Below are 57,671 nucleotides of genomic sequence, written 5' to 3' on the forward strand. Positions count from 1 at the left end.
CGAGCAGGTTGGTCTTGCCGGATTCGCTGTCGCCGACGACGAGCAGGTGCGGGTTCTCCTCGAAGTCGTGCCACAGCGGCGCGACCTCGGTGTCCTCCAGGCCGATGGCCACCCGCAACCTCCCTTGCGGCGCCGGGAGTTCGGCGGCGTCGAGGCTGAGCGGCAGCATCCGCACCTCGGGGGCGCGGGGGCCGGTCCAGTGCGCGGCGACGGCGTCGACGAGGTCCGCGACGCCCTCGCCGAGGTCGTCGGCGCGGCCGGAGCCGTCGATCCGGGGCAGGGCGGTGAGGAAGTGCAGCTGCTCGTCGGTGAGGCCGCGGCCGGGGAGCTTGGGCACCTTGGCGGCGGCGCGCATGTTGATGACGGAGTCGACGGAGTCGCCGAGGCGCAGTTCGAAGCGGGTCTGCAGCTGGTCGCGCAGGCCGCCGGTGATCTCGCCCCAGCGGGTGGTGGCGATGACCAGGTGGACGCCGTAGTTGATACCGCGCTGGGAGATGAGGGTGAGTGGCTGGACGAGGTCGTTGAACTCCTGGCGCAGGGTGTTCCAGCCGTCGATGACGAGGAAGACGTCGCCGTGCGGGTCGTCCGGGAGTTCGCCGGCCGCCTTGCGGCGGCGGAAGGCGGCGACGGAGTCGATGCCGAGTTCGGCGAAGTACTTCTCGCGCCGGGTGATGATGCCGTTGACCTCGGCGATGGTGCGCAGCACCCGTTCGCCGTCGTGGCGCCCGGTGACGCCGCCGACGTGCGGCAGGCCGCGCAGGGCTGAGAGGGTGCCGCCGCCGAAGTCGAGGCAGTAGAACTGGACCTCGCGCGGGGTGTGGGTGAGGGCGAGGCCGGTGACGAGGGTGCGCAGCAGGTTGCTCTTGCCGCTCTGCGGGGCGCCGGCGATGCCGATGTGGCCGCCGGCGCCGGAGAGGTCGGCGGTGAGCAGGTCGCGCAGTTGCTGGAAGGGGCGGTCGATGACGCCGACGGGCAGGCCGAGGGCGCCGTGCGCGCTTTCGTCCTCGGTGGTGAGGCCGCGGTCGGGGTGCGGGACGAGCGGGGGCAGGAGTTCGTCGAGGGTGGGCGGGATGCCGAGGGGCGGCAGCCAGACGCGGTGGGCGGGCGGCCCGGCGTCGCGCAGGCGGTCGGCGGCGATCTCCAGCAGGGAGCCGGTCGACACCGCCTTCTCCTCCACCTCGGCTTCCACAAGAGGGATCTGACGTTGCCTCACGTACTCGGTGCCGTACCGGACGACCTGCCCGGCGACGACGGCCTGCTGGGCGGCGCGCCGCTTGGGCCGGTACGGTCCCGAGACGTAGGCGGCCTTGAAGCGGGTCAGGGTGGAGATGTCGCTGCGCAGGAAGCCGTTGCCGGGCTGGGAGGGCAGCTGGTAGGCGTCGGGGACGCCGAGGACGCCCCGGCTCTCCATCGCGGAGAAGGTGCGCAGGCCGATCCGGTAGGACAGGTGGGATTCGAGCGCGCTCATCCGGCCCTCGTCCAACCGCTGCGAAGCGAGCAGGAGATGGACGCCGAGCGAGCGGCCGAGCCGCCCGATCATCACGAACAGCTCCATGAAGTCCCGGTGGGCGGAGAGCAGTTCACTGAACTCGTCAACGACGACGAACAGGGTGGGCAGCGGCCGCAGCGCCGCGCCGCCTTCCCGCGCCGTCTCGTAGTCGAGCAGCGACGCGTGCCCGGCGACGCGCAACAGCTCCTGGCGGCGCACGAGTTCGCCGTGCAGGGCGTCGCGCATGCGGTCCACCAGCGACGCCTCGTCGGCGAGGTTCGTGATGACGGCGGAGGTGTGCGGCAGGGTGTCGAGGCCGAGGAAGGTCGCGCCGCCCTTGAAGTCGACGAGGACGAAGTTGAGCACCTCGGAGGAGTGGGTGACGGCGAGCGCGAGGACGAGCGTGCGCAGCAGTTCGGACTTGCCGGAGCCGGTGGCGCCGATCAGCATGCCGTGCGGGCCCATACCGCCCTGCGCGGACTCCTTGAGGTCGAGGTCGACGGGCCGACCGTCCGGTCCGAGGCCGAGCGGCACGCGCAGGCGCTGCGGGATGCCGCGCTGGGCCCACAGCGCCTCGACGTCGTGGGCGTGCAGGTCGGGGATGCCGAGCAGGGCGGTCAGGTCGAAGTCGGTGGCCATCGGCTCGGCGACGTCGACGCCGTCGGCGATGCGGTAGCGGGCGAGTTGGGCGGCGAGCCGGGTGGCGGCGGGCAGGGCAAGGGCGTCGGGGCGGCCGAGGTCGGTGACGACGTCCTTGCGGTTGCGGTCGGCGCCGACCATGGCGAGCCGCCCGTCCTCGATGCGCAGCCGCAGGGTGGTGCGGGCGGGACGCCACTCCAGGGTGTCGGCGAGGTCGACGAGGACGGCGTTGCGGTAGCCGGTGAGCGCGGCGCGGCTGCCGGCGTGCGCGCCGGGGCCGTCGAGGACGAGGACGGTGAACGGCTCGTCGCGGCTCGGGACGGCGTCGGGCTCGTACGCGGGCCGGCCGGTGAACTCCTCGCCGAGCAGCTGCTCGACCTCGCCGAGACTGCCCGCGACGAGCCGGACCGGGCCGGCCCCGTCGGTGTCGGTCGGGTGCAGGGCGTGCGGCAGCCACTTGGCCCACTCCCAGTGCGCGCGCCGCCCGGCGTCGGCGACGACCGCGACGTGGAGCTCGTCCGGACCGTGCACGACGGCGAGTTGGGCGATCATCGCGCGCACGAGCGCGCGGGCGGCCTCGGGATCGTCGGCGCGCAGCAGGAGTTGGGCGAAGCCGCGCAGGTGGATCGCCATCGGCTGGTCGGCGACGGTGGCGTAGGCGTGGATGAAGCGGCGCAGCGCGTGGGCGCACAGCGGTTCCAGGTCCTCGACCGGCTTGGTGGCGAGCGGGGCGAGCGGGGTCGCGAGTCGCTGGGAGCCCAGGCCGATCCGGACGTCGCTGAAGTCCGGGTGCGCGGCCCGCCGTTCCCACAGCCGGGTGGTGCCCACCAGCGACCACAGCTCGCCGGGCGCCGGGTGGCGCCAGGCCAGCGCCTGCCGCTGGGCGTCGATCGAGTGGCGCACCTGGCGGCGCATCTGGGCGAGGTAGCGCAGGTAGTCGCGGCGCTCGGCGCGCAGCTGGTGCTTGCGGTCGCTGGAGCCGCGGACCAGCTGGGTGACGAGCATGCCGACGGCGGACAGCGCCATCATGCCGACCGCGACGTAGCTCAGCGCGCCGCCGCCCTCGGGCCCGGCCGGGCGCAGGAACATGAACACCATCGACAGTGAGCCCAGCGCCATCGGCGCCATGCCGATCATGCCCGCCATGCCGCTCTGCTTCTCGGGCAGGACCGGCGGCTCCTGGAGCTGGACGTCGCCGTCCGGCATCTCAGGCCCAGGACGCCGGGGCGTCCGCTTCACCAGGACCACGCTCACTCAGGACTCCTCACGTTCCGCCACCGTCCTCTCACGCTGACGGACGGCGGTGACCGCGGGGTTCAGCGGGTGCGTGAACGCCGACTCCCGCACGGCCCGTTCGAGAAGACGGAGAACACTACGGACCCCGACCCCGAGGAGAGGCGTGAGCAGCAGCGCCGTCGCAGGACTGTGCCGATTGAGGTTCCACGCGCCGGAGGCGGTCTTCGAACTCGCCGTCCCCGCCGACGTCCCCCTGGCCGACCTGCTCCCCGCGATCATCGGCCACGCCGGCCCCGGCCTCGCCGAGACGGGCCTGGAGCACGGTGGCTGGGTGCTCCAGCGGCTCGGCGAGGAGCCGTTGGACGAGGAGCAGAGTGTCGAGGCGCTCAAGCTCCACGACGGTGATGCGCTCTACCTGCGCGCCCGTCACGAGGCCCTGCCCCCGGTGCACTTCGACGACCTGGTCGACGGCGTCGCCACCGGCATGCGGGAGCGCGGCGACACCTGGCGCCCCGCCCTCACCCGCCGCCTCGCCCTCGCGCTCGCCCTGGCCGCCCTCGCGGCCGGCTGGATCGTGCTGGCCCTCCCGGGCCCGGCCGCCCCGCGCGAGGCCGCGGCGGCGGGCGTCGCCGTGCTGCTGCTCCTCGGCGCCGCCAGCGCCTCCCGCGCGATGGCCGATGCGGGCGCGGGCACCGCGCTCGGCGCCGCCGCCGTCCCGTACCTCGGGCTCGCCGCTCTGCTGCTGCCCGCCGGACCGGGCGGCGACGACCTGCTCGGGGCCCGGGTGCTCGCGGCCTCCTCCGCCGCGGCGGGCGCGGCCGTGCTGTCGCTGGCGGCGGTGGGGGCCGCGGCGCCGCTGTTCATCGGCCTGGTGCTGGTGGCCGCGCTCGGGGTGCTGGCCGGGGCGCTGCTCCTGTTCGGCCTCGCGGCGGACCAACTCGTCGCCCTCGTCTCGGTGTTCGCCGTCCTGGTCGGCTCCTTCGTGCCGTCCGTGGCGTTCCGGCTCTCCGGCCTGCGGCTGCCGATGCTGCCGCGCAACGCCGAGGAGCTCCAGGAGAACATCGATCCCGTCCCGGCCACCGCCGTCCTCCCCCGCGCGCTCGTCGCCGACGACTACCTGATGGCGCTCTACACCGCGATCGGCACCGTCTGCGCGGCCTGCCTCACCGTCCTGCCGTTCACGGGCGGTTGGGCCGGCCCGGCCGAAGCCGGGGCGCTCGCGCTGCTGCTCGTCCTCCACGCCCGCGCCATCGGCAGCATCCGCCAGCGCCTCGTCCTCCTCCTGCCCGGCGTGTACGGCGCCGCCGTGCTGCTCACCCGGTTCACCACGGACGCCTCCCCCTCTGAACACCTGGCCCTCCTCGGCGCCCTGGTGGCCCTGACCGCCGCCCTCCTGGTCGCCGCCTGGACCGTCCCCGGCCGCCGCCTCCTGCCCTACTGGGGCCGCATCGCCGACCTCCTCCACACCCTGACCGCCCTCGCCCTCCTCCCGCTGGCCCTCCAGGCCTGCGGCCTCTACCACTCCCTGCGCGCCCTGGGCGGCTGAGCCCCGCACCGCCCGTCCCGTGCCCCGGCCGATCGACGCGGCCGGGGTGTTGGGGCGCGGGTTCGGATGTGGTCACCGTGCTCGGTCCTTCCTGTCACTGTCGTCGCCGGGCGGCCGTCCTGTCGGCCCGGTCACTCGTCCCCGTCGTACTCCATGTCGGAGTCCTCCTCCGGCGGTTCGACCCGTCCGTAGACGGTCCACTGCTGGTCCGGCAGGCCGCCGACGTCGTCCTTCATCTGTCCGAGGCCGTCCCGCCAGAGCGCGTCGCGCCACAGCCTGGCGTCGTCCGCGCCGAAGAACTCCAGGTCCGCGTAACGCAGCCGGAAGTCCTGCGGCATCGCGTCGAACTGTTCCGGGGTCAGCCGCACGCCCTGGCGGATGAAGTGCTCGGCGGCCTGGTGCCCGGACATGCCGGCCCATAGCGCCGGGTCCAGCCATCCGGCCGGTGCGGCGTGGGGGAGGTCCGGGGCCGGGTACGTGACGATCGCCGGGTCGTCGGCGGAGTTGTCCGTGCCGGACGACGGGTGCTGCCCGGCCGTGCCGAGGGACAGCGCCTGCCAGACGTCGTCGGCGGTGAGGGGTTCGGCGGTGAGGGGTTCGGCGGTGGGGGCGTCGGCGCCGTGGCCGGGTTCCCCGCCGTGCCGCTGCTCCTCGAAGTACGGCCCGCCGTACGGCTGCTCCTCCTCCTGCCCGCGCAGCATCTCGAAGATCACGTCGGGCCGGTGGTCGGGCCAGTAGTACGGGTTCGGGACGAACTCGACGGTGCTCGCGTAGCGGCCGGTCGCCGGGTCCAGCTCGGTGTCGTAGACGAGCTCGACGCCCACGATGTACTTCCCGTCGATCCCGCCCGGGAACGCGACCTCCGACTCCGCCTCCCCGAGCGGCGAGTGCTCGAAGGTCGCCCGGACGTCGATGCCGCCGGGCGCGTCGATCAGGTAGCGGTGCGACGTGCCCCACCCGGCGCTCTGGTGGGTGTCGGAGCGCGTGGTGCTCACGAAGGCCGAGGGCGGGTTCTCGTTCTTGTAGACCTCCAGGTCCACGTACCGGTCGGGTGCCTTCGGCAGGAAACCCGTCTCGAACACGTCCGAATACGGTTCGGACGTCCGCTCCCACTCCCACCGGAACAACAGCGCGTCGTCCCGGCGCCACATCACGTCGATCCCCTCCTGGGACCCCGGCAGCGCCTCCGGGTCGACGGGCACGGCCGCAGCCGACAGCGCTTCCGCCGGCATGTCCCGCCCGGCCTCGCCCGGCGCGGGCTGCGGGACGAAGCCGAACCTCAGGTCCTCCCCGGCCACCAGCGTGACGTTCCGGGCCTCGAACGCCGCCGCGGCGGCCTCGCCCAGCTCGGCCGGGGGCCGGTGCCACTCCTGCCGGTCGCCGTCTCCGTACTCGTCGACCGGGTGGCCGTCGTCGGAACCGCTGTCGCTGTCGCTGTACCACCCACTGTTGTCGGTGGCGTCCGCCCCGTCCGCCCCGTTGACGGCGTGCTCCGGCCCGTGCGGAGCGGCGGCAGCCGGCTCCCCGGGCGCCGGGTGCTCCGGAAGGAACGTCAGGAACGCCCCCTCCTCGCCGCCCGGACCGGACTTCACGTACAGGGTCCCGTCGTCCCCCCAGGTGACGCCGGTGCGCCCGTTCGGCGCGTGCAGCGGCACGCCGGCCGCGTCGGCCATCGCCTCCCCGCCCGCGGCGCCGAACTTGAAGGCACCGTCCAGCGATCGTTCGTGGCCGTCGGCCGGCTCGGCCCCGTACCCGTAGTCGGCGGCCTGCTGGTTGCCGCCGAGGACGGAGCCGACGTTCTCGGCCGGCCGGCCGTGGGCCAGGCGGTACCAGGCGTGGTGGTCGAGGTCGATGACGGGCCGCCCGTCGGAGTCCCGTCCGATCGCGACCGTCGCGACCAGCAGGCCCGCGCGGGTGAGGTCGCGCGTGTGGTTGGCGCGCAGGGCCGGGGCGAACCAGACCGGGGCGTCGGCCGCGAAGCCGACCGCGTCGGTCAGGCCGGCGTCCCACAGGTGCTCCATGACCTCCTGCGCGTACCTCCGGCCGGCCGCGTTGAGGTCGCAGGCCATGAACCGCAGCGGCTTGACGCCGTCCCAGGCGCCCTCGGCGTGGAGCGTGCGCAGGCCGTCGGCGATCTCCGCCGGCGCGACGACCGCGCCGTCCAGGACGGGCACGCCGTTCCGGGTGTGCATGGCCAGGGTGAGGTAGTCCCGCGCGTTCGGGAGGTAGGGGAAGACGTCCCGCTCCAGCCTGCTCCAGTCGGGGTGGCGGTCACCCGCCCAGTAGATCCCCGCGTCGGCGGCCACCGGTTCCAGGGCCGGGGCGGGCTCCGCGCCGCCGGTCACCGGCTCCCCGCTCGGGACGGGCTCGGTGCCGTCCCATGCGCGGCGCAGATCGGCGGCGGTCACGGCGTGTCCGGGCCGCTTGAGCGAGTCGACCAGGCCGAGCAGGCGGTTCAGCTCGCCCGCGGTGACGACGACGTCCCCCGCCGACCCGTTCAGCTTCCGGACGTACGCTTCCACGAGCTTCCGGGTGACCGGGAGGGTGGGGTGCATCCCGAACGCCTCGCGGACGACGTTCGCCGTCCGGCGCGCCTGGTGGAACGCGTCCGGGGTCAGTTCCTGCCCGGTTCCCCGGAGTTCCTCGACGAGCTTCGCGACGCTCCACGCCCGCTTCAGCTCGGCGGCGGTCACCGACTGTCCGGGCCGCTTGAGCACGTCGACCACGTCGACCAGGCGCTTCGGCCCGTCCCCGGTGGCCGCGCCCGGCGCCGGCCCGTCCAGCTCGCGGGCGTACCCCTCCAGGTGGCCCCGGGTCACCGGGCCGCCGGTGGGCAGCCCGAGGGACTCGCGGACGAGGTCGGCCGCGCGGCGGACCCGGGTGAGCCCTGCGAGGGTGAGCTCTCCGGTGCCGCCCGCCAGGTCCCTGGTGAGCCCGGCGACGTGCCAGGCGTGCAGGCTCGCCTCGCGGCGGGCGGCGGCGTTCGGCAGCAGGTCGCCGATCCGGCCGAGGACGGAGCGCCGGTGGTCGGCGCCGATGTGCCGGGCCAGCGGCCACAGGTCGTCCGCGGTGCGCAGCTCGGGGATGTTGGCGAGCCTCGCCAGCGCGCCGTGGAGTGCCTGCTCCTCGGCGGTGGTCTTCGGGAAGGGACGGTCCTGCGGGAGCTCGGTGACGTCGATCCGCTCGTGCGGGACCCTGGCGCCGGACGGGATCAGGCGGCCGTCCACCGTGAACCGGCGGCCGGGCTCGATCAGGACCTCGTCCTCGCGGCCGACGGCGGAGAAGGGCTGGATGTCGTGGGCGCTGCCGCCGCCGGTCAGCGTGAAGTGGATCAGGGCCCGGTGCGTGAACGGCAGCTCGCGTCCGCCGTTCATGAACCGCTCCGCGACGCGCTCGTCGCGGCTGGTGCTGAGGAAGCCGCTGCTCTCGAAGGTCTTTCCGCCGTAGGCCGGCGAGAGCTTGCCGGCCAGGCCGCCGGCCAGCGGTCCCGCCACCCGCTCGCCGCGGTAGACGTCCCCCCGGAGCGACGGGATCTTCTCGAGCGACTCGCCGATCAGCTCGGCGTGGACCAGCAGCTCCTTCTCCATGCGCTTGACCAGGGCCGGGACGGCGGCGGTCAGGGCGGCCTTCCGCCGGGCCGGATCGGTCAGGGCGGCCGCCTGCCTGATGTCCGTGTCATCCCGGATGATCGCGGGGAGCGTCCCGCCGCCGTCCAACATGGACCGGACCTGGACCTCCAGCGCGGCGCGCCGGGTGAGCGGGCCGAACCGCAGGGCGACGTTGATCAGGGGGTAGGTGTCCCCGGTGTAGAGGGCCAGTGCCTCGAAGTGGGCGATGGTCAGCCGGTCCAGCACGTCCCGGGCGCTCAGGCCGTGGCGCTGCAGCCAGATCCGCACGTCGTCGCCGCCGTGGTTCGGGTTCGCCGCCGCCTGTTCGAACCGGCTCCGGTTCGTGCCGGCCGCGCCGTTCTCCTCGGAGAAGTAGCCGCCGCTGGAGCGCGCGGTGCCGACCAGGTGGTGGTAGGCCGCCTCGTGGGGCAGCATGCCGTTCTCGCCCAGGTCCCTGCGCACGTCCGCCTGCGGGAGTCCGGGGATGTGCCGGTACATCGCCGACACGTCGGAGAGCGCGTGCTCCGGGAGGGGCGGCAGGCCGTCCACCATCCGTGCGCCCTGGAGGATCTCGTAGAGCGAGTGGTCGCCCAGCGGCAGCATCCAGCCGACCAGGGCGAGCAGCATGTCCTGCGGCTCGGTGTGCGGGACGCGCAGCAGGAGGAAGGCGTTCATCATCTTCGCCGTGGTGGCGGAGACGCCGGTGGTGACCGGCATGCCCTTCTCCAGGTGGGTCTCGCCGTACCAGTCGGCCTTGCCGTTCAGCTCGTACCGGGCCCGTCCCGACTTCCAGCGCAGCGCCGTCACGTGACCGCCGTTCGGCTGCTGGAAGCGCAGTTCGCGGCCGCTCAGTGCCATGCCCCGCTGGGCGAGTTCGTCGGCCCGCAGCGCGTTCGGCGGGACGGCCCGGTCCTTCCGGGCGTTCAGGCTGGCCAGGTACTCCGCGCCGGCCTTGAGGGGCTCCCGGGACCGGTTGATGACGTTGCCGGTGCCGAAGTGGTCCTTGCCGAACATCCCGGACAGGCCCGGCACCTTCTCCAGCACCGCGCGCACACCGCCGTTGAGGAACTGCGTCTGGCTGCGCAGTTCCCGCTGGTCCAGGCCCATCGCCCGGACGCGCGCCGGGTCCTCGTGCGCCAGCAGGTGCTGGAGGACACTCTTCAGCCCGAGTCCCGAGTTCTTGTTGTAGGCCGCGTTGAAGAAGGCCGTCATCAGCTCGCGCGTGTTGCCGGTCGCCATCATCTCGCGGAACTCGGCGAGGCTCAGCCGTTCGCCGACCTGGCCGGCCGACTGGTCGTCGTCCTTGAGGAAGACCTTGTAGAGCTGTTCCTCGGGCACCTCCGGATGGGCCGCCCGCAGCGCCTCGTAGAGCCTCGCCACCGCGTTGCGCGCCGCGGCGACGGCCTTCGGGTGACGGTAGGCCAGCTCGCCGAGCCGCTGCTCGAACCGCTCGGCCCGCTCCTGGTGCTGCGGCGTCGCGTGGAGCGCCCCCTTGCGCGGGACGCCGAGCGGCTGGAGGTCCCGCTGCTCGGTGATCGGGTGGTCGGCCGTGGCCCCGGTCAGCGGGGCCGGGGCGTCCGGGTGCGGGGCGGTCCCGGTGACGTGCACCGCACCCGCCTCGTGCGCGGGCAGCTCCAGGTGCAGGAAGGCCCCGCCCTCCTCGATCCGGGGAACACCGTTGGCGTCCCAGCCGACCCGCGAGGCGACCACCGGGCGGGGGCCCTCCGCACCGGGGAACAGCCACAGCTTGCCGTCCGGGACGTGCAGGTCGAGCGCTACCCCGGGAAGCCGCTCGCGCAGCGCGCGCAGCACCTGTGCGGCGTAGGAGTCCTCACGGCCGCGGCCGGCGTCGCAGGCCAGGAACCGCAGCGACATCCGGTCCGACGTGCCGTCGTGCAGCTCCGCCAGCGCGGCGGCCAGCTCGTGCGGCGGGAGCGGCTTGCCGTTCCAGCCGGGTGCGCCGTCCTCCGTGACGCTGTGGTAGCCGAGGGTGACGGTCCCTTCCTCGGCGCGGATCTCGTTCAGCATGCGCTCGACCGGTGCCTGCGCCGAGCGGCTCGCGAGCGGGTCCGCCAGGACGTGCACACCGCCCTCGGTGCGGCCTCCGGCCAGTGCGCGCGCCACCTGGGCGACGGTCTCCGGGTCGGGCGCGGGGAGGAGGTGCGCTGCGTCGTGGTGTCGCGGGGTGGGCTGCTGCTGGGAGTGGTCGAGCTGCTGGGGGTGCTCCCGGTCCTGGCCGAGGAGGAGCGGCCGCTCGTCCGCGCCGAGCGTGGCGGCCGCCTCCGCCTCCCCGCAGATCGTCACCTTGAGCTCGCCGTCGGGCGCCAGCTCCAGCTCCGTCCACTCACCGGGCCGCATGCCGGTCGGCCGGCCCGTCTCGTCGAAGCCGAGGCCGCCCACCGCCCGCGGCTCGGCCCCGGGCAGCAGGGCCACCAGGTCCTCGGTCGCGACGGCGCGCAGCGTGACACCGGGCAGTTTCTCCCCGAGTCCGCGCAGGACCTGCGCCGCGAACGAGTTCTCCCCGCCGCGCCCGGCGTGGCAGGCGAGGAACCGCAGGGGCGTGTCCGCGGACCACTGCTTCCCGTACAGCTCCGCGAGCGCCGCGACGGTGTCCTGCACGCTGACCGGTTCGCCGTTCCACGTGGGGGCGCCGTCCGGCCGACTGCTGTGGTAGGCGAGCGCGAACGTGCCGGGATCGTGCGGCAGCGTCGCCAGGGACTCCCGGAGCTGGGCGCCGACCGGCTGTTCCCGCTGGTCCGGGTGGATCAGCCAGTGCACGCCGTTGCCGAACGGCGCGGCCAGCTCCCGCGCGATCGCCTCGCTCCGGCCCGGCACGACGGGGTCCGCGACACCGTGGAAGGGCATCGGGTTGACGTGGTAGACCGTCTTCTCCCCGGCCTCGAACTTCGTCTCCATCTCGCGCTTGTAGCCGTAGAAGAGCGGCACGACGGTCTTGCGGGAACCCACGTAGATCTGCCGGCTCTCCGGGAAGCCGTCGTCCGTGTAGCTCTCCGGCTTCGGCTTCGCGTAGGCGACGACGACATCGAGGTGGGGGAAGCGGGTGTTGACGTCCTGGACGACGAACTTGCAGCTGTCGCAGGTGCCCTGCGAGGACACCACGACGAGGCTGCCACGGGCCTCCGAGGCGTTCTTCTGCGTGAAACCCCACTCGTCCAGCTGGCGGTAGACGTCGCGCATGACGTTCACCTCGGCGTCGTTGCGCTGCTGCCGCAGCACGTCGGCGGCGAGCCCGTCGCCGCCCGTCACCTGATCGGCGATCCGCCGGAAGTCGTCGGCGATCCGCCCCTGCGTTTCGGCCAGGTTGCCGATCCTGGTCATCGTGTCCCCGCCGATGTTCTTCAGCAGGGCCTTGTAGCTGCCCGCCCACTTGGGCGCGGACGGATCCGACTTCGACAACTCGTCGTACATCTTCGCTATCGCCCGGGCGGAACTCTCCACCTGGGTCATCTGCGCCCCCGCCCGCCGAAAGTTCTCGGGGTCAACCGCGGGCCCGACCACCGCGGACTCGGGCGTGCTCGTCCGCTTCCCGGCCTCCTTGGCGAGCCCGACGGCTTCCTGCAACGCGTGGTGGGCCAGTCCGATCTCGTCCTTGTGTGCCGTGAACCTCTCGCCGGACGGTTCCGCCGGCAGCGCACCGGCGAGGTCCTGGAGGCGTTCGCGAGCGGACCGCAGTGCGGCCTCGGCCGCCTTGTGAGCGGCCCCGACGTCCTCCAGCACCTCCCTCGCTCTGGCCTGCCGCCACGCGTCAGCGGACTCCTCGGCGGCCCTGGCCAGCCACGGATGCACCTGCTTGACCGCGCTCTGCTGCTCCATGGCCCCGGCCCCGGCGTCCTCCGCCGCGCCGCTCCTGTGCTGCCCGGACTTCCAGTGCAGGTCCTGCCCGTTCCCGTCCTTGACCCAGAGGCCGGCCACGCCGTTCGTGCCCCCGCCGGCATCGAGATCGAAGTCCTTCAGCAGGTCCGAGAGGTGCTGCTCGTGGGAGGACTGCGTGTCCGGGCCCAGGATGACCGGACTCTGGTCCGCCGTGAGCGCGCCGGACGACGTCTCCGGCCGCGTCTCCACCTGCAGCTCGCCCTCGGGCGTCATCGTCAGGTCGATCCAGTCACCGGGCCTCGCGACGGACGGACGGCCGTGCTCGTCGAAACCGAACCCGACCACCGCCCGGGGCGCGGAATCGGGCAACAGAACCGCCAGGTCCCGGGTCGCGATGACCCGCAGCTCGGCCCCGGGCAACTGCACACGAAGACCACGCAGCACCGCCGCGGCGAAAGAGTTCTCCCCACCCCGCCCGGCACGGCACGCGAGGAAGCGCAGCGGCGTACCTTCGGGCCACTCCTTCCCGTGCAGCTTCACGAGCGCCGCGACCGCGTCCGCCACGCTCACCGGTTCGCCGTTCCACGTGGGCACGCCGTCCGGCCGGGTGCTGTGGTACGCGACGGTGAACGCACCGGGATCGTGCGGCAGCCTCCCCAGCGCCTCCCGGAGCTGCGTACCGACCGGCAGCTCACGCTGCGCCGGATCGGCCAGCCAGTGCGCGCCGTTGCCGACCGGCGTGGCCAGCGCCTCCGCGATCGCGTCGCTCCGGCCCGGCACGACGCCGTCCCCGCCACCGTGGAAGGGCACCGGGTTGAGGTGGTAGACCGGCTTGTCACCGACCATGAACTCCGTCTCGTGCAGCTTCTTGTAGCCGTACGCGATGGGCACGTCGAGGTACCGGGTGCCGACGTAGAGGTCGCGCGATTCCGCTTGCCCATCGTCCCCGTACCTCTCCGGCCTCGGCTTGGCGTAGGCGACGAAGACGTCGAGGTGCGGGAAGCGGGTGTTGACGTCCTGGACGACGAACTTGCAGCTGTCACAAGTCCCCTGCGAGGAGACGACCACGAGGCTGCCGCGGGCCTCCGCGGCGTTCTTCTCGGTGAACCCCCATTCGTCCAACTGCCGGTAGACGTCGCGCATGACGTTCACCTCGGCGTCGTTGCGCTGGCCCCGCAGGATGTCGGAGGCGAGCTCGTCGCCGCCGGCCACTCGGGCGGCGATCCTGCGGAAGTCCCGCGCCATCGCCTCTTGATTGTGCGTCAACTCATCGATCTTCGCCCGCGATTCACCGTTGATGTTGTTGCGCAGTGCCTTGTAGCTGCCCGTCCACTTGCCGTCGGCCGTCCTGTCGTCCGACAGCACCTCGACCATCTTGGCGATCGCCCGGGCGGGGCCCTCCACGCGGGCCGTCTGGTGCCCGACCTGCTGGAAGGTCTCGGGCGCGACCGCGAGGTCGCCGATCGGGTTGTTCTGCTTCTTCGTCTTCGCGACGGCCGCCTTGGAGAGCTCGATGGCGGCCTCCAGGTCGCGGTGGGCCTGGCCGACCCGCTCCCGGTGCGCCGCGAAGTCGGCCCTGGAGAGGTTCTCCGGCAGGTGCGCGGCGAGCGCCTCGAGCTGACGGCTCGCGGCCGAGAGTGCGGTCCTCGCGGCCTCGTGCGCGGCCCAGACGTCCTCCAGGACCTCCCTGGCCCTCGCCTGCCGCCATGCGTTCGCGGACTCCTCGGCGGCCCTGGCCAACCAGGGGCTCACGTCCTTGACCGCACCCTGCTGCTCGACCGACTGCGCCTCGCGCTTCGGTTCCCCGTTCACGAGGTGTGGAGACTTCCACGCCAGGTTCGCCCCGTCCGTGCCCTTCACCCAGAGACCGGCCGCTCCCAGGGTGCCACCGGAGTGATCGAGATTGAAGCCCGTGAGGACGTGCCCGAGGTACTGCTCGGCGAGCGTGCCGCCGGGCGCGGACGGCTGCTCCGCCGGGACTCCGACGTGCTGCGGCCCGTCCAGGACTGAGGCGATCGACGAGGCGGCGTCACCCTCGGCCTGCACCGGCGGCCGAGCCGTGTGCACCGGCGCCGCCGGCGGGGGCATGTGGGGTTCCTGCGGCACCTCGCGGAGGGCGAGGTCGAACCGGATCTGGAAGATGTCCCCGTCGCGGCTCAGCGTCACCGAGGAGACGTGGTACTCGCGGCCGCCGGGCCGCCCGCTCATGGTGTTGTGGTCCAGGACGGTCCGCACGGTCTGCCGCCCGTTGTCCGTCTCCAGCACCGTCCGGAAGGCCGCCTCGTCGTCCTCCGGCCGGACGGTCAGCGAGCCGTTCTCCGGCAGCACGACGTGGAGTGCGTCGCGGGTCTCGTGCCCCGACACGTTCTGGTGGAAGATCGCCTCGGGCATCGTCGGCGCCAGCGGGATCTCCGGGTTCAACAGCGCCTGCTTGACGTCGGCGGCCGAACCGTTGCGCTCGTGGTAGGCCGCCGACCACTGCACCAGGAACGCGTCGCTCGCGAACAGCCGGGCGACCGTCGGGTCCTCCTCGGGATCCGCCTTGTAACTCTCGGCCACCACGGCGACCCCGCGGTTCCCGTCGAACCCGAAGGAGTTGGCGAACAGACCGCCCTTCAGCGGCCGCCCCCCGGCGGTGTCGTCGGGGTTCGCCTTGTAGCCCTTCGTCTTCTCCTCGACCTCGAAGAACTTGTGGTCGCCGAACTCCCGCCTCGCCACCTCGTCGAACGCCGGGAGCCGCTTGGGGTTGCGGATGTCCCGGACAGCCCTCGTCATCTCCCTCGCCTGGTAGGCCGGCAGCCGCTCCGCCCACGGCGGTGGCGGCGGCATGTGCAGGGCGGACCCGTCCGCGACGGGCCCCCCGTGCTCCGGCCGCGGCTGCGGCTCGTGCGCGGACTCCGTGGCCAGGTGTGCGTCGCCGTCGCCCAGCAGGTGCCGCACGCCCTCGTAACCCTCGTTCAGGCGCACGGGGTTGGCGCGGTTCTCGTGCCCGGGCAGCGGCTCGTCCCCGTAGAGGCGCCGCAGCAGGGCGGACACCTCCGGCGACTCGTTCCGCCGCACCCAGCCGGGGCCGTTGTTGCGCTGCGCGCCGGTGTGGGGGTCGTGACCGCGGTTGGTGCCGAGGTAGGCGTTGGTGAGCTGCGCGAAGTACTCGTGCTCGCTGCGGGACGCGTAGGTGTCGCCGCGCTCGCCGCGCCGCGGCCCGTCCGTCCAGTGGACGCGGTCGCCGCCCGCCAGCTTGTCCCGGTAGGCGTCCCGGACGATCTCGCGGTCGTGCGGCGACAGGACGTTGAGGACCGAATGGGCGAACTCGTGGGTCGTCGTCGAGTAGCCGTCCGCGTAGTTGTTGGAGGCGGGGCCGATCGTGGTGCGCTCGCCGAGGAGGTTCTCCTCCGTCACCACCGTGTGGTTGCCGCCCGCGCCGCGCACGGAGTCCCAGCTCCGGCCGGCCGAGGCGGCGCCCCGGCCCTGCCGCCCGCCCAGGTGGGCGAGCGGGCCGGCATCGGTGATCGGGACGTCCCTGGGCACGATGTGGACCCGGTACTCCGCCTCCAGCAGCCGCAGCGCGACGTCGCGGTCCTGCAGCATCCGCGCGAGCAGCGCCACGGCCTCGCGGCGGGCCGGTCCGGGCTCGGCGGTGCGGGGGTCGACGTCGACCATCAGGTGGGCGGCGGTCTCCGCGAACTCCCGGGTGTCGCCGAGCCTCTTCAGGCTCTCGATCACGGCCGCGTCGCGCGCCAGCGCCTGCCGCTGCTCGTTGGGCAGCGTGCGCAGCGCCTCCGCCCGTTCGGCGGGGGTGAGTTCGTGCAGCTTCGTGAGGCCGGGCGGCGGCACGTGCTCGCCGGACGGCCCGGTGGTGCCGTCGGAGGACGTCCTCAGGAGGTCCCCGAAGGTGCGCCGGTCGGCGGAGGATTCGTCGAACGCCCTTGCGCGCGCGGCGGATTCGGCGCTGCGGACCGCAGGGCCGGTGCCGTTCTCCCCCGTCCGAGCCTGGGTGTCGGCGAAGCGCGGGGAGCGGGCGAGGTCGTCGACGACGTGCTGGACGTACTGCGGGTCGACGGCGCGCCCCGCGGCGGATCCGATGAACTCGACGGTCTGGGCCGCGGGTTCCCACTCCCCGGCTGCCTCCCGCCGGCGAAGGAGGTCGGCCATCTCCTCCGGCGGGATCTCCTTGCCGTCCAGTACGGGCCGGCCGTTGTCGCCGATGTCCACGGGGACGGAGTAACGGGTCCCGTCCTCCGACGCGTGACCGAGGACGTCGGAGACGTGTCCGACCGTCGGGTTCTCCTCGGCGACCGGCAGGACGGGTACGTCGGCTACGCGGGTGTTCTTCGGGAGGTCCGGAAGCGGCTTCGGCACCTCCGGCGACGGCTTCGGGAGGTCCGGCAACTCCTTCGGCACCTCCGGCGCTGTCGAGCCCGACGTCGCGACCCGCGCCGGCGGGGCGACCTGCCCCGGCGCCTCGGGCTCGCTCGACCGCGGTGCGGACGGCGAACTCCCGTCCCCCGACGAGGTCTTGACCGCTCCCTGCTGCCCGCCGGTCTCGTGCCCGGACGTCTGCTGGTGCTCCGTGCCGCCCTGGACCTTCACCGAATCGGGCACCGGCGCGATCGGGGCCTTCTCCGACGACGAGGACGACGACGAGCCGGAGGACGAGTACGACGCAGCCTTGCCCCCGACGGTCGACGTGCTCCCCGCCTTCGGCACCTCGGTGTGCGCCGACTCGCCCGAGTGCTCCACCTTGACCGGCATCGGCTTCGGGCGCGGCACCGGGAACGGCGTGGGACGGCCGGTGAGGTTGGCCACCGCCGAGAGGATGGTGAGCGGGTGGTTCCAGGGCAGGTACTGGGTCCCGGGGCCCGTGTCGTTCGGGTCGGACAGCTTCTCGGAGACCCAGGTCTTGTACCGCTCCACGAGCGGGTGCACGGCCAGGTGTCCCATGTGGCCGACGAAGCCCATGGCCATGCCGGAGACGAAGCTCTCCCAGCTGACGGAGAACTTGTGGTCGGGCCCGAAGGTGAGGTTGTAGAAGCCCTCGGTGAGGCCGTTCTGGACGCCGCCGCCCAGGTAACCGCCCAACGCCATGCCCACCTTGAACAGCCTGGTGTCGCCGCCCACCTTGTCGAGCAGACCGGGGACCTGCTTGAGCAGCTGGTCGACGCCCTCCGAACTCAGCTCGCCCGGCTTCAGCGCAGCCCGCATCGCGTCGCGCAGCGCCTCGTGCTCGGCCGCCCCGCGCCCACCGTTCTCCGCCATCGCGCGGGCGAAGTCCTTGCCGAGGGCCGCGGCCTCCTCCTTGCCGAGGATGCTGCCGAAGTGCTTCTCGAAGACCTGCGCGACGTCCTTCTCGAACCGGGCCACCGCCTGTGCGGGGAGTTCGCGCAGGCCGCCCTTGAAGGCGTTCGCGATGTCGTGGGAGTAGCGGCCGATGGTCTGGGCCAGGTCGTTGCCGAAGGCCTCCGCCGACTCCTTCGCCAGCCACTTCTCGCCGTCCCGCGCGGCCGCTCCCGCCGCACTGTGCGCAGCCTCCTCGGCCAGGGCGTTCTCGGCACCCTTCGCGGCGTCTCGGGCGGCCGCTCCTGCCGCGCTGTGCCCGGCCTCGTCGGCGAGGGAGTTCTCGGCGGTCCGTCCGAGGTCCGTGCCGAGGGCCTTCGTCGCGTCGTTCTCGATCGCCCGCAGCCCGTCCTTGGACAGGACGCCGGCCAGGCTGTCCTTGGCGAGCCCGTTGGAGACCTTGGCGAGGTCACCGCCGAGGACGCGACCGGCCTCCTTGCCCAGGCTCTTGCCGATCACGCCCCGGAAGAGCTTGGTCAGCCCGCCCCCGATCAGGCCCAGCGGCCCGCCGATGAGGCCGTTGAGGGCTCCGAACTCGACGGCCTGGAGCAGGGACTTGGTGTCCCACTCGCTCTTGTGGCCCTTCTCGATCTGGATGAGCTGGATGATCGTGTCCATCATCACGCCGCCCGCGATGCTCACGAACGTGTGCATCACGATCCGGTCGAGCAGCCAGGAGAGGATCTTGCGGATCACGCCCTCGGCGACCAGTCGGGCGGCCACGATCTGGCCGAGCGACGCCCCGGCGGTGAACGGGGCGGCGGCGATCGCCCAGGCGATCTCGGCGGCCAGCTGCACGAGCTGACCGATGATCATCCACTTCGTGTACTCGACCTGGTTGGCGGTGTCGTGCGCGACCTTGCCCAGTTGGTTGGCCTGCTCGGCGGCCTCGGCCAAGGCGCTGCCCCCACCGATACTGATCAGCGTGGCCGCCATGTCGGCGAAGCCGTCGCCGGTCCGGCCCGAGACCTGTTCCTGGCAATAGGCGGTCAGGTCCCGGATGTAGTCCTCCAACTGCGGCATGTCCTGGGCGACGAGCAGGTAGTCGTCACCGGCGAGGCGCAGTTTGTCCTCGTCCGCCTCCGGCCACGCCATGCCGGTCAGACCGTGGAAGAGCTTGGCGAGCCCGTCCGGGATGTGGATCGACATGGCGGTGGAACTCCTGAGGGGTACGAGGTACGTCGGCCGGGCCGTCCGGAGGCGCTGGTGCCGTGGCACCAGCGCCGTGGCACTAGACGCCCGAGGCGAGGTCGTCGTCCGTGCGGGTGAACAGCTTGGCGGCGCTCTGGCCGTTGTGGCCGGCCTTCTCGGCGATCTTGCTGACCTGGCCCAGCATCTTGAGGAGGCCCTTCGTCGGCGGGTCCACCGTCTCGAAGTAGGTGTTGCCGATCTCGTCGTGGCCGGCCGCGTCGGTGTTGAACCCGTCGATCTCGTGGACCCTGCCCTGCATCCTGAGGAGCAGGGCCGACATCTCGGGGTACTTGGAGAAGGCGGACCCCATCGCCGCCGTCGCCTTGAACTCAGCCACGGAACTCCTCCTGCCGCTCGCGCCGGGCCCCGGCGGTGAAGCCGGGGCGCATCGCCTGGAGCGGGGCGAGCAGTTCGTCGAGCTCGGTGCCGCCGGTCATCGAGGCGCGCAGCGTCTCGCCGAGACCCTCGAAGGAGCCCAGGGACTCCGTCACCTTGGCGCCCATGTCCGCGCGGGCCTGGTTCAGGACGTCGGCCAGAGCCATGCCCAACTGGGCCGGCGCCATGGAGCGGTAGGCGGTGGTGTGGAAGGTCAGCGACACCACCTGGCCCTGCGCGCCGAGGACGGCCGTGACCATGCGGTCCTTGGAGGTGACGGAGACCGTGGTCGCCTGGAGCTTGCTGGTCGCCTCCGCCAGCTTGGCCTGCTGCTCGCGCAGGGTCTCCATGGCCTCTTCGATTTGTTGCGCGAACGGGGAGACCGCCATCTGACGCCTCTCGGAGAAGGACGCGCCCCGGGCCCCACGGGGGTCGGGGCCAGGGGCGCGTCGGCTTTGGGGTTGCTACTCGGGACAACGGGAGGGGCAGCGGGTCGCGTTCAACCCTCGCGCCGTCACCGGCCGATGACTCCGCTGACGGCGCCCTCGTCGGTACCCCACACCTCTTCGTCCTCGGCCAGCCAGGTGGTGCGCTGCCGCTCCTTGCCCTCCTGCTGACCTCCCGCGCCCATGCCGCCGGGCGGCATCATCGGCGGCATGCCGCCGCCACTGGTGGCGACGTTGCGGCCCTGGAGTTGGGCCTCCTCCTGGGCCAGGTTCGCCGCACCCCGCCGGCCGGCGGCCTGCTCGGTCAGCGCCTGTTCGGCGGCGGCCTTCTTGGCGGTCTCCAACAGGGCCTGGTCCGCCGGGGAGTTGACCGCTCCGTTCTCGCTCACCGCCTTCTCGCCGTAGAACCCGCCGGTGAGGGTCAGCGGTGAGCCGGACCCGGTCTCGGGCTTCGGTACGCCCACGTCGGAGAGCGACAGTCGGCTGCCGCCCGACGATCCCGACAGGCCACTGCCGAGGTCGAGGTCGAAGGAACCCGGATCGGACCACCGGTTCCCGCCCCGCAGCGACCCGAGGTCGAACCCGCCGTTGCTGGTCGCGGGGTCGAGCGTGGTCAGGGAGTTGAGGGCGTGCTCCTCGTCGGAGACCAGCTGCTCGTTCGTCGTGACGGGCTTGCCGTCGGCGCCGAGGAGGCGGCCGTCCTTGTCGATCGAGCCCTTCTTGCCCGCGTAGACCGGATTGCCCCTGGCGTCCCGCAGTTGCTTGCCGTCCGGGCCGAGGACCATGCCGTTCTCGTCGATCTTCGAGCCCGGCGGCACCGTGAAGTACCCGCCGCCGGGGACGACCGGCGTCGGCTTGCCCAGCGTGGTGCCCTTCGGGACGACCAAGGGCGCGCCGTCCGGGCCAGGCACCGGCTTGTGGTCGGGGCCGATCACCCGCCCGTGGCCGTCGATGGTCGAGCCGGGCGGGACGGTCAGCGGTTGGCCGTCCTTGCCGAGCAGCGGCTTCCCGTCCTTGTCGAGCAGCGGGACGCGGGTGCCGCCGGTGTTGCCGCCGTTCGGATCCAGGGTGAGCGGCCCGCCGTGCTTCGGCGGGGGCGGTCCACCGCCGTTGAGGTGGAGTGGGCCGCCGCCGTGCTTGTCTCCGCCCTTGCCGTCACCGCCGCCTGCGCCACCGTCGAGGTTGAGCTTGTCGTTGCCGTCCTTCCCGCCCGGACCGCCGCCGCCGTCCTTGCCGTCACCCCCGCCGCCACCGCCGGTGCCGTCGGGGTTCGGCGGGGTGACGGGGGGTGGTGTGGGGGTCTCGGTCGGGATGTCCGTGTACAGCGACATCGAGACGTCGACGAACCTGTCGCTGAGGGTGCCCATGTACCCGAGCGCGGGCTTGTCGAGGTTGTCGACGACGTAGTTCTTCCAGAGCTGCTTGGCCCGACCTTCCACGGCGGAGAGGAACGCATCGCTCCTGACATCGAGGCCGTTGGCCAGGACCGTCTGGTCACCGTTATCGCCCTTGCCTATCGTGGCCTGGCCATTGCTGAGCAGTCCCATCAGCGCCTCCCGCAGGCAGGGGATGGGCGAACACTTCGTGCTGAAGTTCCTCCAAGCGTCGCGAACCTTGGTCAGGTTGGTGTACGCGTCCCCCAGGGCCAGTTGCGCGTCGTCCAGCGCTTTCACGGGGTCTCCGTGCCGCTTGATCCGGAACTCCAGGAGCGCCAGGGCGTTCTCGATGCCGGTCAGGAACGACTTCAGTTCGCCGGCCGCAGTGCCCTGGAAGTCGCTGTCCGCGACGTCGAGGTCGTTTCCCCACGCGTGGATGTCGGACTTCATCAGATCGAGCAGCGCGCCGAGGTTCTTCACCAGGTAGGCGCCGGACGTGAGGCTCGGCCGGCTCGTGGCCTTGTTCTCCCCGCCCAGGATCAGAGCGGGCATGAAGAGGTCTATGTTGCCGACGAACTGGTCCCACTTGTTGTTCGCGAAGTCGAAGCCCGGTTTGTCCTGACCGTTGCCTTTGTAGTTGCCGTTGAGTCCGACCCACCAGGTGTCGCCGTCCGAGTCCGACAGGACGGCGATGACGGCGACGTCGTTGTCTTTCCCGTCGACCAGCTTGGTCGTCGACCGGACGATCGATCCCTTGATCCAGTCCCCGACGATCGCGGGGTTGGCCACGTCGTCGCGGGAGACGGGGCTGGGGTTGCCGAAAGCCTTCAGCGCCTTTTCCCAGGGATAGTCGGCCCCACCGCCACCACCGCCGCCACCGCTGCCACCACTCTCGGCCAATCGAATCACTCTCCTGCGGATCCTGCGGATCCTGCGGATCCTGCGAACGCTGCGAACATTGCGAACGACGTGGGCTGCCACTCACGGATGGCGTCGCGGGCCCGGCGACCATGCCCGGGCCCGCGACGGCACTCAGGCCTTCGGCGGGGTCGTGGGAGGCACGGGGGGTGGCGTCACCGGGTTGGTCGAGCTCGTGTTCGGCGAACCGGAGAGGATCGTGAACATCTCGGTCGCACTGAGCGCGTGCTCCTCGCCGGTCGCGAACTTCACCGAGGCCAGGTCGAGGCCGTCCGACACCTGGTCCAACGCCTTGACGAGGGCGTCCAGTTGGGCCTTCACCGCCTTGGTGAAGTTCTGGAAGTCCGTCTGCATCTGGGTCGAGGCCGGCATCTCGAGCGCACCCAGCAGCTTGCTGTAGCCGTCCGGGTTGTCCACGGTCCCCAGGCTGTCCCCGCCCGCCGCGAAGGCCTGGATCTGGCGGATCAGGTTGGTGTGCTTGTCACTGGTGTCGTGCGCGGGCGAGTTGGTCGGCGGTGCGTTGCCCAGCAGCCAGCTGCGCCAGAGATCGACCTGCGTCCTGATGGAGTTGAGGCTGTCCTCGGTGGTCCGGAATTCCTTGGCCATGCCCGTGCCCCGCTCAGAAGCCCGCGGCGGCGGCCCGGTCGGCGTACTTCATCGCCTGGTTCATCTCGTCGAGGGCCCGGGCGCCCGCCTGCATGTCGTCGTGCATGTTCTGCGAGCTGCTCCTCGCGATGTTCAGGAACTCGGTGAACGCCTGCTTGTACTGGCCTGCGTTCGCCTCCATGCCCTGGAGCCGGCCGATCAGTTCCTCCAGGCCGCTCTGCATGGTGTGGGCCGCGCTGAGCAGGTCCTGGAAGGCCGCGTCGATCGACTCGTGCCTGAGCATGATGTCGGTGGGGCCGCTCATGGCGTCTCCTCTTCGTGTTCGTGGGTTTTGTCGAGGTGATGACGTGGCGTCAGCTCTTGCCGCCGAGGGCGTGGTAGACGCCGTCCGAGGCGCCCCAGTTGCCGCCCTGGACGTGGGCGTCCTCTTCGGCCTTGGTGAGGATCGAGCGGGCGCTGCCCAGGTCCTGGGTGAGCTTGTCGAAGGCCTGCATGACCCGCTTGTAGTTCACGACCCAGTCGTTGACCTTGTCCTGGAAGGCCTTGCTGGCCCCGGAGACGTAGTTGGCGGCGATCTCCATGTTGATCCGCTCGACCGTCTGGCCGGAGCTGATCATCTGCGAGATCTGGCCTTCGAGGCTCTGCAGGGCGTTCTGGATCGCCTGCTGCTCCACATTGAGCATGCCGCCGGGTGCGGGGGTGGTCATCGGAGCTCCTTTCGTTCGTCGGTCTATCTCGTCAACGGAGGCTGTTCGCGGGCCGGTTCAGCCGCAGGTGGGCGAACTCCCCCGGCCCGCGGGCGCACTCGTCGCGGCGTCGCCGCCGAGGACGGACGGGTCCAGGCCCGGGCCCGTCGGCAGCAGTCCCAGGACGCCCGACGGGACGGCCACCGGGGTGGCGCCGGCGTAGCCGAGCTGTTTGACGGCGGCGGCGGACGGCAGCGGGTAGCGCACGCCTGCCTCGGTCACCAGGTACTCGGTGCTGCCCGTGCCGGCGCCGGAGAGCGCCCGCACGAGCGCCCCGCGGCCCGGGCGGACGGCGACCAGGTCGGCGGCCGCACAGCCCGGGGGCGACACCGGCGCCCGGCCCGCTCCGGCGTCCGCCGTGCTCAGGACCGTCACCGCGCCGACCGGTGCCCCCGTGCCGACGTGCAGGTCCGCGCACACGCCCTCGTCGCGCAGCAGCGGGACGAGGGTCGGCGGGGACTCGGGCAGGCCCGGCGTCGGGGCCGCGGCGCCGGGCGCCGTGTGCGCGGCGAGGTCGGCGGCGCCGATCCGCGCGGGTGCCGGGGCCGTCCCGCCGTAGGCGTCGTTCTGGGTGCGTGGGTCACCCAGGAGGAGGGCGAACTGCGTGCCGGTCAGCGGCACCAGCCCCTCCCGCTGCAGCACGTAGTGCACGCCGCCGGGGGCTTCGAAGAGCCGGCCGACGCGGGTCGGGCCGCCGGCCAACGCGGGGCCCGGGTCGCCGCGTCCGGGGACGGCGGGCGCGGCGAGGTCGGGGCCGGCGGGCAGCGCGTTGAGCAGCCCGGCCGGGACGGGGAACGGCGTCGTGCCCGAGTAACCCAGCGCCTGGATGGCCTTGTTCGCCGTGTCGACGCGCAACCGCTGGCCCTGCCAGAGCAGGTGGACGGCGCTGTCCGGGGTCGTCACCAGCAGGCCCTGGCCAGGGGTCAGGGCCTTGCCCTCCCTCACCGGGTCCAGTTGCACGCCCAGCCTGGGCACGGGCGCGGCCCCGTCGGCCGCCGGCTGGGCGGTGGCACACACCAGCCAGGTGCCGCCCGCCAGGTCGGCGGCCGGCGGCAGCCCGTCCGGCGCGCCCGCGATGCCCACCGGCGCGCCGCGCGGGGTGTCCGCGAGCGAGGCCCGGCTCACCTCCTCGACCGCCATCTGCTCGCCGGCCACGAGCTTCGCGCTGGTGTCGTTGAGCACCGGGTGCAGCTGCCCGCCGACGTAGAGGTAGCGGGCGCCGGTCTCCTTGACCATCACCAGCGTGCCGGGCTTGGCCCACGCCGTGTCGCCGCCGGGCACCATCACCCCGTAGACGGCTGCGCCGAGTCCGATCAGCACGCCCAGCGCGAGCCCGGTCACCGCGCCCCGGGTGGTGCGTCCGGTCGGGGTGTCGGCGGCGTCGGGCTCGGCGCGCAGCATGCCGGAGGCGAGTCTGCTCACCACGAACAGGTGGGCCTGCACCTGGTCGCGTCGGGACTGCATCCACGTCCTCCCCGTGTCTCCGGGCGCCTGGGTGCGCGCCCCTCTCCGTGAACGGGCCCGGCGGGCGGGGGCGTTCAACGGCGTCGTGTCCCGGTGGGCTACCGGCGGGTAAGCTGCGGCCGAACCATCGGCGTGACGGCAGGGCGGGACTCATGGGGATACGGCTGCTCGGCCCGGCGGAGCTTCGGCTCCGCACCGGCGCCCCCACCGTGGTCGGAGGTGCCCAGCGGCGGGCGGTGCTCGCCCTGCTGGCGCTGGAACTCAACCGGACGGTCGCGGTGGAGCGCTTCGTCGAGCTGCTCTGGGACGACGAACCGCCGGCGCATCCCAAGGCCGCCCTGCAGGGCCACATCGCCGCACTGCGCAAGCTGCTCGCCGAGCCCGGCTCCCCCTTCGAGCTGACGACCCGCTCCCCCGGCTACCACCTCACCGGCGACCCGGCCACCGTCGACGCACTGGCGGCCGAGGACCTGGCCGCCCGGGCCGCCGCGACGGACGACGACGAGACAGCAGCCGCGCTCCTCGAACAGGCCCTGCGCCTGTGGCAGGGAGCCGCGCTCGCCGACCTCCCCGCCACCCCGCTCGCCGCCGCCCTAGCCCGCCGCCTGGACGGGACCCGCACCGAGCTCCTCACCGCGTGGGCGCAGCGCCAACTCCGCCTCGGGCGCGGCTTCGCGGCCGCCCCGGCGCTGGAGCAGGCCGTCGCCGCCGACGGGCTGCGCGAGCCCGTCGTCGCCCTGCTGGTCCGCTGCCTGCACCAGAGCGGCCGCACCTCCGCCGCACTGGAGGCCTACCACCGGGCCCGTGCGTGCCTCGCGGAGGAGCTCGGCGTCTCTCCCGGCCGCGAGCTCCAGCAGGCCCTCACCGAGGCGCTCGCCGACGAGGAGCCCACCGAACCGCCGACGCCCACGCCATCGACAGCACCCGACCAACTCCCCGCCCCTCCACGCGGGTTCGTCGGCCGCGAGGCGGAGGGCCGCTGGCTCGACGCCCAGTGCGGCCCGGACCGCACCGGGGACGGCCTGGCCGTCGTGGTCGGCCCGGCCGGAGTCGGCAAGACGGCGACGGTGGTCCGCTGGGCGCACCGCGCGGCGCCCGGTTTCCCGGACGGCCGGCTCTTCGCCGACCTGCGCGGCTTCGACCCGGCCGGACCGGCCGACCCGGCGCACGCCCTCGGCCGCTTCCTGCGCGCGCTCGGCGTGCCCGAGCCGGCGATCCCCGAGGACCGGCCCGACCGCGCCGCGCTGTTCCGGGAGCGGACCCGCGGGCGCCGGATGCTGGTGGTGCTGGACAACGCGCGCAGCGCCGACGACGTCGCCGACCTGCTGCCCGCCGGGCCCGACTGCGTCACCGTCGTCACCAGCCGGAACAGCCTGGAGGAGCTGGTCGTCGCCGACGGCGCGGCGATGCTCCAGGTCGACGTGCTGCCCGACGCCGACGCCCACCGCCTCCTCGAGATCCGGCTCACCGCCGAGCGCGTGGCGGCCGAGCCGGACGCGGCGCGGCGGCTGGTCGAGCTGTGCGACCGCCTCCCCCTCGCCCTGCGCATCGCCGCCGCCCGGCTCACCGCCCGGCCGGGCTGGCAACTTGCCGACCTCGTCACCGAGTTGACGGACGAGCGGACTCGCCTGTCCACGCTCGCCACTCCGGACGGCGCCCTCGGCGTCCACTCGGCACTCAGCCTGACGTATCGTCATCTACCGTCGCACGCACGCAATCTTCTCCCTCTCCTGACTCCTCACCCAGGCACCGAGGTCGACGTCCACGCGGCCGCCGCGCTGCTGGCCACTGGCACCGACGCAACCCGGCTCGCCCTCGGCTCCCTGGCCGCCCACCACCTGCTGACCGAGACCACCCCCGGCCGCTTCGCCCGCCACGACCTCGTCCGCCTCTACGGCGCCGAGCTTTTCGCGGACCTCCCCGCCGCCCGGCAACAGGACGCGTTCCGCCGCCTCGTCGACTACGAGCTGCTGGCCACCGGCACGGCCATCCGCCGGCTGAACCCCTACCACGAGCCGTTCCGGCCCCCGGGCACCGAGCACCTCGCCCTCCCCCGGCTCACCGACCCGCAGGCCACGCTCGCCTGGTGCCACGCCGAGGAGCCGGTGCTACGCGCACTCGTCACGGCCGCCGCCGACCGCGGCGAGCACGACCGCGCCTGGCGACTGGCCCGGGCGACCGCCACCCTCTACTACGGCGCCGGGCGCGTCCACGACCGCCTCGCCTGCCTGCGCGTCGGGCTGGACGCCGCCCGGACGAGCGGCGACCGCGAGGGCCTGGCCGCGATGGAGGCCGCGACGGCCTGCGCCCTCGGCTCCACCGGGCGTGTCGCCGAGGCGCTGCCCCTCGCCGGGCGGGCCGTCGAGCGCACCACGCCGGACGACGGCGACCTGCACATCCACGCCCTCTCCGTCCGCGCCTCGATGACCGCCCTCTCCGGCGACCAGGCCGAGGCCGACCGCCTCTCCGACGCCGCCCTGGCCCTCGTCCGGCGCACCGGCCTGCGCGAGCACGCCGCCACCGTGCTGAGCAACGCCGCCGCCCTCAAGGTCGTCCTCGGCGCCCCGACCGCCGCGCTCGACCTCGCCCGCGAGACCCGCGACCTGCTCTCCGCGCAGCCGACCTCCAACGCCTACGTGTGGGCGATGGTCAACGAGGCCTTCGCCCTGCACGCGCTGGACGACCCGCACGCCGCCGAGCTCACCTGGCGCGAGGCGCTGCACCTGTGCCGCTCCTCCGGCAACGTCCGGCTGCACGCCCTGGCGCATCGCCACTTCGGCGAGTTCCTGGCCGCGTTGGGCCGTTCCGCCGAAGCCGCAGAGCATCTCCGCACCGCCGGCGAGCTGTACACGGCACACGGGGACGTCCAACTGGCCGAGAACCTCGACCGGTTGCTGTCGCGCAACCCCGAGACCACCCAACCCCTGGAGGCGACATGACCGTTCACCACCTGGACTGCGCCACGATGTGCCCGATCGGCGGCCGCGCGCTGATGGGCGGCGGCGGGCGGCTGATCGGCCGGCTGGCCACCCACTGCCTGCTGGTCGAGGGCGGTGACGGGCTGATCCTCGTCGACACCGGCTTCGGCACCGCCGACATCGCCGACCCGCACGACCGCCTCGGGCGCCGCTTCCTGCTCACCGTCCGACCCCAGCTCAGGCCCGCCCGAACGGCCCTGCACCAGGTCCGCGCCCTCGGGCACGACCCGCGCGACGTCCGCGACATCGTGCTCACCCACCTGGACCTCGACCACGCGGGCGGCCTCGGCGACTTCCCGCACGCCCGCGTCCACGTCCTCGCCGACGAACTCGGCGCCGCCCGCGCCCGCACCACCCTCGGCGAGCGCGACCGCTACCGACCGGCCCAGTGGGCGCACGACCCGCACTGGGTCGAGCACCGGCCGGACGCCGCCACCGAGGACTGGTACGGCTTCCGCGCGATCCCCGTCCTCCCGAAGGCCGGCACCGACATCCTGCTCATCCCTCTCACCGGACACACGCGCGGCCACTGCGGCGTCGCCGTCCGCACCGGCGACCGCTGGCTGCTCCACGCCGGGGACGCGTACTTCAACCGCGCCGACATCGCCCCCGGCCTCCCGCGCCGCCCGGCCGGCCTGACCGCCTTCCAGCGCCTCGTGGCCGTCGACAACCCCGCCCGCCTCCACAACCTCGACCGCCTGCGCGCCCTGCAGCGCACCCGCCCCACCGACGTCCGGATCATCTGCGCCCACGACCCGGCCGACCTCCCCGTCACCTGAGCTGCCCGGACCCGTCGCCCGTGCGGCCGAGCGCAGCGCGCGGGAACGGCGGGGTGCTGCGATCTTCGGAAGGCACCCGGCCGCGCCCGGCCGCCGGGTCCCCCCGTCCCGAGACCGTGGAGGCCCGGATGTGGCAGGCTCCCCCCGCCCCCGTATCGCGTGAGTGGCTCCCGGTCCTGGACATGCCGGCGCCCGGCCCGCAGAACCGCTGGACGGTGCTGCTGCGCGCCCTCCTGCTGATCCCGCAGTTCGTGGTGGTGTGGGTGCTGTCGGTGGTGGCGTTCTTCGTCACGGTGATCGGCTGGTTCGCGGCCCTGGTGCTCGGCCGGCTGCCCGGCTTCGCGGCGGACTACCTCACCGCGTTCGTCCCGTACGACACCCGCGTCACCGCGTACCTGATGCTCACGCTGGACCGCTACCCGCCGTTCCGCTTCCGGACCCCCGAGTACCCGGTGCAGGTCGAGCTGCGGCCCGGGGAGCTCAACCGGCTGGCCGTCCTGTTCCGCGTCGTCCTGGTCATCCCGGCGGCGATCGTGCAGGGCGTGGTGTACGCGGGGTGGTGGACGGTGGCGTTCATCATCTGGCTGGTGGTGCTGGTCCTCGGCCGGATGCCGCAGCCGCTGTACGAGGCGACGGCCGCGATCGTGCGCTACCGGATGCGCGTCACCGCCTACTTCGTGATGCTCACCTCCGCCTATCCCAAGCGCCTGTTCGGCGAGGAGCCGGGCAGCGAGCCGGAGCCGGCGTCGGCCACCCGCCCGCTCGTCCTGAGCGGCGCCGGGCGCGGCCTGCTCGTCGTCTTCGTCCTCCTCGGCGTGATCTCCTGGGTGACGAGCTCGATCGCCTCGTCGGTGAACTCGGGCGACAACGACGAGACCGTCAACCCGACCCAGCAGGTCATCGCACCCCTCGTGCCGGGTCCCGCCCACCACGGGCCTCAGAGCCCGCTCGGCCAGTTGTAGCCGCTCGGCACGGTGACCGTGGCGTTCTCCGCCGCCGTGCCGTAGACCAGGGCGATCTCGTCGTGCGGGTGCAGAATGATCGCCGCCGGATCGCCGGCCACCGGTTTGCCGTCCACGTACGCGGTGAGCGTGTGGGTGGCGTCGGTGCGCAGCCCGCCGAGGTGGTCGGCGGAGGCGGAGACCTGCCACTCGGTCAGGAACTGGCCGAGGCTGAAGTCGGCGTTCACCGGCGACTCGACGTGGATGACGCCGGTGGTGTCGTGGGTGTGCAGCGGGCTGATCCTCTGCGCGCTCTCGTCGATGCCGACCAGCGCCGGGACGGCCACGGGTTGCCCGTCGGCGTAGACGTCGAGGTGGGTGTGGATGTGCAGGGCCGTGCCCTCGGCGCCGAGCATCGGCAGCCCGGCCGCTTTCACCGCCGCCGCGACGTCGGCGGGCGCGTCCCAGGGCGGCGGGGTGGTGCGGCCCTCGGCTGTCATGCGCGGGCGTGCCGGGACGCCGGAGGGGGAGGACGAGCTCTGGTTCGTCGCGATCACGCCGGCGATCCCGCCGATCACGGCGAGCGAGAGCACACCGACGACTCCGCCCACCAGCCATCGCCGGCGCCGCTCGCGGCGGGCCTCCTCGGCCCGGAGCGCGGCGGCGCGGGCCCGTCGTTCGGCCGGCCCCGGATTCTGCGCTGACATCGGTGCGGGCCTCCTCGGTCGAGGGCGAGGCAGCTGCCCTTTCAGCGTGGCAGAGTCCGCGCGGCTCGGCGCGCCGAGTCAGTGGTGGCCGTGGTCGGGCGCGTGGTGCCCGTGCTCCCCGCTCCCGTGCCCGGTCTCGGGCGAGCCTCCCATCATGCGGAGCATCGCCAGGCCGCCCGTCCGGAAGAAGCGGACCACGAGGACCGCCGCCAGCAGCAGGAAGGCGATGTTCAGCCACGTCGTGTAGTTCCACTCGACGCCCGCCATCGGGATCTCCGCCGTCCGCTGGTCCGGTACCAACCCCAGCCCGCCGAAGGCGAGTTCGACCACGTACCCGGCGACGGCCATCGCCGCGTAGAAGGTGCCGGACAGGAAGACCGCCATCCGGCCGCCGTAGTACTTCCGGTAGATGTTCAGGATCGGCAGGATCAGCAGGTCCGCGAAGATGAACGCCACGACCCCGCCGAAGCTGATCCCGCCCTTCCACAGCACCACCGCGAGCGGCACGTTCCCGATCGAGCAGACGAACGACGCGACCGCCACCAGCGGGCCGATCAGCGGCCCCCACAGTTTGCTCGCGAGCGGGTGGTCGGCGAAGAAGAACGCCTGCCAGAAGCCGTCCGGCACCCATGCGGCGATGGCCCCGGCGATCAGCAGGCCGATCACGAGGTCCTTGACGATGGCCGCCCACTCCATCACGAACACGTGCGAGACGGACGTGACGCCCTCGCGTGACAGCAGCCGCCGGACGAACGACCCCTCTCCCCGCACGGACATGTCCATCGCCGCGTGGCCCTCCATCGAGCCGGCGCGGCCGTACTCGGCCTGCTCGCGCGCCTCACGCAGCAGCCGGTCGCGGAGGAACAGCCGGAACAGCAGCGCGAGCACCAGGATCATGACCGGCCCGCCCGCGAACTCGGCCGCGGTGAACTGCCAGCCCAGCAACAGGGCCAGGATCACGCCGAGTTCGACGACCAGGTTGGTCGAGGCGATCTCGAAGGCCATCGCCGCGGTGAAGTCCGCCCCCTTGCGGAACAGCGAACGGGCCAGCGCGACCGCCGCGTACGAGCACGAGGACGACGCCGCCCCCAGCGCGGACGCGACGGCCAGCGTGCGCGGACGGTCGTCCCCCAGCAGCCGGACGATCGTCGACTTGTGCACGACGGCCTGGACGACGGCCGACAGCAGGAAGCCCAGCACCAGGGCCCAGGTGATCTCCCACGTCATCGAGCCGGCGATGGACAGGGCGTGCAGGATCGCGTGCATCGTGGTTCGCCTTCCCCGAGCTCTCCCGGTTCCTCCCGGACCGACCCGGATCGTATACCCCGGCGTGGTATAGCGACACGCCCCGCCCCGGAGAGTCCGAAACAGTGCGCACCTGCGCACCCGCGCACGCACCCCACCGCCTACGATGGCCGGATGAGCAGTGGCACCGAGCTGGCAGATGCACATCACTCGCACCAGCGCGCCGAGGAGCGGCTCGACGTCGCCGCCACCATCCTCGCGCTGCTGGCCGACCGCACCCGCCTCGCCCTCCTGGAGCGGCTCGGCGAGGGCGAGGCCGACGTCACCACGCTGACCGAGGCCACCGGCGCCGCACGCCCGTCCGTCAGCCAGCACCTGGCCAAGCTCCGGCTCTCCGGCCTCGTCGCCACCCGCCGCGACGGGCGCCGGGTCGTCTACTCGCTGCGCCACGGCCACCTGCGGCGGCTCGTCGACGAGGCGCTGAACGTCGCCGACCACCAGATCCGGCACCTGCCGCCGCACGACTGACGCCCCCGCGAGGCCCTGCCACGGCCCCGCACGACCGACATGTGCACAGGTACGCACGCATTATCTATGATGGGCGTATCTTCCCCGAGAACCGGGACGCCCCCATGCTCTCCGTGCTGCGCAACCGCTCCTACCGCCACCTGTTCACGGCCCAGGTCGTCGCGCTCGTCGGCACCGGCCTGGCCACCGTCGCCCTGTCCCTGCTCGCGTACGACCTCGCCGGCGCCGGCGCCTCGGCGGTGCTCGGCACCGCGCTGGCGATCAAGATGGTCGCCTACGTCGCGATCGCCCCGCTGGCCGGCGCGATCGCCGGGCGGATACCCCGGCGGGCCCTCATGGTGGCCATGGACCTCACCCGGGCCGGGGTCGCGCTCACCCTGCCGTTCGTCACCCAGGTGTGGGAGGTCTACGTACTGATCTTCCTGCTCCAGGCGGCCTCGGCGGCGTTCACCCCGACCTTCCAGGCCACCATCCCGGACCTCCTGCCCGCCGAGCGCGACTACACGCAGGCGCTGTCGATGTCCCGGCTCGCCTACGACCTGGAGTCCCTGTTCAGCCCGGCGCTCGCCGCCTTCCTGCTCACGCTCGTCCCGTACAACTGGCTGTTCGCCGGCACCACGGTGGGCTTCCTCGCCTCCGCCGCCCTCGTCGTCTCGGCCGCCCTGCCGAAGCCGGCCCCCGTCGAGCGCACCGGAGGCGCCTACTCGAAGGCCGCGTTCGGCTCCCGCCTGTTCCGGGCGACGCCACGGCTGCGCGCCCTGCTCGCGCTCGACCTCGCCGTCGCGGCGGCGGGAGCGATCGTGTTCGTCAACACCGTCGTCGTGGTCCGCGAGCACTTCCACCGCCCGGCGGGCGCCGTCTCGCTCGCCCTCGGCGCGTACGGCGCGGGCTCGATGCTCGCCGCGCTGCTGCTCCCCCGCCTGCTGGCCCGCACCGGCGACCGGCGGGTGATGCTCCCGGCCGCCTTCGCCCTGCCCGCGGTGCTCGCCGCCGTCACCGTCATCACGGCCGCCGGGCCGACCCAGTGGGCGTGGGCGGCCCTGCTCGGGGCCTGGGCCCTGATCGGCGCGGGCTGCTCGGCCGTCCTCACGCCGGGCGGGCGACTCGTCCGCCGCTCAGCCGCCGACGCGGACCTCCCGGCCGCGTTCGCCGCCCAGTTCTCGCTCTCGCACGGCTGCTGGCTGCTGACCTACCCGCTCGCCGGCTGGCTCGCGGCGGGCGCGGGACTGCCGGTCACCGCCATCGTCCTCGGCGCCGTCGCGCTGGCCGCCGCGATCGGCGCCGCCGCCCTGTGGCCCGCCCGCGACCCGGACACCCTCGGCCACCTCCACACCGACCTTCCCCCCGGTCACCCCCACCTCACCGACGCCCACCCGGTCACCGACGGCGGCTGGCAGCACGTCCACCACTACGTCATCGACCAGCACCACCACACCTGGCCCCGCGCGGTGGCGGGCCGCTGAGGGGAAGCGGGCAAAAAATCTTTCCCCCGATGTCGCATCTCCCTGTCGATCTCCTGCGGCGCCGTTCGACCTGAGGTAGAAGAGGGTCGACGAGCGACCCCCGCACCAAGGAGAGCGACGATGGCGAAGTACATGCTGATCATGCGCGGAACCGACGAGTCCATGGCCAAGATGATGGAGACCCCGTTCGAGGAGATGCTCGAAACGATCGGCCGCTTCAACGAGGAGATGATCAAGGCGGGCGTGCTCGTCGCCGCCGAGGGGCTGGACGACCCGGGCCAGGGCGTCGTGGTCGACTACAGCGGCGAGACCCCCGTTGTCACCGACGGCCCCTACGGTGAGACGAAGGAACTGTTCGGCGGCTTCTACCTCATCGACGTCGCCTCGAAGGAGGAGGCCGTCGAGTGGGCGAAGCGGATCCCCGCCATCACCGGGTCGAAGTGCGAGATCCGGCGCGTCCCGGGGATCGAGGAGTTCCCGCAGGACAACGAGTGGATCGTCAAGGAGCGGGCGTGGCGCGAGCGGACCGGCCAGCTGTGACGCACCCGGCTCCCGCCGACGGCCCGCCGAGCACCGAGTCTGCTCGGCGGGCCGTCGAGGCGGTCTGGCGGATCGAGTCCGCCCGGATCGTCGGCGCGCTCGCCCGCTACACCGGGGACTTCGAACTCGCCGAGGACGTCGCCCAGGAGGCGCTCGCCGAGGCACTCGTCTCCTGGGCGCGCGACGGTGCGCCGGCCAGCCCCGTCGGCTGGCTGCTCGCCACCGCGCGGCGGCGCGCGATCGACGGCTTCCGCCGCCGCTCCGCCCGGGACGAGCGGTACGCCCGGCTCGCGGGCCGTCTCGCCGAGGGCGAGACGGCCACCGGTGCCGCCCACCCGCCGGACCGCGCGGACGAGTTGCCGTGGGACCCGGACCGCGTCGACGACGACGTGCTCGCGCTCATGTTCATCGCCTGCCACCCCGTGCTCTCCCCCGAGGCCCGGGTGGCCCTCACGCTGCGCGTGGTCGCCGGCCTGTCCAGCGAGGAGATCGCCCGCGCGTTCCTCGTCCCCGTGCCGACGGTCCAGGCCCGGATCACCCGGGCGAAGAAGACGATCGCCGCCGCCGGCGTGCCGTTCGAGCTGCCGCCGGCCGAGGAGCGCCGCGAGCGGCTCGGCGCGGTGCTGAGCGTCCTGTACGTGATCTTCACCGAGGGCTCGACGGCCACCAGCGGCGACGACCTCCTGCGCACCGACCTCGCCCGCGAGGCCGTCCGACTCGCCCGGATGCTGGCCGCGCTGCTGCCCCGGGAGCCCGAAGTGCACGGGCTGCTGGCCCTGTTCGAGCTCACGGCCGCCCGCTTCCCGGCCCGCACCGGGCCCGACGGCGAGCCGGTGCTCCTGGAGGACCAGGACCGGCGCCGGTGGGACCACTCCGCGATCCTCCGCGGCCGGGCCGCCCTCGACCGCGCCGCGGCCGCCGGTCGCGGCCTCGGCCCGTACGGCCTCCAGGCCGCCATCGCCGCGTGCCACGCCGCCGCCCCCTCCGTCGCGGAGACCGACTGGGAGCGCATCGTGCTCCTCTACGAGGCGCTCGGCCGGGTCGCACCGTCGCCCGTCGTCGAGCTCAACCGGGCCGTCGCCGTCGCGATGGCGAGCGGCCCGCAGCCGGCGCTGGACCTCGTCGACGGCCTCTCCGCCACCGGCCGCCTCGCCGGCTCCCATCTGCTCCCGACCGTCCGCGCCGAACTGCTCACCCGTCTCGGCCGCACCACCGAGGCGCGCGCCGAACTCGAACTCGCCGCCCGCCTCTGCCGCAACGCGCGCGAACGCTCCGTCATCCTCCGAAAGGCCGCAGCTCTGGTGCACGGCGGGGAAATATCGCGTTAGGTATTGTCGGGCGCACGTCAGACGATGGATCCTGGCGCCCGCACGACCCAACCCTCACCCCATCTGAATACGGAGACCTGATGTCCCACGACATCGGAGCGGGCGCCGACCCCCGGCAAGGGCACATACGGCGCACCAGGCGCCTCATCCACGCCGTGACCGCGGTGGCGGTGCTGCTCTCGTCCGCCGTCGGCGCCGACGCGCTGGCCTTCTCGCCGGCGGACGCACCCCCGCCCTCGACCGCCGAGCAGGAGAGGGGCATGCGGGCAGGCATGCCGTTCCGGGACCCGGCCACCGTGGACGCCGTCGACGGCAAGGACCTCACCCTCACGCTCGACGCGGCGCGCACCCGTTTCGACGTCTCCGGGCGCTCGGTCTACGGCGCCTCCTACACCGGCCTGTTCGTCGCGCCCACCGTGCGGGTGACGCCCGGATCGACCGTCACCGTCCATCTGGTCAACCACCTGCCGGTCGCGACCAACCTGCACTTCCACGGCCTGCACGTGTCCCCCGAGGGGCAGTCCGACGACCCGTTCCTGTGCGTGGCGCCGGGCGCGTCCACCACGTACCGGCTGGAGATCCCCGCCGACCACGCCCAGGGCACGTTCTGGTACCACAGCCACGCCATGGAGACCTCCTGCCCCGAACCCGGCGCCATGGCGGGGCACGGCACGGGATTCACACCCGGGGACGTGGAGAACCAGATCTTCGCGGGCCTGTCCGGTGCCCTGATCGTCGGGGACGACCACACGTTGCTGCCGGCGGACCTCCGGCACGTCACGGCACACACCTTCGTCCTCAAGGACGTCCAACTCGACTCGGGTGGGCACATCCTGCAGCACACCGCGTCGGGCAGCCTCAACTCCGACGCCCCGACCGTGCGCCTGGTCAACGGCCGGCTCCGGCCGGTGCTGTCGATGCGGCCGAACGAGACCCAGCTGTGGCGGCTGGTCAACGCGGGCGCCGACATCTTCTACCGGCTCCAGCTGGACGGCCACCACTTCACCGTCATCGGCGAGGACGGCACTCCCGTCGCCGGGATCACCACCGCCGACGAGCTGCTGCTGCCCCCGGGCCAGCGCTACGACGTCCTCGTCACCGCGAACGGCGCGCCCGGCCGGTCCGTCCTGCGGACGGCCGCCTACAGCAACGGGCCCCAGGGCGACTCCTACCCGGACACGCCTCTGGCCACGGTCGCCGTCACCGGCCGCCCGGTCCACCGGCTGCCGCAACCCACCGGAGCCGTCCCGACCGCCCCGGTCGACCTCGCCGCCGCGCCGATCGCCCGGCGGCGCGTCGTCAGCCTGTCCGAAAGCGCCGACGGCAACACCTTCTACGTCAACGGGCAGCAGTTCGCGATGGATCGCTCCGTCTTCGACACCCCGGCCCGCGTCGGCACCGTCGAGGAGTGGACGATCCTCAACCAATCCGGCGAGGACCACCCCTTCCACCTGCACACCGACTCGCACCAGGTGATGTCCGTCGACGGCGCCCCCCAGCCGTACACCCACCGCCAGGACACCGTCCCGGTGCCGCACGCGGTCGGCGGCACCCCGGGGCGGGTCGTGATCCGGATCGCCTTCAACGACTACCCGGGCCGGTGGATGTTCCACTGCCACATCGCGGCGCACGAGGACAACGGCATGATGAGCTACATCGACGTCGTGCCGTAGGCGGCGGCTGACCTGCGAAAACGCTCGCCAGGTCGGGCATGCGGTCGCGCAGTTCCCGGCAGACTCTCACGCCGTCACCGTCCGGCTGCCGGACGTCCAGCACGGCGACGTCCGGGCGCAGCGCCGCCGGACGAGGAGCGAACCAAACCCGAAAAACAGCGGGCGATCCGGAAGCGCAGTCCCGCCCACACAGAAGTGGGGTGATGCCCAGCCCCCTGCCACCCGGCCCCTGTTGCGCCGCCAACAACGGCGAGGGGCCTGCCGAAGAGCTCCGCTCGCCGGACGAGTCCAGGCCCCTCAGCATGGAAGTAGCCCGAGAATCCGATGCCTCGCGAGGTGAGCTTCGATGACTCTGCCGGTACGACGCCGCCCCGGCACGCCGGTCCGGCACGCGGGGGGCGCCGAGCAGCCAGGACGCCAGGCAGCGGGCGGGGTGCCAACAACCGCCGGGCCACTGCGATGAGCGTCGCCGACGTACCGGATCAGCCCGCGGCGGAGAGCCGCGGGAGCGGTTCGCCGCCGGAGCCCACGCCCCCGGTCCTCACCGTCACGATGAACCCCACGGTCGACATCTGCTGCGACGTCGACCACCTGGTGGACATCGGCAAGACCCGCGCCCGGGTCAGGTACGTGGCCGCCGGCGGCGGAGGGATCAACGTCGCCCGCGGCGTGGCGCGGTTCGGGGGACGGGCGACCGCCGTCCACACCGCCGGCCAGGAGATCGGCCAGCGCCTGAACCGGCTGCTGGACGAGGAGGGCATCGACCACCTCGCCCTCGGGATCGCAGGTGAAACCCGCGAAGCGTTCGTACTGTTCGAGACCGATTCACGCCGCAGCTACCACATCGTGCCGCGCGGCCCGCAACTCGACGACGACGAGGGACGGCGCTGTCTGGACCTGCTGGAGCGGGCAGCGGGCACTCACCGGTACGTCGTCGCCAGCGGCAGTCTGCCCGACGGCCTGCCCGACGACTTCTACACGGCCGTCGCCCGCCGGATCAGGGGAAGCGGGTCCAGACTGCTACTGGACACCTCAGGACCGGCCCTGCGCGAGTCACTGCACGAGGCCGTATACCTGCGCAGATGCAACCGCAGCGAAGCCGCCTACCTCGCCGGCCGGGCCGTGCAGAGCTTCGACGACGCCCGCGCCGTCAACGAGCGGTTGCTGGCCGCCGGAGCAACCGAGGTCGCCATCACCACCCTCGGTGAGCTTGGCGCGCTGTGCTCGACCGGTCAGGGGCACCTGGAACTGCATGCGCCGCCACTGCCCGGAGAGCCCCTCAGCGACGCCGGAGCCGGGGACGGCATGATCGCCGCAATCGTCACTCGTTTGGCCGAAGGCGACAATCCGGTCGACGCCTGCGCGCTCGGGGTGGCCGCAGCCGCCGCATCGATGCTCACCCCCGGCACCGAACCGTTCAATCGGGAGGTGGCCGAGTCCCTCTGTCCCGCAGTGCGGATCAACCGGCTTGCGAGCTGAAGACCCCCGCCTGCCGGGACCCGTTCCGCCGCCGTAACGACCGAGATGCCCGTCCGGACTCCGAGGAGGGCCGGGTGGCCCAAGCCCGCCGCGACGGCCTTCCCGCACGCTGGAGACGGTCCCGGACCGAGGAAGGTGAGCGCCATGCCGAATCTCGGAGTCGCGATCGTGCGGCAGTACGAGCGCGGGGTGGTGTTCCGGCTGGGCCTGCTGCGCGGGGTCCGCAACTACACACCAAGCGGTGGACTCTGCGCGTGGACCTCTTCGAGGAGGGCGATGTCACCGAGGTGCACTCCGTGCTCGACAGCGGGGACAAGCGGCTGGAGGGCCGCACCGAGGCCCACCGCAACCCGCACGACCCGCCCGCGCCCGAGATCGGCGACGAGTACGCCGCCGGACACGCCCTGATCGACCTCGGACAGCAGTGAAGGGAATCGTGTACATGAAGTACGCAGGTAAGAGGACTACCGAGCCCCGGTCGGCCCACCCCGGAGACATCGGCCGACGCGTGGCCCGGCACAGGCAACTGCTCGGCCTCAGCCGCCAGGACCTGGCCGACCGGGCGGGCATGGCCGCGGGATACGTGGAATACGTCGAGTCATCGGCCGAAGCCGTCGACACCGTCACCCTCACCCGGCTGGCAGCCGCACTCGGCACGTCCGCCCGGGAACTGCTGGGCGGCGGACAGGACGTACCGCCCGGCCGGGCCTCCTCGACGGCGCATCCCGTCCTGGAGGAACTTCCGGAGGAGGAGTGCTGGGCAAAGCTCGCGCCCGGCGGAATCGGCCGGGTGGCTCTGTCGACCGACAGCGGTCCCGTCGTGCTTCCGGTCAACTACCGTATCCACGACGGCACGGTGGTCTACCGGACCAGCACCGGGAGCACCCCCGCGAGCGCTGCCGGTAACCGGGTCGCCTTCGAAGTGGACCACATCGACGAGGCGCTGCACGGTGGCTGGAGCGTCCTGGTCTCGGGCACGGCGGTCCGCGTCGACGATCCGGAGGCCATCGAGCAGCTGACGCGCCAGGGCGACCCGGACCCGTGGGCCGGGGGTGAACGCCATGTGTGGATCGGGATCGCACCCTCCACCGTCACCGGCCGGACCGTCAGTCTTCCGTCGGCCACGCCACCCGAGGGTGGGCCCGAACATCCAGGAGCATGAGATGAAGGCCGCAGTCGGAGACCGCATCAGCCGAGACGGAAGCTGGTCACGTACCTGAGGAGGCCAGACGCTGGCCGAGCTGCTCCAGGTAGTCGTCGTAGCAGGCCGCCACGTCGTCGAGATCCACCATCGGCGGCAGGTCGATCACCGGCTGGTGCTCGGCCAGGAACTCCGCCGTCTCCTCCACCAGCCGCTGTTCGTCGGCCGACGTGGCGTGGAGCTGTTCGGCGACGGCCTCGCTCGCCCTGAACCTCGACTCGACCGTCTCCTCACCGGCACGGGCCCGCAGCAGATACTCGTGGTCACCCAGCGGCTCGACCTCGAAATGCTCCGACATGGCCGCCTCCTCCCGGACACCACCGCTCAGCGCCCGGCCAGTCCGGTCCGACGGCAGGCCGACCTCAGGCGCTCACTCTCTACGACACCCACGATCCCCCGGCTCGCAGGGGAACGCGACACGGCACGCCCTCCGTCATCCGTCCCTCACCGACAGGCACGGACCGCCCCCGGCGGAAGCCCGTTCCCGCAGCTGGACCTCCATGGCGGAACTGGCACTCGGACGGCCGTCCGCGGAGCTGATCGACCGCTCCGGCGACTACTCGCTGATCGTCCTCGGCCGCCACCGCCGCGGCAGGTTCCCCCCGACCACCGTCCGCAGCCGCTCCCCCTCGGCCTCGCGCCGCCCGGACAGGCCGACCAGACAGGCTCCAGACCGGCGCGGGCCGTCGGCGACCAGCCTGGAGTCTGTGCTCGTCCGAGCCTTGGCGCGAGTTCACCCGGTGGCATCGGGGTAGCGGAGAAGGGCTCCCAGGCCGTCCGGGAGGGGGAGTTCGTCGTGGGGGACGACGACGAGTTCCGCGCCGGTGCCGACGACTGCGCGGATCAACGCGGCGTCGGCCGGTTCCTCCCAGCCGGACTCGATCCCGAGACCTCTCAACTCGGCCTGGCTGGTGGCTATCTGCTTCGGCGCCAGGCCGACCCACAGCCGCTGGTGCAGATCGAACGGGTCGTTGATCAGGACGGCTTCGGCCTGGCCCCGGCGCAGGGCGGCGACCGTTTCCGCGAGCCCCTCGGCGGCGCCGCTGCCGCGGGCTCGGCGGGTCAGGAAGCGTTCGACGGAGGCCTGGTCGCGGGCGGACAGCCGGCCGCGGAAGAGGTAGCGGAGTTCCTCCTCCAGCAGGGCGCGTTCGGGTTCGGCGTCCCAGCCGGTGCTGTCGATGCCGACGACCCGCGGGCGAAGACGCTTGGGCAGTTCACGGGCGATGCTGTTGCGGGCCCGGTGGTCGCCGGACAGCACGATCTCCTCGGCCTCGCCACGGTCGGCCAGATCGGCGATTCGGCCGGCCACCTCGACGGCGGCCTGCCGCCACTCCTCCGCCGGGACCTGTCGTCGGCTGCGGTGTCCGGGAGCCACGCGGGTGGCGGGCCAGCGGCCGGCCTGGACGGTGACTTCGACCTCGGCCTCCGCCACGCGGGCGACCGGCGGCTGGGGGACCCGGTGGACGGCCGCGGCCACGTACGGAATGTCCGGGGCGTGCTGGAGGGCGAGCGGCATCGCGTCGGGGACCATGGTGAGCCGGGCGGTGTCGCTGGGCGGCGGTTCGGGCAGTTCCTCGGCGAGGGCGAGGCGCCCGTGGGCGGCGAAGATCGCCTGGCCGTGCCGGCCGGGAAGGTCGCGGTCGGTGCCGACGACCTGGGCGATGGCCCCGGTGGTGGCCAGGTCGGCACCCTGGGCGGCGAGTTGGGCCTCCAGGTGGCGGCGGCGAAGCTCGATAGCGCGGTCGGGGTCGTCGAGGTCGCGCGAGGTGTCGACGTAGGCGCAGGCGTAGGGGCCCTGCCGCGCGTACAGCGGGCCGAGGAAGGTCAGTCTCATGTCGGTTCCCCAGTGGCTAGAGTCCTTGGGCGAGCAGGAGTTCGTGGGCGTGGCGGGCGGCGCGGGCGGGGCGTTCGGGGTCGGGTTCCTGGTCGGGGATGTCCTCCAGGCCCTGGATGAGGGCGCGGATGGCCTGGCCGAGGGCCTGGACCTGGGCCTCCAGCAGCTCGACGCGCTCGACGGCGCTCTCGACGTCGCGGCCGGTCGGGTGGAGGGCTACGTCCGGCTCGCTGGCGGGTGTGTCGGGTTTCATCATGGGCTCCTCTTAACGGGGTATCGGCTTGGCTATTCGACGGGTGTGATCAGGCCGTAGTGGCCGTCGTAGCGGTGGTAGAGGACGTTGCCCCGGCCGGTGAATTCGTCGGCGTAGAACACGAACGGCTGCCCGAGGGCGTCCATGCGCCCCTTCGCGGTGGCGGAGGTCATCCGGGGCGCGGGGGCGGGGCTGACGGTCAGCGGCACGGCGGTGGTGCCGAGCTGTTCGGGGCGGGGGTGGACCTGGGCGAGACGGTAGCCGGCGGGCGCGGTGCGGTAGAGGACGCTGTCCTCGCCGGTGTTGATCTCGGTGAACAGATGGAAGCCGTAGTCCATGGTGTCCATCTCGAAGGCGGCCTCGTCCACGCTCTCGCGGGCCAGGGAGAAGGACTTGCGCCGGATGATCTCGCGTTCCTCGGGCGGACGGGGGAAGTAGTCGGGCCGGTGGGTGGGCTCGCTGCCGTGCCGCCACTCGTGCTCGTCCGCCTTCGGCAGGGCGCCGCGCTGGGCCTCCCAGTGTCGGCGGAGCCGGGCCAGTTGCCGGGCGAGTCGGTCGCGCAGCAGGTCGATCGCCTCGGACATCGACTCAGCCGCCACATGCGCCCGGGCGGCGCGGCCGTTGACGTCCAGATCAGCCTGGGCGATGAACGGCCGCTCGGTGGCGGGGTTGTGCATCCGGGTGAGCCGGATGCGGACGGACAGGACGGGCTCGCGGACCCCGTCAAGGAGCGTGAGCACCTTGTTTCGGGCGAGTTCCGCCATGTCCGGTGGGAGGTCGCCCTGGGCTTCGAGCTCGACTTCGGGTGTCTGGCTGGCCACTGGATCGGTTGCCATCGGACTTCCTCCGTTCGTGGCCGTGGTCGTGCGGGCGTCAGGTGTAGCGGGTCAGGCCGCCGATCCCCTGCGCCGGCGCGCCGGGCGTACCGGGGCGAAGGACCCGAACGTCGGTGCCGGAGAGCAGCGCGGACCGGACTGCGGTGTCCGCGAGGTCCGCTCGTACCATCGGTGCGAGATGCGGGGGCAGGGAGGCGGGCTGGTCGGCAACGTGGGTGGGGCCGGGGCCGAACCAGGCGGTGCGGCGCCCGGCGAGGCTGTCGGTGATCAGCAGGGTGCGCAGTGCGCCGTCGGCGAGCGCGCGCAGGGTCGCGTAGGTGCCCTCGACGGTGTGCCCGCCGGGCGAGCGCTCGTCGTCGAGCCGGCGCAGCAAAGCCGTTGTCGTCTCGCGTCCGGCGCGACTGGTCTCGGTCTCGACCTGGGCCATGCGGTGCGGCCAGGCTCCGTCCGGGCTGCGGCTGCCGCTGACCGGCCGGATGGACACGTTGTGGCGGACCCATGTGGGCAGGTGCTTGGTGAGGTACTGCCGGGCGCGGACGTCGCCGGCCAGCATCAGCACGTGGGCGTCGACCTCGGCCAGCGCCGTGCCGAGTACTTCGGCGACCTTGACAGCGTTGTGTTCCCAGGAGTCCTCGGCCCGGTGCTGGTAGCGCATCTGGGACCGGCCGCCGGGCCGGTTGCGCTCGATCTCGTCGTCCGGGCCGATGACGGTCCGACGGGTGCCCTCGGTGGCGCCGGTGGGGTAGAGCCTGAGGTCCGCTCCGGTGCGGTCGACCACGGCGACCACGTGGGCGGGGTGGTCCTGGCGCCAGGTGAGCAGCGGCAGCAGGTGTGGCAGGGACGCCTTGAGGGCCAGGTCCGCTTGTTCGAAGCCGGGCAGGACGGCCGAGTGCAGCACCTCTCCGCCCGCCGCGAAGGCGGCGAGCACGCCGGAGCCGGGCTGGGAGGAGAGGAAGCGCCTGGTCAGGGCGTCCAGCTCGTCGGCCCGGGCCCCCTGGCCTGCAAGGTTGCGGCAGAGCCCCTGCCAGCGTTCCTCGGCGTCCAGGCCCATCTCCGGGCGCGGATCGAGGTCGAAGTAGACCGACAGGAACGGGCCGGATGCCGAGAGCAGCGCTCGCAGGGCCTGGGTGTCGGTCTCTGTTCCAGTAGTCATGCGAGTTCTCCTCGAAACGGTCCGCCTGCGGCTGCGGGGACCACCACGACCGGGCAGGGGCGTGCTCCACGCAGTGCCCGGCTCGCCGACCCCGGCAGTGCCCATTCGAAGCCGCCGTATCCGCGGCGGCCCGACACCAGGAGGTCGGCGCCGCTGATCGTCGGGTATGTCCAAGCCGCTTCCGCCTCGACCACGGCGCCGGTGAGCCGGGCCTGGTCGACGGCCCGCCGCAGCGCCAGCCGGGAGACCGCCGAGCCGTCCACCCCCACCACGATGCGGTGCACCGTCCGGCCCTCACCGGCCGCAGTGGACCTCGCGCTCCTTCCCACAGCACCACCGTGCCAGCCCGCCTGCTCCGGTCCAAGGTCCGGTCGTCTCCAACGGATGGGGCCACCCGGCCCTGCCTCGCTGCCGGGGACGCGATGCCGGGCTGAGTCTGGAGATCACTCAGGTGCGCTGGGCCAGGAGGGCCGCGCCGTTCGCGAGGGTGGTCAGGCGCGGGTAGTCGTCCTCGTCGATCCGGCAGCCGGCCCGTTCGGAGAGCCGCTCGACGAGGGTGAGGAAGTCGAGGGAATCGAGTTCGAGGGCCTCCCTGAGGTTGGTGTCCGGCCCGATCCGTTCGAAGTCGGCGTCCGGGACGATCTCGGTCAGCACCTCCTGGAGGAGGGCCAGGGCCTGGTCGTGGTTCACAGCTCCTCCGGTTTCTGCAGCAGTCGGTCGAGCGCCGCCAGGTAGCGTGCGCCGGTCGCTCCGTCGCTGGCGCGGTGGTCTGCGGAGAGGGTGGCGATGACCGCCGGGCGGACACCGAGCATGCCGTCGACGGCCCAGGGGCGTTCGACGACCTTGCCGAGACCCACGAGAGCGACCTGCGGCGGGTAGATGACACCGAAGACGGCCTCCACCCCCTGGTCTCCCAGGCTCGTGACGGTGATCGTCGGATCGGAGGTCTCGGAGCCGCGCAGCCGCCCGGCGCGCGCCCGGGCCACCAGGTCCCGCAACCGCGCCATCAGCTCGGCCGAGGACAGGTCGGCGGCGTCGTGGATGGCCGGCGCGACCAGCCCGCCGCCGCGCAGGGCGACGGCCACGCCGAGGTGGACCACAGGCGCGGGGACGAAGCCGCCGTCGGTCCAGAAGCCGTTGAGCTGCGGCACCTCGCGAGCCGCCAGGGCCGCGGCTTTGAGTAGCAGGGCGGCGGGCACCAGCCGTTCGGAAACGGGGAGTTGACGATTGCGTTCAGGCAGCCAACCGACCACGGTGGAGAGGTCGACGGTGGTGGAGAGGTAGTAGTGCGGGATCTCCCGTTTGGAGCGGGCCATCAGGTCTCCGACGGCCCGGCGCATCGCCTGCTGCCGGCCCTCGGCGGCACGCTTCGGCACGGGCTCCGGGGGCGCGGCTGAAGGCGGCCTGCCGGCTGCGGCCCGTACGTCCGACACCCGCACCGCTCCGTCCGCGCCCGTGCCGGTCACCGTGGCGAGGTCGATCCCGGCTTCCGCCGCGACGCGGCGGGCCAACGGAGTCGCCCGGACCCGGGCCCCGGGCGGCGGTGCCTGCGCACTGGCGGCGGGACTCCGTGGCGCGGGCCGCCGCTTCCCCCTCGGGCCGGGTGGCACTGCGGCCAGGACATCCGCCCGGGTGATCCGCCCTCCGGAGCCGGTCCCGTGCACGGCGGCGAGGTCAACCCCGCTCTCCTCGGCCAGGTGCCGGACGAGCGGGGTGACTCCCGGCCCGTCCGCCCGCGTCGGCTCGGGCGCCGATGCCGACGCCGACTCGGGTGCGGGCTTCTCGGTGGCGATGACGGCCATGGCGGCGCCCACCGGGACCGTCGTCCCGGGTTCGGCCAACAGCCGCTCGACCGTGCCGGTCTCGAAGCACTCGACCTCGATCGCCGCCTTGGCCGTGTCCACGACGGCCACGATGTCGCCCCGGGCCACCCGGTCCCCCGGACGGACCAGCCACTCCAGGAGCGTTCCCTCGGTCATGTCGGCGCCGAGCGCGGGCATGGTGAACTCGGCCATCTCAACCGACCGCCCGCCGGGCCGCCGCCACGATGCCCACGACCTGCGGAAGGGCGGCCTCCTCCAGCTGCCGGGCGTAGGGCACCGGCGCCTCGGCCCCGCACACCCGCTCCACGGGCGCGTCCAGGTCGTAGAACCCCTGCTCCGCGATCCGCGCCGCGACCTCGGCCGACAGCCCCGCCGTGCGCCAGCCCTCGTCGATCACCACCGCCCGGTGTGTGTGGGCGACGGAGGCCAGGATCGTCGCGTCGTCCAGCGGGCGAAGGGTCCGCAGGTCGACGACCTCGGCCTCGATGCCGTCCGCGGCGAGCCGCTCGGCGGCCGCCAGGGCCTTGCCGAGCGAGCCGCCGTGGGTGATCAGGCTGACGTCGCTCCCGGCGCGGCGGACAGCGGCGCTGTCGAGGTCCACCGGGGCGGCACCCGGGTCCGGGGTGCCGGTGACGTTGTAGAGCGAGCCGTGTTCGAAGATCACCACCGGGTCGGGATCCGCCAGCGCGGGCGCCATCATGTACCGGGCGTCGTCCAGGGTGGCCGGGGCCAGCACCCGGATCCCCGGGATGTGGGCGTACCAGCCTTCGAGGCTGTGCGAGTGCTGGGCGGCGAGCTGTCGGCCGGCGCCGGTCGTCATCCGGATCACGAGCGGCACGGCGACCTGCCCGCCGGACATGTGCAGCAGCGTCGCGGCGTTGTTCAGGATCTGATCCAGGGCGAGGAGGCTGAAGTTGACGGTCATCACCTCGACGATCGGCCGCAGGCCGGCGATGGCCGCACCGATACCGGCGCCCACGAAGGCCGACTCGGACAGTGGTGTGTCACGGACGCGGTCGGGTCCGAACTCGTCGAGCAGTCCAAGGCTGACGCCGAAGGCACCGCCGTACCGCCCGACGTCCTCGCCCATCAGGAACACCCGCTCGTCGGCCGCCAGGGCCTCGCGCAGCGCCTCCCTGAGCGCGTCCCGGTAGGTCGGCTCCCGAGCCGCCTTCGCCCCGGTCACGGCCGTTCCCCCGCCGGGCTGTGAACGAAGCGCAGCAGGTCCTCCGGAGGTTCCAGCCCGCCCTTTCCGGCCTCCTCCACAGCCCGCTCCAGTTCCTCGGCGGCCTCCTTCTCGACGAGATCGAGCCCGGCGTCGTCGAAACCGTCCTCGGCGCGCATCCGGTCGGTGAGGAGGGTGATCGGGTCTCGCTCTTTCCACCGCTCGATCTCGGCCCTCTCGCGGTAGAGGTCCGGGTCGTACATGGAGTGCGCACGGAAGCGGTAGGTGCGCAGTTCGAGGAAGTACGCGCCGGCTCCCTCCCGGACCGCCTGTGCCGCGCGCCGGACGGCCCGTTCGACGGCCAGGACGTCCATGCCGTCCACGGCCCAGGCGACCAGCCCGTACGAGGCGGCCCGGGCGGCCAGGTCAATCTGTGCGTGCTCACGGGCCAGCGGGGTGCCCATGGCGTACAGGTTGTTCTCGCAGACCATCAGCAGCGGCAGGTCCCAGAGCGCGGCGAGGTTGGCGGTCTCGTGGAACTCGCCCTCGGCGACCGCGCCGTCGCCGAAGAAGCAGCACGTCAGGTTCGGCCGACCGCGCATCCGGTCGGCCAGCGCCAGGCCGGCCGCCACCGGGATGCCCCCGGCGACGATGCCGTGGCCGCCGTAGAACCGGCGGCCGACGTCGAACAGGTGCATCGACCCACCCCGGCCCCGGCTGCAGCCGGTGACCCGGCCGAGCATCTCGGCCAGCACCGCCGCCATGGGAATGCCTCTGGCCAGCGCGTGGCCGTGTTCGCGGTACGTGGTGACCACGGAGTCCTCGGGCGTGAGCGCTTGGTGGACGCCGACGGAGACGGCCTCCTCGCCGATACACAGATGGACGAAGCCGCGGATCTCTCCGGCGCTGTAGAGCTCGACGCACCGCTCCTCGAAGCGGCGGATGCGCAGCATCTCCCGCAGCAGGTCGAGGCGGTGGGCCGCGTCGGTGGTGGCTCGCGGTCCGGCTCGGCGGGTCATGACGCCTCCTCCAGGGTCGACAGGTCGCCCTCGGGCAGGCCCAGTTCGCGGGCCCGCAGCAGCCTCCGCATGACCTTGCCACTGCGGGTCTTCGGCAGGTGCTGGTCGAAGGCGATCTCGCGCGGGGCGATAGCCGGGCCGAGGCGGTGCCGGGCGAACGCGGTGAGGTCCCGGGCGAGTCGGTCGCCCGCCTCGAACCCGGGCTTGAGCGAGACGAAGGCCTTGACGACCTCCCCCACCACCGGGTCGGGACGGCCGATCACCCCTGCCTCGGCCACCGCGGGATGCTCCATCAGCGTGCTCTCGACCTCGAACGGGCCGATCAGGTGCCCGGCCGACTTGATCACGTCGTCCGCCCGCCCGACGAACCAGTAGTAGCCGTCCGCGTCGCGCCGGACCACGTCCCCGGTGAGGTACCAACCGTCGGCGAAGCAGGCCCGGTAGCGCTCCTCGGCACCGAGGTAACCGCGGAACATCGACGGCCAGCCGGGCCGCAGGGCCAGCTCGCCCTCCGCCCCCGGTTCATCCAGCGCCTGGACGCGGCCGTCGGTGACCTCCGCGCGCCCGTTCGGCCCGCGGGCGAGGATGCCGGCCGTCACGCCGGGCAGCGGCCGTCCCATCGAGCCGGGCTTGATCTCGGTGCCGGCGACGTTCGCGATCATGATGCAGCCGGTCTCCGTCTGCCACCAGTTGTCGTGGATCGGCCGGCCCAGGATCTCCGGACCCCAGCGCACCGCCTCGGGATTGAGCGGCTCACCCACGCTGGCGACGAACCGCAGCGCCGACAGGTCGAAGGAGCGCGGCAGGTCCGGCGGGCTGCCCCGGGGGCTCATCCGCATCAGCATCCGGATCGCGGTCGGCGCGGTGTACCAGACGCTCACCCGCTGCTCGGCCAGGACGCCGTACCAGCGCCGGGCCTCGTACTCGCCCGCGTCGACGACCATGGTCACCCCGTGGGTGAGCGGCGCGATGATCCCGTAGGACGTCCCGGTCACCCAGCCCGGGTCAGCGGTGCACCAGAACACGTCGTCCGGGCGCAGGTCCAGGGCCAGCGCGGCGGTCGCGTGATGGGCGACCACGGCCTCGTGCACGTGGACCGCGCCCTTCGGGGTGCCGGTCGTCCCGCTGGTGAAGTGCAGCAGCGCCATGTCCTCAGGATCGGTCTCCGGGATCGCGAAGTCCTCGGACGCGCCGGCCGTCAGGGCGTCGAACGCGATGGTCCCGGGCAGGTCCCCGGCACCCGGGCCGACGATCAGGACGTGGTCCAGTCCGGGCAGCCCGTCGCGTCCGTCCGCCAGCTTGCGGCGGTACAGCTCCGCAGTGGTGACCAGGACCCGCACCTCCCCGAGCCGCAGCCGCTCCGCCACCGGCGCCGGGCCGAAGGCGGGGAACAGCGGGCAGAACACCGAGGTGTTCTTCAGCGTCCCCAGGACGGACACGTACAGCTCCGGGCAGCGGCCGAGCAGTGACGCGACCCGGTCCCCCTTCCCGACGCCGAGGGCCCGCAGCCCGTTGGCGAATCGGTTGCTGCGCCGGGCGAGTTCGGTGTACGAGACCGGGGTGACCGTACGGTCCGCGGCGATGCAGCGGAGTGCGACCCTGCTCCCGTGTCCGGCTGCCACGTGCCGGTCGACGGCCTCGTACGCGATGTTCAGCCCGCGCCGTCCGGGCAGCCCGTCGAGCTGCGCCCGGGCCCGCTCCCAGACGGGGTTTCGCGCCGGCGCCCGGCCCCCGCCCATGCCGACTACCGCCCCCGGTGCACGTTCCTGGACCACGTCGCCGTCCACGGCGGCTCCTTCCGGACCGCGGGCCGATGTCCGGGCCCGCTCCCCCCATCGTCCGGCGGCTTCCGGACCTCCGCGAGACGGCGTCCGGCCGCTCATGCGCCCAGCACGCCCCGTGCCCCGTGCCCCGTGGTGATCGTGCGCGGGCATCACGCCTGACCACGCGTCCGGTCCGCCGCCCAGCGGCGGCGGACCGCGTCCTCGTGCTCGGCCTGCTCCACCGCCTGCTCCACGGCTGCGAGTTCGGCGGTCAGCCGTGGGATCCAGTGCCGGCGCAGGGCCCGGACCCGACGGCGGGTCCGGGCCGCCTCCTCCCCCACCAGCCGGGCCGCCGTCCGGTGTGCGGCGTAGGCGGCAGCCGCCCGGACGGCCTCGCGGTAGGCCGCCTCGGCGTGCACCAGTGCGGTGTTGCCGGGGGCGGGCTCGTGCGCGGCCCGGACGGCGTCGGTGCAGGCGACGCCGGACGGATGGCGCACCCCCATGGAGACGGTCCACTCGACGACCACGTCCGCCCGACCGGCCACGGCCGCCGCGGCCAGCGCGCCCTCCCCGCTCACCAACAGGCCGCGCAGGAGCCACGTCTCCGCCTCCGCCAGCCGCTCCCGCCACCGGGCCTCGGCCGTCTCCTCGTCCTGCCTCAGCTGCCCGTGCCGCTCCAGCAGCACCCGCAGCTTTCGGTCGAGCAGGTCGGCCCCGCGCAGGGCGATGTCCAGGCTGTGCCGCAGCCGCAGCCGGGCCGCCCGGCCCGGCGGGGTGTGCCGGCGCGCGGTCATGGCGCACCGTGCGCGTCGAGCTGCTCGGAGGGCAGCATGGCGAGCTGGCTGCGGGGCAGGGTGAGCAGGACGTCCCAGGCGCGGTCCAGGGCGTCCGTCAGCGGTCGGCTCTCATCCGGCCGCTGGGCGACGAACCGGTCGGGGAAGACCTCGTCGAGGTCGAGGTAGCGCAGATCGGTCGGGCTCAGCGCCGACCGGCCGACCAGGTCGGCGAGTTCGCGGACCTGCCGGGCGCGCGCGAGCGCGGCCAGGAGCTGTGCGGCGACGTCGAGGTGGTCGGACCTGGTCCGGCCCGGTCCCGCGCCCTTGCGCATCAGCCGGGAGAGCGAGGAGAGCGCGTCCACCGGCGGGTACACCCCGCGCGCGTGCGCCTCGCGGGAGAGCACGATCTGGCCCTCGGTGATGTAGCCGGTCAGGTCGGGCACCGGGTGCGTGATGTCCCCGGCCGGCATGGTGAGCACCGGGAGGAGGGTGACCGAGCCGGGCCGGCCCCGGATCCGGCCGCAGCGCTCGTACAAGGAGGCCAGGTCGCTGTAGAGGTACCCCGGGTACGCCCGCCGGGCGGGCACCTCGCCGCGCGCGGCGGACACCTCACGGAGGGCCTCGGCGTACGCGGTCATGTCGCTCATCACCACCAGGACGTGCCGTCCGCCGTCGAACGCGAGGTGCTCGGCCACGGTGAGCGCGATGCGCGGGGTGAGCAGCCGCTCGATCACCGGGTCGTCGGCGGTGTTCAGCAGCAGCGTCAGCTCTCCGGCGCGGGAGCGCCGGGCGAGCCCGTCGCGGACGAAGGCCGCGTCCGCGTGGGTGAGGCCCATTCCTGCGAACACCACACTGAAGGCCTCGCCGCCGCTGACGGCTTGGGCGGCCACCTGCACGGCGAGTTCGAGGTGGGGCAGCCCGGCGGCCGAGAACACCGGCAGCTTCTGCCCGCGCACCACGGTGGTGAGCACGTCGATCGCCCCGACCCCGGTCAGCACGGGTTCGGCGGGCGGCTCGCGCCGGACGGGGTTGACGGGGGCACCGCCGACCTCCGCCGACGTGGGACCCAGGACCGGCGGACCGCCGTCGATCGGTTCTCCTCTGCCGTTGCACACCCGGCCGAGCCACGCGGGGCCGACCGGGACGCGCAGCGGGCCGCCGGTGAACGCGGCCCGGGTGGTGGCCGGGTCCATGCCCGCGGTGTCCTCCAGGACCTGTACCACCGCGAGGTCCCGGTCCACCTCCAGGACGAGGCCGTGGCGCCGCTCGCCCGATCCGAGGGTGATCTCCACGAACTCGTCCCACCCCACTCCGGCGACTCCCCCCACGACGAGGAGCGGCCCGCGCAGCTCCCGCACGTCCGTGAACTCGATCTCGCCGAAGCCGGTCACCGCGGCCCCCCGAGCGCGGTGAGTACGGCCGCGCAGGCGGCGGCCACGGCGTCGGTGTCCCGGGGCCCGGCCGCCTCGCGGGCGCGCAGCAGCGGGGTGAAGTCGGTCTCCTCGACCGTCTCGGCCGGTGTGCCCGCGTCGACCAGTTCCCGGCAACGCGCGGCCACGGTGAGCACGGCATCCGCCAGTGCCGCCGTCTTCTCCGGGGAGCAGTACGCGTCGTTCGCCGACAGCGCGCTCTGCTGGAGCAGGCCCTCCCGGACCAGCCGCCCGGCGAGCACGCTGACCCGCTCGGGGCCCGGGAGCGCAGTGATGCCGACCAGGTCGACCAGGTCGGCCAGCCGGTCCGCCTCGGCGAGCAGCGCGGCGACGCGTGCGCGGCGCTCGCCCCAGCCCGGGTCCCCCGCTCGCGCGTGCGCCGCGCCGAGCGCGGCGGCGTCGCGGGCGAACGAGCCGGACCACGACACTGCCGGATAATGCCGGGCGTAGGCGAGTTCGCGGTCGAGCGTCCAGAGGCCGCGGACGAAGCGCTCAGTGTGGGCGGTGACGGGCTCGGTCAGGTCCCCGCCGGGCGGGGAGACGGCGCCGAGGACGGTGACCGACCCCCGGGCGCCGCCGAGGGTGCGCACCACCCCGGCGCGTTCGTAGAACGCCGCGAGCTCCGAGGCGAGGTCGGCCGGGTAGCCCTCCTCGGCCGGCAACTCGCCCATTCTGGAGGAGAATTCGCGCAGCGCCTCGGCCCAGCGGGAGGTCGAGTCGGCGATCACGACGACGTCCAGGCCCATGTCGCGGAAGTACTCGGCGACGGTCACGCCGGTGTGCACGCTCGCCTCCCTGGCCATCATCGGCATGTTGGAGGTGTTGGCGACGACCACCGTCCGGTCGGCCAGCCGGCCGCCGGTCCTCGGGTCGTCGAGTTCCGCGAACTCGGCCATCACTTCGGCCAGTTCGTTGCCCCGCTCGCCGCAGCCCACGTAGACGATGACGTCGGCGTCGCACCACTTGGCGATCTGCTGCAGCAGGACGGTCTTCCCGGTGCCGAAGCCGCCGGGCACCGCGACCGTCCCGCCCCGGGCCACCGGGAAGAGCAGGTCGATCACCCGCTGGCCGGTGTGCAGCGGTTCGGCCGCGTCCAGCCGCTCCCGCACGGGCCGCGGTCGGCGGATCGGCCACTCGGTGCCGGCCCGGGCCGGCACGCCGCCCACCACGGCGAGCACCTCGTCCGCCCCGTACGGTCCTTCCGGGGCGATCCGCTCCACCCGCCCGGACACGTCCGGCGGCACCAGGACCCGCAGCGGCACCGATCCCCCGGCCCACTCCCCGAGGACTCCGCCGGGCGCGGCCTCGTCGCCGGGCGCCGCCGTGGGGACGAAGCGCCAGGTACGCCCGTCGGCCTCGGTGCCGCTACCCGGAAGCAGCCAGTCGCCGCCTCCGGTGAGCGGGCGTAGCAGGCCGTCGAAGACGCCGCCGAGCAGCCAGGGGCCGAGCCGTACCCGCAGCGGACGGCCCGTCGGGCGGGCCGGATGCCCCGGGGCCAGACCGCCGGTGTACTCGTACGCCTGCACGCTCGCCACGTCCCCGGTGATGGCCACCACCTCCCCCGGCAGGTCCTGCGGGCCAAGCAGCAGCACGTCGTGCATGGCGACGCCGCGGTCGCAGGCCACCTCGACCAGCGGACCGGCGACGCGCAGGATCCTCGACGAGCCCGGGTCAGCCATCCGGCCTCCCCCCGCCGTCGTCCGGCTGCCAGAGCGTCCCGGCCTCCGCGCCGAGCCGGTCGAGCGCGCGGCGCGCCAGTGCGGGCAGTCCGAGGTCCGCCAGGCGGCCCGGGGCGGTGGCCAGCAGTCCCCCGTCGGGGTGGGCGGTGATCCGGGCGTCCGGTCCGAGCAGGTCCCGGGCCCGCCGGGCCAGCCGCTCCGCCGCGTCGGGCTCGGCCTCGTACCGCTCCCGGACACGCTCGGCCACCCGGCGGCACAGCTCGGCGTAAGCCTCGCCCTGGGCCGCCAGCTCTCGCGCCCGGGCCGCGCGGGCGGCCCGGGCGGTCTCCGCCGAGGCGGCGGCCTCGCCCTCCTCCGTCCCCGCCTGGACGGCCCGGTCCAACACGGCCGCCGCCTCGACGCGTGCGGCGACGAGGGCACGCTCGGCGTCGCGACGGGCCTCGGCGAGCGCCTGCTCGGCGTCGGCCCGCGCGGCCCGGAGCAGTTCGGCCCGGACGGGTGCCAGCGCGTCGGTGTCGCCGGTCCCTCCGGTCACGGCAGCACCGCCGTCAGGGGCTCGGTCGCGTCCAGCCGGCCCGGGCCGAGCGCCCGCGCCGCCGCCCGGCCGAGGAGGACCAGCGCCGTCCCCTCGGGCAGCGCGTCCCAGGCGGCCACGGCCTCCTCCCGCCGCTCGGCGACGAGCACGGTGACGCCGGCCAAGGCCAGCCCGGCCACCTCGGTCCGCGTCCCGATGGCGACCACGCCGCCCACCGTCAGGCCTTCCCGATCAGGAGGACGGCCACCACCAACCCGTACACCGCGATGCCCTCGGCCAGGCCGACGATCACCATCGCCCGGCCGAAGAGCTCGGGCCGTTCGCTCAGCGCGGCGATGGCCGCGGCGCCGGTGTACGCGACGGCGATCGCCGCGCCGATCGAGGCTCCGGCCACCGCGATGCTGGCCCCGATCAGCGCCGCCGAGCCCGATCCGGAGCCCGTCGCGGCGGCCGGCCCGGCCGCACCGGCTGGGTCGGCGAGCACGGTCACCAGCAGGGCGAGCGCGCCGGCCAGGACGGCAGCGTTGACGCCCAGCAGCCAGCGCAGGGCTGCCCGCCCGCGCCGACGGGTCAGCAGCCGGGCCGCGCCGAGCACGGCGGCGAGGACGGGCAGCGCGATCAGCCAGGCGATCAACGGGGCACCTCCGTACGCAGGACGGGCACGTGCCAGGGGCGGAAGGGCCGCCCCAGGCTCTGGAAGACGCGGGAGAACAGCTCGTAGTACTCCAGCCGCAGCGCCTGGATCCCGGCCACCAGCGCCTCCAGCGCGAAGGTGAGAGCGGTGCCGACGGCGAAGAGCAGCGCGGCCGCCGGCAGGCCCCAGGAGCCGTGTCCCGCCAGCGCGGCGGTGCCGCGCCACACCACCTGGCCGAGCGCCGCGTGGGTGAGTCCGAAGGCGGCCAGGCGGGAGAAGGAGACCGTGTTCGCGAAGAGCCGCAGGACGGCATCGAAGAGCTCGACGGCCGTCTGCAGCACTCCGCCGACTCCGCCGGTGCTCGCGCCGTACAGGCCCGCGCCGGCCAGCCCGAGCCCCGCCAGGAGGAGCGCCGCCCCGCCGGCCGCGAGCCCGGGCGAGCGCAGGTACACCCCACCACCGACGGCCCCCAGGCCCAGGAAGAGCGCCAGGCCCGCCACCCCGGACGTCGCGTACAGCGCCCTCGCCGGACCGCCCTCGCGCCACCGGTTCACCCCGCCGGCCACGTGGGCGAGGGCGAGCAGCACCCCGCCCAGGCCGACGGCCGCCGCCAGGAGCCGTCCCGGCTGGTCCAGCGGCGACAGCCACAGCACCGGCAGCACCCCGGTCGGCCCGAAGAACTCCCCGAACGCCACGCCCGCCAGCGCGCCGCAGAGTCCGGCCCCGGCCAGGAACGGCCACACCGGGCGCAGCCGCGCCAGCCGCCGGGGCCGTCCGCTCCGCAGCACCAGCGCGGCCAGCAACAGCAACGCCCCGTGCCCGACGTCGCCGAACATGAGGCCGAACATCACGACGTACGCGATCCCGGCCGGCCAGGTCGGGTCGAGGTCCCGGTACGGCGCCGTACCGTAGGTGCGCACGAGCGGCGAGAAGGCGCGGCGGAGCGGTCCTCCGTCGCGCAGAAGCGTGGGCGGGTCGACGCCGCGCGGTGCGCGCAGGGGTACCAGGCCGCCGCCGGTGGCGGCCAGTGCCTCCGCGAGCCCGGCGACCCGGTCCGCCGGGCACCATCCGGCGAGCGCGGCCACCTCGCCCCGGTGGACGGCGCTCGCCGCCCGCTCCTCCACCTGGGCCTCGCCCGCGAGGAGGTCCAGCCTCGCCTCCCGCTCCAGCCGGTCGAGATCCGGCAGGGTGCCGGACAGGGCCGCCGGCCGGCCGGGTGCGGCGGGCAGCCGTCGGAGCCGCCGACCCGCCGGGCCTGGGGCGGCGTCCTCGATCCGGTCGACCTCGACGCAGCCCGCATCGGCGACCAGCAGGAGGGCCTCGCGCAGCGCGGTGCTCGGGGCGACGATCGCCACCCGCTGCATGCGCACCGGAGTCATCGCCTCAGCCCAGCGCATCCGCCACCTCCGGGGTCGCGCCGCCGTGCGCGGCCAGTTCCAGTGCGGCCCGCACCCGCCAGGCGTCCGCGGACAGGACCGCGACGGCCCCCACCACCGGCGGAAGGCCGTACTGCGCACCGCGCAGGAGGTCACGACCCTCCCGGTCGACGACCGTCCACCACCGGGTCTCGGCCCGCCACAGGTCGCCGGGGGTCCCGATGCCGTCCAGCGCCCATCGCGCGTCCGCCGGCAGCGCGCGGCGGAACTCCTCGAACGACGCGGCGGCCACGGCCCCGGGCCCGAGCAGGCGCGCCGCCTGCCGGCCGGCGTTCCCGGGGAGCGGGCGGCCGACGACGAACACCGTGCGCGCCGTCAGCAGGGCGGCCCGGCCCTGGGCCCACCGCCGGGCGGGCGGCACGGCCTCCGCGACCCGGTGGGCGGCCGACAGGCGCAGGGCCACCGCCGCCGTTGCCGGATCCGCGCCCCCGGGGTCGCCCCACGCCGATGCCGCCAGGACCGCGCGCAGCTCGTCCGGTGTGCGCGCGTGGGCGGCCCGGCGCCAGGCGGTGGCCAGCGCGCCGAGCGCGTACGGCCGACGCGGGGCCGGGCCGGTGAAGGAGCGCAGCAGGTCCTCGATGTTGGCGGTCTCGAAGCCGGCGGCGAGAGCCCGTACGGCTTGTGCCCCGCTACGGGGCAGCCAGCCCGCGAGGACCCTCAGATGCCACAGCAGGGTCGCGGAGACCGCCCGCTGTGCCTCGGCCAGGTCCGGGTCCGGCGGGAGGAAGCGCCGGTACGTCGTCGCCGCCAGCCCTCGTACGGCCTCGGTGAGCGTGCCCGATGCCGCGAGTTCCCCGGCGCCGCGGTGGCCGAGACAGCAGGACAGCAGCCCCCGGGCCCTGGTCACTCCGGCGACCCAGCCGGCTGCCACCGGTTCCTCCCGGGGGCGTCGGCCGGTTCCAGCGCGAGTGCCGCCGCCCGGTCGACCAGCGCGGGCATCCGCTCGCGGGCCCGGCCGCGGATCCGGGCCTCGGCCTGCTCCGCCGCGGCGGCCACTTCGGCTGCCCGGGCCGATGCCGCGTGCCCGGCCGCCGCGGCGGAATCGGCACGGACCTGCGGCGCCCGGGCGTGGGCGAGTTCGACGGTCCGGGCCGCGTTCCGGGCGGCCTCCTGCCGGATGCGTTCGGCCCCCGCCGCGGCCTCAGCCCGGATGGCCGCCGCCTCGGCCTGGGCCTGCGCCAGCCCGTCGAGCGGCTGCTCCAGCTCGGTGGCGAGTTCGGCGGCCCGGTCGGCGGGCACGCCGGCCGTGGGTGCCCCGGGCGTGCCGGCCGGACGGAACCGCGCGAGGAAGTCCCGGAACCGCACCATGCGAGCCCTCCATCCGATCCGACCCCTTCTCCAGCATCCGACCGGTGCGCCGGACTGTCGCCCCGGATTGGGCCGTCCGCCCGGAACTTAGGGCCGACCGGCACCAGCGTCGGCGGCGCACCGGGCCGAGACTCGAAGACGGGGAGCTCCACAGGGAGGCCTACACCATGAGCGAGCACGAGTACTTCACCTCCGGGACCGAGGCCCGCCGATCCGTCCCCGGCAAGGCCTGGAGCCCCGAGGAGCCGCACCGGCAGGACATGCTGCTGCGCTACCTGGGCGCCGTCGCGGGCATCTCCGCCGCCCGGGCCAGGGAACCGGAACCGGAACCGGCCCGGCCGGAAGCCACCGCCGTGC

General features: G+C 73.7%; 44 protein-coding genes and 1 pseudogene (2 of these 45 only partly in view). 13 read left to right on the top strand and 32 right to left on the bottom strand.

Annotated features, from left to right (window positions below; translation table 11 throughout):
• A protein-coding gene (gene eccCa, locus ACWCXH_RS12050) for a type VII secretion protein EccCa (protein ID WP_449801347.1) crosses the window boundary here: on the bottom strand, positions 1 to 3,334 show its 5' portion. Its footprint begins 602 nt before the window's first position; the window shows 3,334 of its 3,936 coding nt (coding positions 1-3,334); its start codon is at positions 3,332 to 3,334; its stop codon lies off the left edge, out of view.
• Positions 3,335 to 3,527: 193 nt separating this feature from the next.
• Between eccCa and eccD the strand changes: the two genes are divergently transcribed.
• Entirely contained in the window at positions 3,528 to 4,910 is a 1,383-nt protein-coding gene (eccD, locus tag ACWCXH_RS12055) for a type VII secretion integral membrane protein EccD (RefSeq protein ID WP_449801288.1), read from the top strand.
• A 131-nt stretch (positions 4,911 to 5,041) separates the two neighbouring features.
• On the opposite strand, the gene ACWCXH_RS12060 is transcribed toward eccD, so the two are convergent.
• From ACWCXH_RS12060 to eccB, 8 genes are all read right to left on the bottom strand, one after another.
• Positions 5,042 to 18,835, bottom strand: coding sequence for a scabin-related ADP-ribosyltransferase (locus tag ACWCXH_RS12060; protein WP_449801289.1), 13,794 nt, complete (start codon positions 18,833 to 18,835; stop codon positions 5,042 to 5,044).
• 82 nt (positions 18,836 to 18,917) lie between these two features.
• The gene (locus tag ACWCXH_RS12065; RefSeq protein ID WP_449801290.1) at positions 18,918 to 19,214 is read right to left on the bottom strand and encodes a hypothetical protein; all 297 of its coding nucleotides are present in this window, start codon (positions 19,212 to 19,214) and stop codon (positions 18,918 to 18,920) included.
• Positions 19,207 to 19,641 (bottom strand): YbaB/EbfC family nucleoid-associated protein, encoded by a 435-nt coding sequence (locus ACWCXH_RS12070; RefSeq protein WP_449801291.1) that lies wholly within the window; start codon positions 19,639 to 19,641, stop codon positions 19,207 to 19,209. The genes ACWCXH_RS12065 and ACWCXH_RS12070 overlap by 8 nt, the downstream gene beginning before the upstream one ends.
• Positions 19,642 to 19,766: 125 nt before the next feature.
• Positions 19,767 to 21,974 carry a hypothetical protein gene (locus tag ACWCXH_RS12075; RefSeq protein ID WP_449801292.1) on the bottom strand — a complete coding sequence of 736 codons (2,208 nt, stop codon included), beginning with the start codon at positions 21,972 to 21,974 and terminating at the stop codon, positions 19,767 to 19,769.
• Between the two features lie 132 nt (positions 21,975 to 22,106).
• A complete protein-coding gene (locus ACWCXH_RS12080; RefSeq protein ID WP_449801293.1) occupies positions 22,107 to 22,598 on the bottom strand; it encodes a hypothetical protein in 492 nt (163 codons plus the stop codon).
• Between the two features lie 13 nt (positions 22,599 to 22,611).
• On the bottom strand, positions 22,612 to 22,902 hold the full coding sequence (locus tag ACWCXH_RS12085) for a hypothetical protein (RefSeq protein WP_449801294.1): 291 nt from the start codon (positions 22,900 to 22,902) through the stop codon (positions 22,612 to 22,614).
• A gap of 49 nt (positions 22,903 to 22,951) precedes the next feature.
• Complete coding sequence (locus tag ACWCXH_RS12090; RefSeq protein ID WP_449801295.1) at positions 22,952 to 23,305, bottom strand: hypothetical protein; 354 nt, start codon at positions 23,303 to 23,305, stop codon at positions 22,952 to 22,954.
• Positions 23,306 to 23,362: 57 nt separating this feature from the next.
• Positions 23,363 to 24,808 (bottom strand): type VII secretion protein EccB, encoded by a 1,446-nt coding sequence (eccB, locus tag ACWCXH_RS12095; protein ID WP_449801296.1) that lies wholly within the window; start codon positions 24,806 to 24,808, stop codon positions 23,363 to 23,365.
• 152 nt (positions 24,809 to 24,960) lie between these two features.
• Here eccB and ACWCXH_RS12100 point away from each other — a divergent pair, with 152 nt between their 5' ends.
• From ACWCXH_RS12100 to ACWCXH_RS12110, 3 genes are all read left to right on the top strand, one after another.
• Complete coding sequence (locus ACWCXH_RS12100; RefSeq protein ID WP_449801297.1) at positions 24,961 to 27,747, top strand: BTAD domain-containing putative transcriptional regulator; 2,787 nt, start codon at positions 24,961 to 24,963, stop codon at positions 27,745 to 27,747.
• A complete protein-coding gene (locus ACWCXH_RS12105) occupies positions 27,744 to 28,565 on the top strand; it encodes an MBL fold metallo-hydrolase (RefSeq protein WP_449801298.1) in 822 nt (273 codons plus the stop codon). The genes ACWCXH_RS12100 and ACWCXH_RS12105 overlap by 4 nt, the downstream gene beginning before the upstream one ends.
• 128 nt (positions 28,566 to 28,693) lie before the next feature.
• A complete protein-coding gene (locus tag ACWCXH_RS12110; RefSeq protein WP_449801299.1) occupies positions 28,694 to 29,527 on the top strand; it encodes a DUF4389 domain-containing protein in 834 nt (277 codons plus the stop codon).
• On the opposite strand, the gene ACWCXH_RS12115 is transcribed toward ACWCXH_RS12110, so the two are convergent.
• A complete protein-coding gene (locus ACWCXH_RS12115) occupies positions 29,503 to 30,213 on the bottom strand; it encodes a hypothetical protein (protein ID WP_449801300.1) in 711 nt (236 codons plus the stop codon). The genes ACWCXH_RS12110 and ACWCXH_RS12115 overlap by 25 nt on opposite strands.
• A gap of 78 nt (positions 30,214 to 30,291) precedes the next feature.
• Positions 30,292 to 31,479 carry a permease gene (locus tag ACWCXH_RS12120; protein ID WP_449801301.1) on the bottom strand — a complete coding sequence of 396 codons (1,188 nt, stop codon included), beginning with the start codon at positions 31,477 to 31,479 and terminating at the stop codon, positions 30,292 to 30,294.
• Positions 31,480 to 31,632: 153 nt separating this feature from the next.
• Here ACWCXH_RS12120 and ACWCXH_RS12125 point away from each other — a divergent pair, with 153 nt between their 5' ends.
• From ACWCXH_RS12125 to ACWCXH_RS12145, 5 genes are all read left to right on the top strand, one after another.
• On the top strand, positions 31,633 to 31,986 hold the full coding sequence (locus tag ACWCXH_RS12125; RefSeq protein ID WP_449801302.1) for an ArsR/SmtB family transcription factor: 354 nt from the start codon (positions 31,633 to 31,635) through the stop codon (positions 31,984 to 31,986).
• Between the two features lie 104 nt (positions 31,987 to 32,090).
• Positions 32,091 to 33,449 carry an MFS transporter gene (locus ACWCXH_RS12130; protein WP_449801303.1) on the top strand — a complete coding sequence of 453 codons (1,359 nt, stop codon included), beginning with the start codon at positions 32,091 to 32,093 and terminating at the stop codon, positions 33,447 to 33,449.
• A gap of 120 nt (positions 33,450 to 33,569) precedes the next feature.
• Positions 33,570 to 33,989: a YciI family protein gene (locus tag ACWCXH_RS12135; protein ID WP_449801304.1), complete on the top strand. Its 420-nt coding sequence runs from the start codon at positions 33,570 to 33,572 to the stop codon at positions 33,987 to 33,989.
• Positions 33,962 to 35,317, top strand: coding sequence for an RNA polymerase sigma factor (locus ACWCXH_RS12140; protein WP_449801305.1), 1,356 nt, complete (start codon positions 33,962 to 33,964; stop codon positions 35,315 to 35,317). Before ACWCXH_RS12135 ends, ACWCXH_RS12140 begins: the two co-directional genes overlap by 28 nt.
• Before the next feature lie 80 nt (positions 35,318 to 35,397).
• Positions 35,398 to 36,990 (top strand): multicopper oxidase family protein, encoded by a 1,593-nt coding sequence (locus ACWCXH_RS12145; protein WP_449801306.1) that lies wholly within the window; start codon positions 35,398 to 35,400, stop codon positions 36,988 to 36,990.
• Positions 36,991 to 37,015: 25 nt separating this feature from the next.
• Here ACWCXH_RS12145 and ACWCXH_RS12150 read toward each other — a convergent pair.
• Positions 37,016 to 37,123 (bottom strand): annotated as a pseudogene (locus ACWCXH_RS12150) (DNA-binding response regulator); the annotation flags it as partial.
• Between the two features lie 326 nt (positions 37,124 to 37,449).
• Here ACWCXH_RS12150 and ACWCXH_RS12155 point away from each other — a divergent pair.
• From ACWCXH_RS12155 to ACWCXH_RS12165, 3 genes are all read left to right on the top strand, one after another.
• Positions 37,450 to 38,469 carry a 1-phosphofructokinase family hexose kinase gene (locus ACWCXH_RS12155; protein ID WP_449801307.1) on the top strand — a complete coding sequence of 340 codons (1,020 nt, stop codon included), beginning with the start codon at positions 37,450 to 37,452 and terminating at the stop codon, positions 38,467 to 38,469.
• 74 nt (positions 38,470 to 38,543) lie between these two features.
• Positions 38,544 to 38,897 (top strand): dsRBD fold-containing protein, encoded by a 354-nt coding sequence (locus ACWCXH_RS12160; RefSeq protein ID WP_449801308.1) that lies wholly within the window; start codon positions 38,544 to 38,546, stop codon positions 38,895 to 38,897.
• 14 nt (positions 38,898 to 38,911) lie between these two features.
• Complete coding sequence (locus ACWCXH_RS12165) at positions 38,912 to 39,631, top strand: helix-turn-helix domain-containing protein (RefSeq protein ID WP_449801309.1); 720 nt, start codon at positions 38,912 to 38,914, stop codon at positions 39,629 to 39,631.
• A gap of 46 nt (positions 39,632 to 39,677) precedes the next feature.
• Here the strand turns inward: ACWCXH_RS12165 and ACWCXH_RS12170 are convergent, their stop codons facing one another.
• From ACWCXH_RS12170 to ACWCXH_RS12265, 20 genes are all read right to left on the bottom strand, one after another.
• Entirely contained in the window at positions 39,678 to 39,968 is a 291-nt protein-coding gene (locus ACWCXH_RS12170) for a hypothetical protein (protein WP_449801310.1), read from the bottom strand.
• Between the two features lie 435 nt (positions 39,969 to 40,403).
• On the bottom strand, positions 40,404 to 41,504 hold the full coding sequence (locus ACWCXH_RS12175) for a baeRF2 domain-containing protein (protein WP_449801311.1): 1,101 nt from the start codon (positions 41,502 to 41,504) through the stop codon (positions 40,404 to 40,406).
• 16 nt (positions 41,505 to 41,520) lie between these two features.
• Complete coding sequence (locus tag ACWCXH_RS12180) at positions 41,521 to 41,757, bottom strand: hypothetical protein (RefSeq protein WP_449801312.1); 237 nt, start codon at positions 41,755 to 41,757, stop codon at positions 41,521 to 41,523.
• A gap of 32 nt (positions 41,758 to 41,789) precedes the next feature.
• Positions 41,790 to 42,593, bottom strand: coding sequence for a ribosome hibernation promotion factor (locus ACWCXH_RS12185; RefSeq protein WP_449801313.1), 804 nt, complete (start codon positions 42,591 to 42,593; stop codon positions 41,790 to 41,792).
• A 37-nt stretch (positions 42,594 to 42,630) separates the two neighbouring features.
• Positions 42,631 to 43,746, bottom strand: a complete 1,116-nt coding sequence (locus tag ACWCXH_RS12190; RefSeq protein ID WP_449801314.1) for a baeRF2 domain-containing protein — start codon at positions 43,744 to 43,746, stop codon at positions 42,631 to 42,633.
• Complete coding sequence (locus tag ACWCXH_RS12195) at positions 43,743 to 44,030, bottom strand: universal stress protein (RefSeq protein ID WP_449801315.1); 288 nt, start codon at positions 44,028 to 44,030, stop codon at positions 43,743 to 43,745. The genes ACWCXH_RS12190 and ACWCXH_RS12195 overlap by 4 nt, the downstream gene beginning before the upstream one ends.
• A 163-nt stretch (positions 44,031 to 44,193) precedes the next feature.
• Positions 44,194 to 44,436: an acyl carrier protein gene (locus ACWCXH_RS12200; RefSeq protein WP_449801316.1), complete on the bottom strand. Its 243-nt coding sequence runs from the start codon at positions 44,434 to 44,436 to the stop codon at positions 44,194 to 44,196.
• Positions 44,433 to 45,761, bottom strand: coding sequence for a dihydrolipoamide acetyltransferase family protein (locus ACWCXH_RS12205; protein ID WP_449801317.1), 1,329 nt, complete (start codon positions 45,759 to 45,761; stop codon positions 44,433 to 44,435). Before ACWCXH_RS12205 ends, ACWCXH_RS12200 begins: the two co-directional genes overlap by 4 nt.
• A 1-nt stretch (position 45,762) precedes the next feature.
• Positions 45,763 to 46,755, bottom strand: coding sequence for an alpha-ketoacid dehydrogenase subunit beta (locus tag ACWCXH_RS12210; protein WP_449801318.1), 993 nt, complete (start codon positions 46,753 to 46,755; stop codon positions 45,763 to 45,765).
• Positions 46,752 to 47,753, bottom strand: coding sequence for a pyruvate dehydrogenase (acetyl-transferring) E1 component subunit alpha (gene pdhA / locus ACWCXH_RS12215; protein WP_449801319.1), 1,002 nt, complete (start codon positions 47,751 to 47,753; stop codon positions 46,752 to 46,754). The genes ACWCXH_RS12210 and pdhA overlap by 4 nt, the downstream gene beginning before the upstream one ends.
• Positions 47,750 to 49,492 (bottom strand): acetate--CoA ligase, encoded by a 1,743-nt coding sequence (gene acsA, locus ACWCXH_RS12220; RefSeq protein ID WP_449801348.1) that lies wholly within the window; start codon positions 49,490 to 49,492, stop codon positions 47,750 to 47,752. The genes pdhA and acsA overlap by 4 nt, the downstream gene beginning before the upstream one ends.
• A 194-nt stretch (positions 49,493 to 49,686) precedes the next feature.
• Complete coding sequence (locus tag ACWCXH_RS12225; RefSeq protein ID WP_449801320.1) at positions 49,687 to 50,310, bottom strand: V-type ATP synthase subunit D; 624 nt, start codon at positions 50,308 to 50,310, stop codon at positions 49,687 to 49,689.
• Positions 50,307 to 51,683: a V-type ATP synthase subunit B gene (locus ACWCXH_RS12230; protein WP_449801321.1), complete on the bottom strand. Its 1,377-nt coding sequence runs from the start codon at positions 51,681 to 51,683 to the stop codon at positions 50,307 to 50,309. Before ACWCXH_RS12230 ends, ACWCXH_RS12225 begins: the two co-directional genes overlap by 4 nt.
• Entirely contained in the window at positions 51,680 to 53,401 is a 1,722-nt protein-coding gene (locus ACWCXH_RS12235; RefSeq protein ID WP_449801322.1) for a V-type ATP synthase subunit A, read from the bottom strand. Before ACWCXH_RS12235 ends, ACWCXH_RS12230 begins: the two co-directional genes overlap by 4 nt.
• The gene (locus ACWCXH_RS12240) at positions 53,394 to 53,936 is read right to left on the bottom strand and encodes a hypothetical protein (protein WP_449801323.1); all 543 of its coding nucleotides are present in this window, start codon (positions 53,934 to 53,936) and stop codon (positions 53,394 to 53,396) included. Before ACWCXH_RS12240 ends, ACWCXH_RS12235 begins: the two co-directional genes overlap by 8 nt.
• Positions 53,933 to 54,142, bottom strand: a complete 210-nt coding sequence (locus ACWCXH_RS12245; protein WP_449801324.1) for a hypothetical protein — start codon at positions 54,140 to 54,142, stop codon at positions 53,933 to 53,935. The genes ACWCXH_RS12240 and ACWCXH_RS12245 overlap by 4 nt, the downstream gene beginning before the upstream one ends.
• Positions 54,143 to 54,153: 11 nt before the next feature.
• Positions 54,154 to 54,570, bottom strand: a complete 417-nt coding sequence (locus ACWCXH_RS12250; RefSeq protein WP_449801325.1) for an ATP synthase subunit C — start codon at positions 54,568 to 54,570, stop codon at positions 54,154 to 54,156.
• Positions 54,567 to 55,967, bottom strand: a complete 1,401-nt coding sequence (locus ACWCXH_RS12255) for a V-type ATPase 116kDa subunit family protein (protein WP_449801326.1) — start codon at positions 55,965 to 55,967, stop codon at positions 54,567 to 54,569. The genes ACWCXH_RS12250 and ACWCXH_RS12255 overlap by 4 nt, the downstream gene beginning before the upstream one ends.
• Positions 55,954 to 56,877, bottom strand: coding sequence for a hypothetical protein (locus ACWCXH_RS12260; RefSeq protein WP_449801327.1), 924 nt, complete (start codon positions 56,875 to 56,877; stop codon positions 55,954 to 55,956). The genes ACWCXH_RS12255 and ACWCXH_RS12260 overlap by 14 nt, the downstream gene beginning before the upstream one ends.
• A complete protein-coding gene (locus ACWCXH_RS12265) occupies positions 56,850 to 57,314 on the bottom strand; it encodes a hypothetical protein (RefSeq protein WP_449801328.1) in 465 nt (154 codons plus the stop codon). The genes ACWCXH_RS12260 and ACWCXH_RS12265 overlap by 28 nt, the downstream gene beginning before the upstream one ends.
• Before the next feature lie 167 nt (positions 57,315 to 57,481).
• Between ACWCXH_RS12265 and ACWCXH_RS12270 the strand changes: the two genes are divergently transcribed.
• A protein-coding gene (locus ACWCXH_RS12270) for a CBS domain-containing protein (RefSeq protein ID WP_449801329.1) crosses the window boundary here: on the top strand, positions 57,482 to 57,671 show its 5' portion. It continues 659 nt past the right edge of the window; 190 of the gene's 849 nt are visible here — the first part of the coding sequence; the start codon lies at positions 57,482 to 57,484; its stop codon lies beyond the right edge, outside the window.

The sequence above is a fragment of the Kitasatospora sp. NPDC001660 genome, assembly GCF_053596725.1.

Excerpts from the sequence above, each read along its gene's own strand:
- ACWCXH_RS12060 (WP_449801289.1), bottom strand. The coding sequence starts at position 18,835 with ATGTCGATCCACATCCCGGACGGGCTCGCCAAGCTCTTCCACGGTCTG.
- ACWCXH_RS12070 (WP_449801291.1), bottom strand. The coding sequence starts at position 19,641 with ATGGCGGTCTCCCCGTTCGCGCAACAAATCGAAGAGGCCATGGAGACC.
- ACWCXH_RS12080 (WP_449801293.1), bottom strand. The coding sequence starts at position 22,598 with ATGGCCAAGGAATTCCGGACCACCGAGGACAGCCTCAACTCCATCAGG.
- ACWCXH_RS12085 (WP_449801294.1), bottom strand. The coding sequence starts at position 22,902 with ATGAGCGGCCCCACCGACATCATGCTCAGGCACGAGTCGATCGACGCG.
- ACWCXH_RS12090 (WP_449801295.1), bottom strand. The coding sequence starts at position 23,305 with ATGACCACCCCCGCACCCGGCGGCATGCTCAATGTGGAGCAGCAGGCG.
- eccB (WP_449801296.1), bottom strand. The coding sequence starts at position 24,808 with ATGCAGTCCCGACGCGACCAGGTGCAGGCCCACCTGTTCGTGGTGAGC.
- ACWCXH_RS12100 (WP_449801297.1), top strand. The coding sequence starts at position 24,961 with ATGGGGATACGGCTGCTCGGCCCGGCGGAGCTTCGGCTCCGCACCGGC.
- ACWCXH_RS12105 (WP_449801298.1), top strand. The coding sequence starts at position 27,744 with ATGACCGTTCACCACCTGGACTGCGCCACGATGTGCCCGATCGGCGGC.
- ACWCXH_RS12110 (WP_449801299.1), top strand. The coding sequence starts at position 28,694 with ATGTGGCAGGCTCCCCCCGCCCCCGTATCGCGTGAGTGGCTCCCGGTC.
- ACWCXH_RS12115 (WP_449801300.1), bottom strand. The coding sequence starts at position 30,213 with ATGTCAGCGCAGAATCCGGGGCCGGCCGAACGACGGGCCCGCGCCGCC.
- ACWCXH_RS12120 (WP_449801301.1), bottom strand. The coding sequence starts at position 31,479 with ATGCACGCGATCCTGCACGCCCTGTCCATCGCCGGCTCGATGACGTGG.
- ACWCXH_RS12125 (WP_449801302.1), top strand. The coding sequence starts at position 31,633 with ATGAGCAGTGGCACCGAGCTGGCAGATGCACATCACTCGCACCAGCGC.
- ACWCXH_RS12130 (WP_449801303.1), top strand. The coding sequence starts at position 32,091 with ATGCTCTCCGTGCTGCGCAACCGCTCCTACCGCCACCTGTTCACGGCC.
- ACWCXH_RS12135 (WP_449801304.1), top strand. The coding sequence starts at position 33,570 with ATGGCGAAGTACATGCTGATCATGCGCGGAACCGACGAGTCCATGGCC.
- ACWCXH_RS12145 (WP_449801306.1), top strand. The coding sequence starts at position 35,398 with ATGTCCCACGACATCGGAGCGGGCGCCGACCCCCGGCAAGGGCACATA.
- ACWCXH_RS12155 (WP_449801307.1), top strand. The coding sequence starts at position 37,450 with ATGAGCGTCGCCGACGTACCGGATCAGCCCGCGGCGGAGAGCCGCGGG.
- ACWCXH_RS12165 (WP_449801309.1), top strand. The coding sequence starts at position 38,912 with ATGAAGTACGCAGGTAAGAGGACTACCGAGCCCCGGTCGGCCCACCCC.
- ACWCXH_RS12170 (WP_449801310.1), bottom strand. The coding sequence starts at position 39,968 with ATGTCGGAGCATTTCGAGGTCGAGCCGCTGGGTGACCACGAGTATCTG.
- ACWCXH_RS12175 (WP_449801311.1), bottom strand. The coding sequence starts at position 41,504 with ATGAGACTGACCTTCCTCGGCCCGCTGTACGCGCGGCAGGGCCCCTAC.
- ACWCXH_RS12180 (WP_449801312.1), bottom strand. The coding sequence starts at position 41,757 with ATGAAACCCGACACACCCGCCAGCGAGCCGGACGTAGCCCTCCACCCG.
- ACWCXH_RS12185 (WP_449801313.1), bottom strand. The coding sequence starts at position 42,593 with ATGGCAACCGATCCAGTGGCCAGCCAGACACCCGAAGTCGAGCTCGAA.
- ACWCXH_RS12190 (WP_449801314.1), bottom strand. The coding sequence starts at position 43,746 with ATGACTACTGGAACAGAGACCGACACCCAGGCCCTGCGAGCGCTGCTC.
- ACWCXH_RS12205 (WP_449801317.1), bottom strand. The coding sequence starts at position 45,761 with ATGGCCGAGTTCACCATGCCCGCGCTCGGCGCCGACATGACCGAGGGA.
- pdhA (WP_449801319.1), bottom strand. The coding sequence starts at position 47,753 with ATGACCCGCCGAGCCGGACCGCGAGCCACCACCGACGCGGCCCACCGC.
- acsA (WP_449801348.1), bottom strand. The coding sequence starts at position 49,492 with ATGGGCGGGGGCCGGGCGCCGGCGCGAAACCCCGTCTGGGAGCGGGCC.
- ACWCXH_RS12225 (WP_449801320.1), bottom strand. The coding sequence starts at position 50,310 with ATGACCGCGCGCCGGCACACCCCGCCGGGCCGGGCGGCCCGGCTGCGG.
- ACWCXH_RS12235 (WP_449801322.1), bottom strand. The coding sequence starts at position 53,401 with ATGGCTGACCCGGGCTCGTCGAGGATCCTGCGCGTCGCCGGTCCGCTG.
- ACWCXH_RS12255 (WP_449801326.1), bottom strand. The coding sequence starts at position 55,967 with ATGCGCTGGGCTGAGGCGATGACTCCGGTGCGCATGCAGCGGGTGGCG.
- ACWCXH_RS12265 (WP_449801328.1), bottom strand. The coding sequence starts at position 57,314 with ATGGTGCGGTTCCGGGACTTCCTCGCGCGGTTCCGTCCGGCCGGCACG.